The 56493-nt window shown below is 72.6% G+C and carries 53 protein-coding genes (2 of these 53 only partly in view); 30 read left to right on the forward strand and 23 right to left on the reverse strand.

From position 1 onward, the window contains the following. From ASC64_RS03690 to ASC64_RS22660, 3 genes are all read right to left on the reverse strand, one after another. Positions 1–260: the 5' portion of a TetR/AcrR family transcriptional regulator gene (locus tag ASC64_RS03690; RefSeq protein WP_056906129.1), read on the reverse strand. 394 nt of this gene lie to the left of the window's left edge; only the first 260 of its 654 coding nucleotides appear in the window; its start codon is at positions 258–260; the stop codon falls past the left edge of the window. A 104-nt stretch (positions 261–364) separates the two neighbouring features. Continuing rightward, positions 365–853 (reverse strand): TspO/MBR family protein, encoded by a 489-nt coding sequence (locus tag ASC64_RS03695; protein WP_056906282.1) that lies wholly within the window; start codon positions 851–853, stop codon positions 365–367. 25 nt (positions 854–878) lie between these two features. Continuing rightward, positions 879–2447, reverse strand: a complete 1569-nt coding sequence (locus ASC64_RS22660; protein WP_056906130.1) for a bifunctional NAD(P)/FAD-dependent oxidoreductase/class I SAM-dependent methyltransferase — start codon at positions 2445–2447, stop codon at positions 879–881. Between the two features lie 67 nt (positions 2448–2514). Here ASC64_RS22660 and ASC64_RS03705 point away from each other — a divergent pair, with 67 nt between their 5' ends. Genes ASC64_RS03705 through ASC64_RS03715 form a run of 3 tightly spaced genes read left to right on the forward strand, consistent with a single transcriptional unit; the run spans position 2515 to position 4668 of the window. Further along, a complete protein-coding gene (locus tag ASC64_RS03705) occupies positions 2515–3072 on the forward strand; it encodes a helix-turn-helix domain-containing protein (RefSeq protein ID WP_056906131.1) in 558 nt (185 codons plus the stop codon). A 41-nt stretch (positions 3073–3113) separates the two neighbouring features. Continuing rightward, positions 3114–3326 carry a DUF2945 domain-containing protein gene (locus tag ASC64_RS03710; RefSeq protein WP_056906132.1) on the forward strand — a complete coding sequence of 71 codons (213 nt, stop codon included), beginning with the start codon at positions 3114–3116 and terminating at the stop codon, positions 3324–3326. A gap of 25 nt (positions 3327–3351) precedes the next feature. Beyond that, a complete protein-coding gene (locus ASC64_RS03715) occupies positions 3352–4668 on the forward strand; it encodes a cryptochrome/photolyase family protein (protein ID WP_056906133.1) in 1317 nt (438 codons plus the stop codon). 88 nt (positions 4669–4756) lie between these two features. Here the strand turns inward: ASC64_RS03715 and ASC64_RS03720 are convergent, their stop codons facing one another. Beyond that, positions 4757–5950 (reverse strand): endonuclease, encoded by a 1194-nt coding sequence (locus ASC64_RS03720; RefSeq protein WP_056906134.1) that lies wholly within the window; start codon positions 5948–5950, stop codon positions 4757–4759. A 326-nt stretch (positions 5951–6276) separates the two neighbouring features. Here ASC64_RS03720 and ASC64_RS03725 point away from each other — a divergent pair, with 326 nt between their 5' ends. The 5 genes from ASC64_RS03725 to ASC64_RS03745 are packed head-to-tail and all read left to right on the forward strand — an operon-like array spanning position 6277 to position 11690. Further along, positions 6277–9477: a sensor histidine kinase gene (locus ASC64_RS03725; protein WP_056906135.1), complete on the forward strand. Its 3201-nt coding sequence runs from the start codon at positions 6277–6279 to the stop codon at positions 9475–9477. Continuing rightward, entirely contained in the window at positions 9474–9911 is a 438-nt protein-coding gene (locus ASC64_RS03730) for a roadblock/LC7 domain-containing protein (RefSeq protein WP_056906136.1), read from the forward strand. The genes ASC64_RS03725 and ASC64_RS03730 overlap by 4 nt, the downstream gene beginning before the upstream one ends. Before the next feature lie 14 nt (positions 9912–9925). Continuing rightward, on the forward strand, positions 9926–10294 hold the full coding sequence (locus ASC64_RS03735; RefSeq protein WP_235563501.1) for a DUF742 domain-containing protein: 369 nt from the start codon (positions 9926–9928) through the stop codon (positions 10292–10294). Then, positions 10275–10871, forward strand: coding sequence for a GTP-binding protein (locus ASC64_RS03740; protein ID WP_056906137.1), 597 nt, complete (start codon positions 10275–10277; stop codon positions 10869–10871). The genes ASC64_RS03735 and ASC64_RS03740 overlap by 20 nt, the downstream gene beginning before the upstream one ends. Positions 10872–10874: 3 nt before the next feature. Then, entirely contained in the window at positions 10875–11690 is an 816-nt protein-coding gene (locus ASC64_RS03745) for an ABC transporter substrate-binding protein (RefSeq protein WP_056906138.1), read from the forward strand. Between the two features lie 66 nt (positions 11691–11756). On the opposite strand, the gene ASC64_RS03750 is transcribed toward ASC64_RS03745, so the two are convergent. Together ASC64_RS03750 and ASC64_RS03755 are read right to left on the reverse strand one after the other, a co-directional pair. Further along, a complete protein-coding gene (locus ASC64_RS03750) occupies positions 11757–12914 on the reverse strand; it encodes a calcium:proton antiporter (RefSeq protein ID WP_056906139.1) in 1158 nt (385 codons plus the stop codon). A gap of 35 nt (positions 12915–12949) precedes the next feature. After that, positions 12950–13960, reverse strand: coding sequence for a GTP pyrophosphokinase (locus tag ASC64_RS03755; RefSeq protein WP_056906140.1), 1011 nt, complete (start codon positions 13958–13960; stop codon positions 12950–12952). A gap of 106 nt (positions 13961–14066) precedes the next feature. On the opposite strand from ASC64_RS03755, the gene ASC64_RS03760 reads away from it, so the two are divergent. After that, positions 14067–14672 carry a hypothetical protein gene (locus ASC64_RS03760; protein ID WP_056906141.1) on the forward strand — a complete coding sequence of 202 codons (606 nt, stop codon included), beginning with the start codon at positions 14067–14069 and terminating at the stop codon, positions 14670–14672. Between the two features lie 10 nt (positions 14673–14682). On the opposite strand, the gene ASC64_RS03765 is transcribed toward ASC64_RS03760, so the two are convergent. Further along, the gene (locus tag ASC64_RS03765) at positions 14683–16128 is read right to left on the reverse strand and encodes a phosphodiester glycosidase family protein (RefSeq protein ID WP_156384993.1); all 1446 of its coding nucleotides are present in this window, start codon (positions 16126–16128) and stop codon (positions 14683–14685) included. Positions 16129–16208: 80 nt separating this feature from the next. Here ASC64_RS03765 and ASC64_RS03770 point away from each other — a divergent pair, with 80 nt between their 5' ends. Both ASC64_RS03770 and ASC64_RS03775 read left to right on the forward strand, forming a co-directional pair. After that, complete coding sequence (locus ASC64_RS03770) at positions 16209–17405, forward strand: site-specific DNA-methyltransferase (protein ID WP_056906143.1); 1197 nt, start codon at positions 16209–16211, stop codon at positions 17403–17405. A gap of 265 nt (positions 17406–17670) precedes the next feature. Beyond that, positions 17671–17976, forward strand: coding sequence for a GIY-YIG nuclease family protein (locus tag ASC64_RS03775; RefSeq protein ID WP_056906144.1), 306 nt, complete (start codon positions 17671–17673; stop codon positions 17974–17976). A 183-nt stretch (positions 17977–18159) separates the two neighbouring features. On the opposite strand, the gene ASC64_RS03780 is transcribed toward ASC64_RS03775, so the two are convergent. Continuing rightward, positions 18160–19566: a WS/DGAT/MGAT family O-acyltransferase gene (locus tag ASC64_RS03780; RefSeq protein WP_082550160.1), complete on the reverse strand. Its 1407-nt coding sequence runs from the start codon at positions 19564–19566 to the stop codon at positions 18160–18162. A 90-nt stretch (positions 19567–19656) separates the two neighbouring features. After that, complete coding sequence (locus ASC64_RS03785; protein WP_056906145.1) at positions 19657–20790, reverse strand: glutamate--cysteine ligase; 1134 nt, start codon at positions 20788–20790, stop codon at positions 19657–19659. A gap of 76 nt (positions 20791–20866) precedes the next feature. On the opposite strand from ASC64_RS03785, the gene ASC64_RS03790 reads away from it, so the two are divergent. After that, positions 20867–22303, forward strand: a complete 1437-nt coding sequence (locus ASC64_RS03790) for a threonine/serine ThrE exporter family protein (RefSeq protein WP_235563503.1) — start codon at positions 20867–20869, stop codon at positions 22301–22303. Here the strand turns inward: ASC64_RS03790 and ASC64_RS03795 are convergent. The 6 genes from ASC64_RS03795 to ASC64_RS03820 form a co-directional block, all read right to left on the reverse strand. Further along, positions 22281–22859, reverse strand: coding sequence for a DUF402 domain-containing protein (locus ASC64_RS03795; protein WP_156384994.1), 579 nt, complete (start codon positions 22857–22859; stop codon positions 22281–22283). The genes ASC64_RS03790 and ASC64_RS03795 overlap by 23 nt on opposite strands. Positions 22860–22957: 98 nt before the next feature. Next, positions 22958–23788: an SDR family NAD(P)-dependent oxidoreductase gene (locus tag ASC64_RS03800; RefSeq protein ID WP_056906147.1), complete on the reverse strand. Its 831-nt coding sequence runs from the start codon at positions 23786–23788 to the stop codon at positions 22958–22960. 21 nt (positions 23789–23809) lie between these two features. Next, on the reverse strand, positions 23810–25231 hold the full coding sequence (locus ASC64_RS03805; protein WP_056906148.1) for a sensor histidine kinase: 1422 nt from the start codon (positions 25229–25231) through the stop codon (positions 23810–23812). Next, positions 25228–25944 (reverse strand): response regulator transcription factor, encoded by a 717-nt coding sequence (locus tag ASC64_RS03810; protein WP_439956861.1) that lies wholly within the window; start codon positions 25942–25944, stop codon positions 25228–25230. The genes ASC64_RS03805 and ASC64_RS03810 overlap by 4 nt, the downstream gene beginning before the upstream one ends. Before the next feature lie 56 nt (positions 25945–26000). Then, the gene (locus ASC64_RS03815; protein WP_200937447.1) at positions 26001–27155 is read right to left on the reverse strand and encodes an RNA polymerase sigma factor; all 1155 of its coding nucleotides are present in this window, start codon (positions 27153–27155) and stop codon (positions 26001–26003) included. Further along, entirely contained in the window at positions 27152–27559 is a 408-nt protein-coding gene (locus ASC64_RS03820) for a YciI family protein (RefSeq protein WP_056906151.1), read from the reverse strand. The genes ASC64_RS03815 and ASC64_RS03820 overlap by 4 nt, the downstream gene beginning before the upstream one ends. Positions 27560–27719: 160 nt before the next feature. On the opposite strand from ASC64_RS03820, the gene ASC64_RS21915 reads away from it, so the two are divergent. The 7 genes from ASC64_RS21915 to ASC64_RS03855 all read left to right on the forward strand — a co-directional run bounded on the left by ASC64_RS21915 (position 27720) and on the right by ASC64_RS03855 (position 36516). Then, positions 27720–28214 (forward strand): hypothetical protein, encoded by a 495-nt coding sequence (locus ASC64_RS21915; RefSeq protein ID WP_156384995.1) that lies wholly within the window; start codon positions 27720–27722, stop codon positions 28212–28214. A 121-nt stretch (positions 28215–28335) separates the two neighbouring features. After that, positions 28336–32196: an ATP-dependent RNA helicase HrpA gene (gene hrpA, locus ASC64_RS03830; RefSeq protein WP_056906153.1), complete on the forward strand. Its 3861-nt coding sequence runs from the start codon at positions 28336–28338 to the stop codon at positions 32194–32196. Between the two features lie 88 nt (positions 32197–32284). Further along, positions 32285–33280 carry an RNA polymerase subunit sigma-70 gene (locus ASC64_RS03835; protein WP_056906154.1) on the forward strand — a complete coding sequence of 332 codons (996 nt, stop codon included), beginning with the start codon at positions 32285–32287 and terminating at the stop codon, positions 33278–33280. Then, the gene (locus ASC64_RS03840) at positions 33273–33731 is read left to right on the forward strand and encodes a DUF6069 family protein (protein ID WP_056906155.1); all 459 of its coding nucleotides are present in this window, start codon (positions 33273–33275) and stop codon (positions 33729–33731) included. The genes ASC64_RS03835 and ASC64_RS03840 overlap by 8 nt, the downstream gene beginning before the upstream one ends. A gap of 9 nt (positions 33732–33740) precedes the next feature. Then, positions 33741–34337 carry a hypothetical protein gene (locus ASC64_RS03845; RefSeq protein ID WP_056906156.1) on the forward strand — a complete coding sequence of 199 codons (597 nt, stop codon included), beginning with the start codon at positions 33741–33743 and terminating at the stop codon, positions 34335–34337. Between the two features lie 148 nt (positions 34338–34485). Further along, positions 34486–34860 carry a type II toxin-antitoxin system PemK/MazF family toxin gene (locus ASC64_RS03850; protein ID WP_056906157.1) on the forward strand — a complete coding sequence of 125 codons (375 nt, stop codon included), beginning with the start codon at positions 34486–34488 and terminating at the stop codon, positions 34858–34860. Between the two features lie 237 nt (positions 34861–35097). Next, positions 35098–36516, forward strand: coding sequence for an ABC transporter substrate-binding protein (locus tag ASC64_RS03855; protein WP_056906158.1), 1419 nt, complete (start codon positions 35098–35100; stop codon positions 36514–36516). A 4-nt stretch (positions 36517–36520) separates the two neighbouring features. Here the strand turns inward: ASC64_RS03855 and ASC64_RS03860 are convergent, their stop codons facing one another. Both ASC64_RS03860 and ASC64_RS03865 read right to left on the reverse strand, forming a co-directional pair. Further along, a complete protein-coding gene (locus ASC64_RS03860; protein WP_056906159.1) occupies positions 36521–37801 on the reverse strand; it encodes an HRDC domain-containing protein in 1281 nt (426 codons plus the stop codon). A 3-nt stretch (positions 37802–37804) separates the two neighbouring features. Beyond that, a complete protein-coding gene (locus tag ASC64_RS03865; protein ID WP_056906160.1) occupies positions 37805–38425 on the reverse strand; it encodes a DUF3000 domain-containing protein in 621 nt (206 codons plus the stop codon). Positions 38426–38496: 71 nt separating this feature from the next. Here ASC64_RS03865 and hemE point away from each other — a divergent pair, with 71 nt between their 5' ends. After that, positions 38497–39555 (forward strand): uroporphyrinogen decarboxylase, encoded by a 1059-nt coding sequence (gene hemE, locus ASC64_RS03870; RefSeq protein ID WP_200937448.1) that lies wholly within the window; start codon positions 38497–38499, stop codon positions 39553–39555. Here hemE and ASC64_RS03875 read toward each other — a convergent pair. Beyond that, the gene (locus tag ASC64_RS03875; RefSeq protein WP_056906161.1) at positions 39509–40489 is read right to left on the reverse strand and encodes a LysR family transcriptional regulator; all 981 of its coding nucleotides are present in this window, start codon (positions 40487–40489) and stop codon (positions 39509–39511) included. The genes hemE and ASC64_RS03875 overlap by 47 nt on opposite strands. A 155-nt stretch (positions 40490–40644) precedes the next feature. Between ASC64_RS03875 and ASC64_RS03880 the strand changes: the two genes are divergently transcribed. The 4 genes from ASC64_RS03880 to ASC64_RS03895 all read left to right on the forward strand — a co-directional run bounded on the left by ASC64_RS03880 (position 40645) and on the right by ASC64_RS03895 (position 45829). Next, positions 40645–42057 (forward strand): acyl-CoA dehydrogenase family protein, encoded by a 1413-nt coding sequence (locus ASC64_RS03880; RefSeq protein ID WP_082550162.1) that lies wholly within the window; start codon positions 40645–40647, stop codon positions 42055–42057. Positions 42058–42287: 230 nt separating this feature from the next. Then, complete coding sequence (gene sfnG, locus ASC64_RS03885) at positions 42288–43400, forward strand: dimethylsulfone monooxygenase SfnG (protein ID WP_056906162.1); 1113 nt, start codon at positions 42288–42290, stop codon at positions 43398–43400. Continuing rightward, entirely contained in the window at positions 43397–44629 is a 1233-nt protein-coding gene (locus tag ASC64_RS03890) for an SfnB family sulfur acquisition oxidoreductase (RefSeq protein WP_056906163.1), read from the forward strand. Before sfnG ends, ASC64_RS03890 begins: the two co-directional genes overlap by 4 nt. Before the next feature lie 57 nt (positions 44630–44686). Next, complete coding sequence (locus ASC64_RS03895) at positions 44687–45829, forward strand: LLM class flavin-dependent oxidoreductase (protein WP_056906164.1); 1143 nt, start codon at positions 44687–44689, stop codon at positions 45827–45829. On the opposite strand, the gene ASC64_RS23130 is transcribed toward ASC64_RS03895, so the two are convergent. Continuing rightward, complete coding sequence (locus ASC64_RS23130; RefSeq protein WP_162245767.1) at positions 45712–46002, reverse strand: glycine zipper domain-containing protein; 291 nt, start codon at positions 46000–46002, stop codon at positions 45712–45714. The genes ASC64_RS03895 and ASC64_RS23130 overlap by 118 nt on opposite strands. Between ASC64_RS23130 and ASC64_RS03900 the strand changes: the two genes are divergently transcribed. After that, positions 45969–46583 (forward strand): flavin reductase family protein, encoded by a 615-nt coding sequence (locus ASC64_RS03900; protein ID WP_082550164.1) that lies wholly within the window; start codon positions 45969–45971, stop codon positions 46581–46583. The two genes, ASC64_RS23130 and ASC64_RS03900, sit on opposite strands and share 34 nt — an antisense overlap. Beyond that, positions 46580–47923, forward strand: coding sequence for an MFS transporter (locus tag ASC64_RS03905; RefSeq protein ID WP_082550165.1), 1344 nt, complete (start codon positions 46580–46582; stop codon positions 47921–47923). The genes ASC64_RS03900 and ASC64_RS03905 overlap by 4 nt, the downstream gene beginning before the upstream one ends. Positions 47924–48146: 223 nt before the next feature. Here ASC64_RS03905 and ASC64_RS03910 read toward each other — a convergent pair whose 3' ends face one another. Then, a complete protein-coding gene (locus tag ASC64_RS03910) occupies positions 48147–49097 on the reverse strand; it encodes a DUF4349 domain-containing protein (RefSeq protein WP_056906165.1) in 951 nt (316 codons plus the stop codon). A 68-nt stretch (positions 49098–49165) separates the two neighbouring features. Continuing rightward, positions 49166–50284, reverse strand: coding sequence for an NYN domain-containing protein (locus tag ASC64_RS03915; protein ID WP_082550166.1), 1119 nt, complete (start codon positions 50282–50284; stop codon positions 49166–49168). A 24-nt stretch (positions 50285–50308) separates the two neighbouring features. Between ASC64_RS03915 and hemG the strand changes: the two genes are divergently transcribed. Genes hemG through ASC64_RS03930 form a run of 3 tightly spaced genes read left to right on the forward strand, consistent with a single transcriptional unit; the run spans position 50309 to position 53293 of the window. Continuing rightward, entirely contained in the window at positions 50309–51664 is a 1356-nt protein-coding gene (gene hemG / locus ASC64_RS03920; protein ID WP_056906166.1) for a protoporphyrinogen oxidase, read from the forward strand. Positions 51665–51668: 4 nt separating this feature from the next. Further along, the gene (hemQ, locus tag ASC64_RS03925) at positions 51669–52382 is read left to right on the forward strand and encodes a hydrogen peroxide-dependent heme synthase (RefSeq protein WP_056906167.1); all 714 of its coding nucleotides are present in this window, start codon (positions 51669–51671) and stop codon (positions 52380–52382) included. A 47-nt stretch (positions 52383–52429) separates the two neighbouring features. Further along, positions 52430–53293 carry a hypothetical protein gene (locus ASC64_RS03930; RefSeq protein ID WP_056906168.1) on the forward strand — a complete coding sequence of 288 codons (864 nt, stop codon included), beginning with the start codon at positions 52430–52432 and terminating at the stop codon, positions 53291–53293. A 107-nt stretch (positions 53294–53400) separates the two neighbouring features. Here ASC64_RS03930 and ASC64_RS03935 read toward each other — a convergent pair whose 3' ends face one another. After that, complete coding sequence (locus ASC64_RS03935; protein ID WP_056906169.1) at positions 53401–54786, reverse strand: FAD-binding oxidoreductase; 1386 nt, start codon at positions 54784–54786, stop codon at positions 53401–53403. A 168-nt stretch (positions 54787–54954) separates the two neighbouring features. On the opposite strand from ASC64_RS03935, the gene ASC64_RS03940 reads away from it, so the two are divergent. Beyond that, on the forward strand, positions 54955–56127 hold the full coding sequence (locus ASC64_RS03940; RefSeq protein WP_056906170.1) for a helix-turn-helix transcriptional regulator: 1173 nt from the start codon (positions 54955–54957) through the stop codon (positions 56125–56127). Here ASC64_RS03940 and msrB read toward each other — a convergent pair. Next, positions 56111–56493 carry the 3' portion of a peptide-methionine (R)-S-oxide reductase MsrB gene (gene msrB / locus ASC64_RS03945; protein WP_056906171.1) on the reverse strand. It continues 16 nt past the right edge of the window, so the window shows 383 of its 399 coding nt (coding positions 17–399); the start codon falls outside the window, past its right edge; its stop codon occupies positions 56111–56113. The two genes, ASC64_RS03940 and msrB, sit on opposite strands and share 17 nt — an antisense overlap.

Genomic DNA, 56493 nt, shown 5'->3' on the forward strand with positions numbered 1-56493 from the left:
CGGGTGACGCAGGTGCGCTTGTAGTAGCGCACGCAGTAGATGATCAGCTCCTCCTTGCTGGAGAAGTAGTAGTGCACGACCCCGTGGGAGAACGGGGAGCGCTGGGCGATGTCGCGCAGCGAGGTGCGCGCGTAGCCCTGCTCGCCGAGGGTCACCAGAGCCGACTCCGCGAGCTGGTCGCGGCGACTGTCGTGCTTGCTCGGGCGTGCCACGCCAGAGGCGACGACGTCGCTCACGTAGGCGGGGCCGGGCGCTGCCATGTCTCGACAGTACGCCCGCGAGGACGTAAAGGTGTCCTTTACGTGAACGTCGTGATCAACATTTCACCCACGTCCGGACAGGCGTCCACGCGGGCTGCCCGAGCTCAGTTCAGCACGACGATCCCGGCGTTGAGGGCGGTCGCGAAGCAGACCCACCCGAGGTAGGGGACCAGGAGCCACGCGGCTGTCCGGGTGCGGCGCCACGCCCACGCGATCAGCACGGTCACCGCGACCGCGAGCACGACGATCTCGGCGAGCGCCACGGCGTAGAGGTCGGCGGCGAAGAACAGCGGCGTCCACGCGAGGTTGAGCAGCAGCTGGACGGTCCAGAGCCAGAGGCTGCGGTCCCAGCCGCGGTCGCGCCACAGCAGCCAGCCGGCCACGCCGATCATCAGGTAGAGCACGGACCACACCGGCCCGAACAGCCACGACGGCGGGGCGTACGGCGGCAGCTCGAGCGCGCGGTAGGTCGCCTGCGAGCCGGACGCCGCGAGGCCGCCGATCCCGGCAACGGCGGTCACCGCGACCAGGAACGGCAGCACCGTCCACCACTGCCGGGCGGGCGGCACGAGCGGGACGTCCCGAGAGGTCATGTCCACCATCATGCCGCCCGCGCCCTCACCGCCGGCGTCGTGCGCGGAGCACGGTGTCGGCGATGTCGACCGGCTCGCCGGTCTCCGGGTGCGCCTGGGTCCTGGGCCGCGACTCGCACACCTCGACCTCCCAGCCGTCGTCCAGCGCGGGAAGCAGCTGGTCGGCGGTGTGCATGTAGGAGTGGTGCCCGTGCCGCAAGCCGGTGTGGAGGTCGTTCGGCGCGTGGCCGACCACCAGCAGCGTGCCGCTGGGTGCGACCGCCGAGGCGAGGCGGCGTACGACGTCCACCATCCCGCCGTCGGGCAGGTGCAGGAAGTGGGACGTGACCAGGTCCCACGTCTCGCCGTCGGGCTCGAAGGCCCGCACGTCGATGCGCCTCGTCCCGACGCGGTCCGACAGCCCGGCCGCGGCCGCGTGCTCGGCCACCCTGGTCAGGGCCGCGTCGGCGAAGTCGGACGCCGTGACCTGCCAACCGCGGTCGGCGAGCCACAGGGCGTCGCCGCCCTCCCCACACCCGACGTCGAGCGCGCGCCCCGGCTCCAGCGTGGCCGCCTCTGTCTCGAGCTGGACGTTGACCCGGCCGCTCCAGACCCGATCGCCGGTGTAGCGCTCCTCCCAGGCCGGCCGTTCGAAGAACCCCTCGCGGCGTGCCTGTGCCGCGCTCGCCGCATCGGCGCCTGCCAGCTCGGCGTTGATCCAGGCGCCGACGCGCAGGCCGTGGGCCGCCGAGGCGATGAGCACCATCGCGACGTCGGTGGCGTTGCCGGCCGCGAAGACGCCGGGCACGGTGGTCGCGCCGGTGGGCTCGACCTGGATCACCGTGCCGAAGGCGACGCCGTTCATCTCGAAGGGTGTCGGCTCGATCCCGAGCGGGCGGAGGAAGTCGGCGCGCACGTGCGGCCTGGAGGCCACCACGATCGCCTGCCGCTCCAGGACGGACCCGTCCGCGAGCCGCAGCCCGACCAGCGCGTCCCCGTCGGCGAGCACCTCCTGCGGGGTGCCGTGCACGAAACGGACGCCGATCGCGCCGAGCCTCTCCTCCTCCTCGACCGGGATCTCGACCCCGTCGTGCACCACCACGACCACGTCGTCGGTGAGCTGGCGGAAGAGCAGCGCCTGGTGGGCGGCCATCGGTGTGGTCGCGAGGACGGCGACCGCCTGGTCGCGCACCTCCCAGCCGTGGCAGTACGGGCAGTGGAGCACGTCCCGCCCCCACCGCTCGGCCAGCCCCGGCACGTCCGGCAGCTCGTCGACGACACCGCCGGTGACCAGCACCCGGCGGGCGCGCACACGCCGACCGCCGTCGGTGGTCACCAGGAAGTCGTCGACCTCGCCGGACAGGCCGACCACCCGGTCGTCCAGCACCTCGACGCCGTACGCCGCCACCTCGGCGCGGCCGATCTCGAGCAGTTCGAGCGGGCTGACGCCCTCGCGGCCGAGGTAGTTGTGGGCATGGTCCGCGGGGGCGTTGCGCGGCTCGCCGGCGTCGATCACCAGCACCGATCGGCGCGAGCGGCCGAGGGCCATCGCACCGCTCAGGCCGGCCGCGCCGCCGCCGACCACCACCACGTCATAGGTCTTCATCTCGTCCATGTCACCGAGGATGCCCAGCCATCGTCGCGTTTGACAAACATTCTTGCCGAAGTGGCAAACTGGGGACATGGACGACGACGGAGTGCTCCGAGCGGTGGGACCCCGGCTGCGGCAGCTGCGGCTGGAGCGCGAGGCCACCCTCACCGACCTCGCGGAGGAGACCGGCATCTCCGTCAGCACGCTCTCCCGCCTGGAGTCGGGCCAGCGCAAGCCGACGCTGGAGCTGCTGCTGCCGCTCGCGCGCGCCCACCGGGTCGCTCTGGACGAGCTCGTGGACGCGCCCGAGACGGGAGACCCGCGCGTGCGCTCCAAGCCGACCGTGCGCCACGGCCGCACGTTCATCTCGCTGACCCGTCGCCCCGGCGGGCTGCAGTCCTTCAAGATGGTGATGCCGGTCGACCGGGACGAGCCGTCGCTGAAGACCCACGAGGGCTACGAGTGGCTCTACGTCCTCAGTGGCAAGGTCCGCCTGGTCCTGGGCAGCCGCGACCTCGTGCTGGGGCCCGGCGAGGTCGTCGAGTTCGACACCCGGACGCCGCACTGGATCGGCAACCCCGGCCCGACGCCGGCCGAGGTCCTCGCGATCTTCGGCCCGCAGGGCGAGCGGATGCACGTCCGGTCCTAGAGGGTGGTCCTCGCGTGCGAGGTGCATGGCACCGTGGCGGCATGGCGATCCGCACCGGCACGACCGTGAAGTGGAAGTGGGGCTCGTCCTGGGCCGAGGGGACCGTGTCCGAGGTGCACCACGACGACGTCTCGCGCACGACCAAGGGCGAGGAGGTCACCCGCCACGGCAGCGACGACGACCCGGCCTACGTCATCGAGCAGGAGGACGGCACCGTCGTGCTCAAGCTCAGCAGCGAGGTCGAGCGGGCCTGAGCCTGCTCCTGCCTAGGCTGGCGGCATGACGACGCGGTGGCTGTTCGGCGACCAGCTCGGACCGCACTTCACCGACGACCACCCCGGCCCGCTGCTGATGGTGGAGTCCCTCGGGGTGCTGAAGCGCCGTCGCTTCCACCGCGCCAAGGCGCACCTCGTGCTCAGCGCGATGCGGCACCGCGCCGCCGAGCTCGGCGACCGGGTGACCTACGTCCGGGCGGAGACCTACGCCGAGGTGGCGCGCGACGCCCTGCGATCCGGGGGCGACCTCGAGGTCGTCCACCCGACGTCGTACGCCGCACTGGGACTGGTCGAGCGCCTCGGCGCCACCGTGCTCCCGCCCCGCGGGTTCGCCACAGGGGCCACGACGCTCGGCGTGACCGAGCCGTGGTGGCCCGAGGAGGACGAGATCGACGCCGGGGTCCGCGACGACCTCGACCGTTGGGAGCGCGACGGGGTCGTGGAGACCATCGGCCGCGACGGGCCGCGCCGCTTCCCCGTCACCCGGCGCGAGGCGCTCGCCGCCCTCGACCACTTCGTCGAGCACCGGCTGCCCGACTTCGGCGCCCACGAGGACGCGATCCTCGAGGGCGACCCGTGGATGGCGCACAGCCTGGTCAGCGCCCCGCTCAACCTCGGGCTGCTCGACCCGCTGGAGGTCGTGGAGCGCGCCGAGGCGGCCTACCGCTCCGGCGCGGCGCCCGTCGCGAGCGTCGAGGGCTACGTCCGCCAGGTCATCGGGTGGCGCGACTACGTCTGGCACCTCTACTGGCACCAAGGAGAGGGCTACCGCCGGGCCAACGAGCTCCGCGCGACCGAGCGGCTGCCGCGGTGGTTCGCCGAGCTCGACGCCGACGCGACCGACGCGCGCTGCCTGTCGTGGGCGCTCGACCAGGTCGCCGAGCACGGCTGGGTCCACCACATCCCCCGGCTGATGGTGCTCGGCTCCTACGCCCTCCAGCGCGGCTGGGCGCCGACACAGGTGACCGACTGGTTCCACCGCGCCTTCGTCGACGGCTACGACTGGGTGATGGTGCCCAACGTCGTTGGCATGTCGCAGCACGCCGACGGCGGGGTGATGGCCACCAAGCCCTACACCTCCGGCGGCGCCTACATCGACCGGATGTCGGACCACTGCGGCTCGTGCCGGTTCAGTCCCAAGGTGCGGGTCGGCGAGGATGCGTGCCCGTTCACCGCCGGCTACTGGTGGTTCCTCGAGCGCCACCGAGAGCGCTTCGAGGGCAACCAGCGGATGACGCGCGCCGTGCGCGGCCTGGACCGGTTGACGGACCTTCCCGGGCTGGTCGTGCAGGAGTCGGCCCGCGGCAACCGGGCACCCTGACGCCCTCACCTCGGTTGTCGAGGCGCGATCGGGGTTTCGAGGCTCGCTCCGCTCGCACCTCAACCACCGAGTGCGAGAGCGACGTCGGTCAGTTCCAGATCGCCGCCGCCCACTCCGGGTGGTCGATGAACGGGTTGCGGTTGCCCTGCCAGGTGGAGTGGATGCGGTCGTTGCGGCGCATCTCGAAGGCGTCGACCGGGTCGGCGCTGTTCCAGGCGAGCAGCGTCTCGAGGTCGCCGATCCGCGACGAGGAGCTGCCGACGGTCGAGCTCATCTCGAGGTCGTTGAAGCCGTCGCCGCCCTCGTAGCGGATCGCCATGTAGAGGAGCATCCGCGCGACGTCGCCCTTGACCGCGTCGCGCGGCTCGAAGGAGTCGGAGTCGGTGAAGCAGTCGGCACAGCCGGAGACTGCCGAGCCGCCGTTGTCGAAGTCCTTGTTGCCGCGGGTCGAGTTCACGGTGACGTCCTCGGGACGCAGGTGGTGCAGGTCGGTCCCCGGCCCGGCGCTGGTGGTGAAGCCGCCGCGCGACTGCGCCCACACGTGCTCGCGGTTCCACTGGCCCGAGCCGCCGCCGTTGTTGCTCTTCGCGATGGAGCGGCCGGTGTAGAGCTCGATGACGTTGCTCGGGTTGTTCGGGTCCTGGTCGGTGTCCTTGAGCGCGGTCCAGACCTGGTCGTAGGAGAGCGTGGTGTTGCCGTCGATGATGTCGTGCAGCGCGGTGCGCAGCGCCGTACCGCTCTTGCCGACGGCCGGCGCGTAGTAGGTGCTGTCCCACGGCCCGGTGCCGCCGGTGGGCGGCGGGTCGGTCGGGGTGCTGCCGCCGGCCAGCGCGAAGGCGGAGGTCCGCGTCATGCCGGGATGGGAGAAGTACGCCGTCAGCGCCCCCGTGACGTCGACCTGCGTGCCCATCAGCGACGGGTTCGAGCGCAGTCCCCACTGGGAGCGGAAGGCAGACGGGACCTGGACGTAGAGCATCGAGGCGGTGCTCGTCTGCGAGGGCGAGTCGGCGATCGCGAGCGCGTAGTCGCTGGGGAAGCCGGAGCGTACGACGGTGCTCGTGGCGGTCGGCTGGCCGACGACGTAGCCGCGCACGGTCTGCGTCGCGCCGCTCTGCTGGCCGATGGCCTGGCTGACCGTCAGCGGGGCCGCGGCCTGCGCCGGGGAGGTGGCGGCCGGTAGCGCGACCAGGGAGAAGGAGAGGAGGGCGAGGGAGAGGGAGAGGAGGAGTGCGGACACAAGGGCGGACGCGCGCGACCGGCCCTTCCCGAGATGGAGGGTCATGGCAGGGGAGCCTGCCCGAACATCGGGCACGGCGGAAGGCTCACCGCCGTCCTTTCCTCCCGCATTCCGGTCGCGTTCACGCCCCGGTGGTCTGGACCGGTCGGGAGCGAAGGGGTGGTGGTGCGGGTGGTACGGGTGGGACACTCCTGCGGGCTCGGCCCCACCCCGTCCCCTTTATCAGGGTCGGCGGCCACGCCCTCATACACCCCCCATCAACAGTTCTGCGAAAACGCCACGGAATGTCGAACGACTCTTTAAGTTGAGTCTGCTCCGGTCCACCGGGGACTCGTTTCGTCGTCGTATCGCTCACCAATCGCGAGGCACACATGACTCAGGATGCAGCCCGGACCCGCCGGGAGGCAGGACTCTCGGTCGCCGGATGGCCACTGAGCCGCAAGATCGCGCTCGCGCTGGCGATCCCGCTGCTCCTCGCCGCCACGCTCGGTGGCCTTCGGGTGCAGAACGACCTGGCCGACTCGCGCAACGCCGGCAGCAGCGCCGACCAGGTGACGATCATCCAGCCCGCGGTCGACTACCTCACCGCGTCCGAGTCCGCCATGGTGGCAGCGCAGAACGACAGCGCCGCCAGCCAGGGCGACCTGATCGACGCCATCGACGACATCACCACCAGCGCCGAGACGCTGACCCAGGCCCGCGACGAGGCCAACCTCGACGAGCTCCAGGCCGCGCACGTCAACGCCCTGCTCGACCTCAGCCAGGCGATGCGCGGTGAGGGCGCCGAGAACCTCGGCCCCGCCACCTGGATCGCGCTCGTCCGCCAGCTCGAGTCCAGCGTGTCCCAGCTGATCACCAGCGTGAACGCCGCGCAGGAGACGCCCGAGCCCCGCCTGGAGCAGCTGTCGCAGGCGATGAGCGGTCGTCTCTCGCTCGCCATGCAGCAGGGCTTCGTGGCCACCTCGCTGGCCCAGTCGAGCTCGCAGGAGCTCTTCTCGGAGATCGGCGTGGAGGCGTCGGCCATCGACCGTCTCGCCGGATCCGTCGAGGGGGCCGAGGAGCAGACCGCGGCCCTCCGTACGGCGAACACCCGCCACGCCGGCCAGATCCGCGACGACTCCGCGACCAACCTCGACGGCCGCGACGCCTACGCGCCCTACGACGAGATCACCCAGACCCTGATCAGCGGCGTCACCACCTCGCTCAACGATGCCGCCTCCGACGCGCGTCGCAACGCGCTCATCGGTGCCGTCCTGACGCTGCTCGCCCTGGGTGCGGCGATCTTCATCGCCTTCGCCATCGCACGCAGCCTCCTCGTGCCGATCAACCGGGTGCGCGAGGGCGCGCTGGCGGTCGCCCGCCACCGCCTGCCCGACGCCGTCGCCCGGATCCGCGCGGGCCAGGAGCCCGAGCCGATCAAGCCGATCGACGTCACCACCAACGAGGAGATCGGCCAGGTCGCCCGTGCGGTCGACGACCTCCACCGTCAGGCCATCCACCTCGCCTCGGGTGAGGCCCAGCTCCGCCAGACCGTCAACGCGATGTTCGTGACGCTCTCGCGTCGGTCCAACTCGCTGGTCAACCAGCAGCTGGCCCAGATCGAGCGCCTCGAGCACGACGAAGAGGACCCCAAGCGCCTCGAGTCGCTGTTCCGCCTGGACCACCTGGCCTCGCGCATGCGTCGTACGGCCGACTCGCTGCTGATCCTGGCCGACGCCCCGAACCGTGCCGCCGGCCAGTTCAGCCTCACCGTCGGCGAGGCGCTGCAGGCAGCGACCTCGGGCGTGCAGGACTACCAGCGCGTGCAGATCCTGTCCCACCTCGGCACCCGCGTCGGTGACGACGCCGCGGCCGACGTGGTCCACCTGCTCACCGAGCTGGTCGACAACGCGCTGACCTACTCCCCGCCGGCCGAGCCGGTCCGACTGGCCGCCAAGCTCGGCTCCGACGGCGTCACCATCACGGTCACCGACTCCGGCCTCGGCGTGCCGCCGGCCGAGCTCGAGCAGCTCAACCGCGACCTCCAGCACGGTGCCGAGGCGACGCCCGACACCGCCCGCCGGATGGGCCTGTTCGTGGTCTCGCGCCTCGCCGAGCGCCACGGCATCCTGGCCTCGCTGGCCCGCAACCCGGGCGGCGGCATGACGGCGACCATCGTCCTGCCCCCGTCGATCCTGCCCGAGCTGCCGCAGACCGCTCCCGCCGCTCCCGTCGCGGCGCCCGCCGCCGCGGTCGAGGCGAGCCCGGCCCCGCGGGCCGAGCGCCGCGAGGCTCCTGCCGCCGCCGCTGCACCGGCTGCCACCGTCGAGCCCAGGCGCGAGTCGCGCAAGCTCTCGCGGGCGGAGAAGGCCGAGGCCAAGGCCGCGCGCCGGGAGGCCCGCAAGGAGGCCGAGCTCGAGCCGCTGCCCGTCGCGACCACGCCGGAGGTCGCCGAGCCGGCTGCCACCCCGGACCGTCCCTCGCTGGAGAGCCTGCTGCCGCGCCGCGAGCCCGGCGCCAACATGCCCCGCACGGGCGCCGACGCCTTCCTGCCGCCGGAGACCTCCGGCGCCACGGGGCCGCTGTTCGGCAAGCGTTCGGAGACCCCGGCCGCACCCGTCGAGCCCAGCGCGCCCGCCGCCGAGCCGGCCGCGACGCTCGACGCACCTGCCGCAGAGCCGGCCCGGGAGGTCGCCGAGACCGCCCCGGTCGACACGGTCGAGCCGTCGGTCGCCGAGAAGGTGGCCCCGGTCGTCCCGATCACGGCCCTCGCGTCCCGCCAGCGTGCCCAGGCCGAGGAGGCCCGCGCCGCCGAGGTCGCTCCGGCTGCCCGGGCCCAGGACCCGCTCAGCGATCCCCTCAACGACCCGCTGCCCACCCGTACCGTCGGCGAGCAGGCCCGCGCCGAGGAGCCGGTCGAGGACTCGGTCCCGGCCGAGGCCCCCGCCGCCGAGGTGGCCGAGCCGGTCGCCGAGCCCGTCGCCGAGCCCGTCGCCCACACCGAGCCCGAGCCGCAGCCCGCGACCCCCGTGGCCCACCGGTCCGACGACGTCGAGGTCGACGTCGACGTCGACGACCCGCTGGGCCTGGGCGCACCGACCCGCGACCCCGAGCCCGCTGCCGAGCCTGCTGCCGAGGCCTTCCCGGTCGAGGACCCGTTCGTCGAGGAGCCGGTCGCCGAGACCCCGCTCGAGGCGCCGGCGGCCGAGCTGCCCAGCCTGAGCGGACTGCCGACCCGTGGTGCCGAGCCGGCCCGCGCCGGCGGTGACTCGCCGATCTTCAAGTCGATGCGCTCCGGCTGGCTCGCCAGCGCCGGTGAGGGCGAGTGGCACCAGACCGAGGTGGACCGTGGCTGGGAGATCGCCGAGCACGTGGCCGAGGAGGCCCCGGTCGTCCAGTCGACGCCCACCGGACTTCCGCGACGTGCCCCCGGCGAGCGCCTCGTTCCCGGTAGCGTGACCCCGCCCACGGCAGCCAAGACGCGTGACCCCGACGCCATTCGTCGTCGGCTCCAGGCCCACACCGCGGGAGTCTCCCGCGGTCGACGAGCAGCCCAAAGTTCCTCTCAGCACACGGAAGCAGGCCCCGCATGACGTACGAATCCTCCGCCGCCGCCTCCAGCGCCCCCGCTGGTGACGACCGTGACCTCGACTGGGTGATGTCGCGCTTCGTCGAGGAGGTCCCCGACGCCGCACACGCCATCCTCGTCTCCGCCGACGGCCTCCTCATGGCGTCGAGCACCAGCATCCCGGGAGAGCGCGCCGAGCAGGTCGCGGCCGTCTCCTCCGGTCTGGCCAGCCTCGCGGTCGGCGCCGCCCGCCTCTTCGAGGGCGGCTCGGTCATGCAGACCATCGTCGAGATGGAGATGGGCTTCCTCATGCTGATGAGCGTCGGTGACGGGTCGAACCTCACCGTGCTCACCACCGAGGAGGCCGACATCGGCCAGGTGGGCTACGAGATGGCACTGCTGGTGGACCGCGTGGGTCGTACCGTCGAGGCTCAGGCCCGCGTCGGTACGGGCGGCTGAGTCGGACCAGCGCCGTGACGCCGCCCATCGAGCCGGAGGAGGAGGAGTACCGTCCTCGCCTCATCCGGTCGTACACCATCACCGCTGGCCGGACGGCAGCCACTGTCGATCTGGCCATGGAGGCCACGCTGCGCCTCCAGGCTGGTGCGGAGGCGCCCGTCCTCACTCCATCTGCTGCACAGGTTCTCGAGGTCTGTGACAGACGTTCCGTTGCCGAGGTCTCGGCACTGACCAAGATGCCGATCGGCGTCACCCGGGTGCTGCTGGGTGACCTGATCGAGCAGGGTCTCGTCCGTATCCAGGCAACCATCACCGAGAAGACGTCGACAGATGAGCGTCTCGAGCTCATCGAAAGGACCCTCCGTGGACTTCGAAACTACTAAGGCACAGCGCGCGGCTGCGTCGACGAAGATCGTCATTGCCGGCGGCTTCGGCGTCGGCAAGTCGACGCTCGTCGGCGCCGTCTCGGAGATCGACCCGCTGCGCACCGAGGCACTCGTCACCAACGAGTCCGAGGGCGTCGACGATCTCGCCGCCGTGCCGACCAAGGCCACCACCACGGTCGCCATGGACTTCGGCCGCCTCACCCTGGCCGAGGACCTCGTCCTCTACCTCTTCGGCACCCCGGGCCAGCGACGCTTCTGGTTCATGTGGGACGACCTGTGCCGCGGCGCCATCGGCGCCATCGTGCTCGTCGACGTCGCCCGCCTCGACGAGTCGTTCTCGCCGCTGGACTACTTCGAGTCCAAGGGCATCCCGTTCATCGTGGCCGTCAACGAGTTCGACGGCGTGCCGCGCTACCCCGCCGAGGAGATCGCCGCCGCGCTGGCACTGCCCGCCGACGTACCGATCATCAGCCTCGACGCTCGCGACCGCGAGCAGGCCAAGGGTGCCCTCGTCAAGATCACCGAATACGCCCTCATGCGACTTCGTGAGTCGCTCACCGTGAATGCGAACTGACCCATGACCCGCTCGCTCCGCCGGCTCAGCCCTGCCCGCACTGCTGCGGCTGCCCTGTCCTCCGTGGCCCTGATGGCCGCGCTGAGCGCCTGTGGCGGCTCCGCCAGCGGCGAGTCGGGCGACGCGCTCAGCAAGGTCGACCTCGTTTTCGACGGCGCGCTCACGGTGTGCACCGACACGCCCTACGCGCCCTTCGAGTACGAGGAGAAGGGCAAGCCGACCGGCTTCGACATCGACCTGGTCCGCAAGGTCGCGGACTCGCTCGACGTCGACCTCGACGTCATCGACTCCTCCTTCGACGACATCACCTCGGGCCAGTCGCTCAACGCCGATGTCTGTGACCTGGCGATCTCGGCGATGACGATCACCGGCGAGCGAGCGCGTGTGCTCGACTTCTCCAGCCCCTACTTCGACGCCAAGCAGGCGCTCATCACGCCGCGCGGCTCGGGGCTCGACACGATCGAGGAGCTCGCCGGCCAGCGGGTCGGCGTGCAGAAGGACACCACGGGTGAGACCTACCTGAGCGACTTCGCCCCGGCCTCCACCGAGGTGGTGACGTTCGCGGACGCCGCCGGCCTCCAAGCGGCCCTGGACTCCAACAGTCTCGACGCCGCGATGCTCGACAACACGGTGTCGGGTGAGTTCGTCTCCGAGACCCCGCGGCTCAAGCTCGCCAAGGAGTTCGACACCGGTGAGCAGTACGGCATGGCGGTCAAGAAGGACGGCAACATCCCGCTCCTGCGCGAGATCAACGGCGTGCTCGCGAAGATGCGCGAGGACGGCACCTACGACGAGATCTACGCCAAGTACTTCGGCTGATCCACTCGCTCACGCGGCCCGGCAGGAATCCTGCCGGGCCGCAGCGCATTTCTGCGGGTCCGTCCGCTACGGCGCGATGGTCAGGAACAGGAACGCGGCGAGGAGCACGAGGTGCACGCCGCCCTGGAGCGGCTTCGCGCGCCCCGGTACGACGGTGAGGATGGCGACCGCGGCCGTGAGGACGAGCAGCACGGTCTGGAGCTGGTTGAGGCCGAGCTCGAGGGGCCCGTCGAGCCAGATGGAGGCGATGGCGATGGCGGGGATGGTCAGGCCGATGGAGGCCATCGCCGAGCCCAGGGCGAGGTTCAGGCTCACCTGCACCCGGTTGCGGGTGGCGGCGCGCACGGCGGCGATGGTCTCCGGCGCCAGGACGAGCAGCGCGATCACGACACCGACGACGGCGTTGGGGAACCCGAGCGCCGCGACACCGGACTCGATGGCCGGCGACTCGATCTTGGCGAGCCCCACCACGGCCACCAGCGACAGCACGAGCAGGGCCAGGCTGGTCAGGGCCGCCCGGTTGGTCGGCGGGTCGGCGTGCCCGTCCTCGTCGAGGTCGACCGGCTCGTGCTCGAACCCACCTGACCCGCCCGAGCCGACCTGCGCCGGGTTGTCGGCCACGAGCGGGGAGTGCTGGGCGGACGTCACCGGCAGGAAGAAGTCGCGGTGCCGGATCGTCTGGGTGAAGACGAACATGCCGTAGAGCGTGAGCGAGGCGATCGCGGCGAAGGCCAGCTGCGCGCCGGTGAACTCGGGGCCGGGCTGGGAGGTGGTGACCGAGGGCAGGACCAGGCACACGACGGCCAGGGCGATCACGGTCGCGAGGGCGGCGCCGGTGCCCTCGGGGTTGAAGACGGCGAGGTGGTGCTTGAGCGCGCCGACCAGCAGCGAGATGCCGACGATGCCGTTGACGGTGATCATGACGGCGGCGAAGACGGTGTCGCGCGCCAGGCCGGCGGTGTCCTTGTCGGTGGTCACCATCAGCGTGACGATCAGCCCGACCTCGATGATGGTGACCGCGACGGCGAGCAGGAGCGAGCCGTAGGGCTCGCCGACCCGGTGGGCGACGACCTCGGCATGGTGCACGGCGGCGAGCACGGCCCCGACCAGCAGGACGGCGAGGAGGCTGAGCAGGACCGCGCTCTCGGGGTGCGCGAACCATGCGGGCACGAGGGCGACGCCCGCGAGGATCGGAGTGACAGTCGTCCAGGAAGGGCGGCTCATGCGGAAACCCTAGGGGGCGAACCTGAGGGCTCCCCTCAGGTCTCGGGCGTGCTCAGCTTCTCCAGCCGCGCTCGCAGCTTCGGGACGCGGTGGCTGTTGCCCTCGAGGGTGACGTACTGCTCGCCGAAGATCGCCAGCAGCGCGTCGTCGAGGCGGCGTACGGCGCCGGCGGGGTAGCGGTAGCCCATCCGGCGGATCACGGCGTCGGCGTCGACGGAGGTGAGCAGGTCGTCGAGGTCGTCGATCGTGTCGATGCCGAGCTGGGTGAGCAGGTCGGCGATCCAGTCGTAGTGGTCGGTGTGGGACCAGCCGGCGTCGCTGTAGTGGCCCGCGAGGAAGGTGGCGAGCTCCTGGCCGACGATGTGGTCGGCGTCCGCCTCGGCCTGGCTGCCGGGGGCCGCGGCCTGGATCCGCTCACGGATCGTGGCGAACTCGCGGTCGGCCAGCTCGATGAGCCCGGCGGCCAGGGTGAAGCGGCGGTCGAGGTCGGCGGCCGCGTCCTCGGGGACGTTGCCCTTGTAGCGGATGTCGTGCTCGAACTCGGCCCACGCGTGCTGCAGGACCGTGCGCACCTGGACGCTCGCCCGGTGGGTGACCAGGTCGTCGTGCTGGCCGTCGTCGTGGACCTGCACGAGGAGGTGCCGGCTGGCGTAGCCGAAGCGCCCCGAGCGGGCGGTCTCCTCGCCGAGGTCGCGGTCGTCGAGGAGGGTGAGCTCCTCTGCGAGGAGCTCGGCGACCGCGGCGACGTCGCTGTGGACGTAGGTGATCACGCGCACGCCGATCTGGTCGGTGATCTGCGACAGGGGGTCGGGGTAGAGCGGGCCGTCGCCCTCGGTGCGGTTGGCCTTGGCGGCGAACGAGGCGACGCTCTTGGTGCGCCCGGTCACGCTGAGGTAGTCGATGCCGGCGTCGTCGAGCAGCGTGCGGATGAGAGTGACGTAGCCGGCGGTGGCCGCGGTGAGCTGCGGCTGGCGCGCGGCGTACTCGCGCACGGCCTCGCGGACCGGCTCCTGTGCCGTCTCCTGCACGCTCTCCTGCTGGGTCATGGCGTCAGCCTGCCAGTGAGCGTGGGGCGAGGGCCACCTGCGTCCCACCCGCGTGCCACGTGCCTGACCGGGGGAGCCGTCCGGGGTTGGCTATCGTCAGATCATCATGACGAACTCATCGCGCCGCTCGGGCGCCCGCACCCGCACCCGCTCCGTCGCCACCCTCGTCACCGGGCTGGCGCTGGCCACGGCGCTGACCGCCTGCGGGGACGGCGACGACGGCGACGACACGGCGACCGACCCCGCTGCGTCCTCGAGCTCCTCGAGCGACGAGCCCACCGGGACGCCCAGCCAGTCGGCCGAGACGCCCACGGAGTCGTCGGACCCCGACGGCGGCGCCGGGGAGTCGATCGCCACGACCGGTTCCGCCGGCGTCACCGAGGCGGTCGTGCTGCACGGCACCGAGGCCGGAGGGTCGGTCTCCGAGATGGCCTTCGCCCTCGACACCGACCAGGCCCGGGCCGACTTCGCGTCGCAGTTCGACGGCGGCTTCGGCGACGTGGTCTCCCAGACGGCGCTCCAGCAGGCCCAGCAGGACCCGAGCTCGACGCCGTACGCCGCCACGGTGGCCGTCGGTTGCGAGGGTCCGAGCGCGGTGGCGATCGACGCCGGCGAGGCCGGGTTCCAGGTCGTCCCGACGATCCCCAAGACCACCAAGCAGTGCCTCGCGCCGATGACCTACGTGGTCGTCTTCGCCGCCCCCAACGCCTGAGGGGTGCCCGTCAGGGCGTCGCGGTGGTGGTCGGCGGGGTGGGCGGCGGGACGGTCGGAGTCGGCGTCGTGGTGGGCGGCAGCGTCGGCGTCGGCGTCGGCGTGGGCGTCGGGGCCGGGGTCGGCAGGATCGGGATCACCGGCGGCAGCTCCCCGTTGTAGACCACGCCGAAGGCGTTGGCGACCAGGCGCTCGTTGCCGTCGGAGGGCTCGTTGACGAGCCCCATGGCTCCGGCGCCGTTGCGGGTGTACATGGCCGACGAGCCGCCACCGTCGAAGTTGATGGCGTTCTCCGCGCCGAGCGCGACCATCATGTCGGCGAGCTCGACCATCGTGTAGCCGCGGCTGTAGGCCGAGCGGCCGTCGACCACGAGGATGAGCAGCTTGCGGCCGTCGGCGTCGATGCCGACCGCCGTACGCGGGTGGGCGATGGTGTTGTTGACGACGGTGCGCACGCCGTTGACCAGAAGCGCCCGGTCACCGCTGACGGCCACCTTGGGGCTGCCGCCCTCGATGCGCTTGGCGAGGGTGATCTTGCGGCCTTTCTTGAGCGTCTTGAGCTTGCCGGCGGCGCGACCGGTGCCGATCAGGACGCGGTCCTTCTTGCCGATCTTCTTGCCGTCCGAGAGCTTGGGACGGTTGGAGATCACGCGGTTCTTGCGCAGGATCACCTCGCGGGCGCGCTTCTTGCCCGCGGTGACCTGGTAGCCCTGGGTGCGGTGCCAGTCGGAGGTGAAGACGCCGATCTGGCCGGCCGGGACGACCGGGTGGTTGATGCCGCTGACGGTCCACGCCTTGCGCTGCCGGATCGTGTACTGGAGGCTCAGCGGGCTGATGTGCGGGCCGGAGTCGTCGAACCAGAGGGTCGAGTTCACGCCGGGGATCCAGCCGTCGCGCGAGCCGCCGAGCACGCCGCGCTCGCGGTTGATGGTCACCCCGAGCGGCGAGTCGGTCCGGCCGATGTCGAAGAAGTCGCCGTTGACCGCGGTCAGGGCGCCGTTCCACGCGCCGAACTGGCTGACCTTCTTGCGGCTGGTGACGTAGGTGGGGGAGAGCTCCTCGAAGGAGATGTTGGGGGCGTCGAGGCTGACGGTCACCAGGTTCATCCGGACCTGCCCGACCGGCTGGCGTCCGTCGACCTGGTCCCACTCGCGCAGCGTGACGCCGGGCGCGATCTCATAGCTGACGTCGTTCTTGACCTGCGCCTTGCCGCGCAGGTTCACCTCCGGGCCGACCACGATGCCGGGCTTGCCGTCGGAGGTCTGGTTGCGGCCGCGGTAGCCGCCCCCGGACGCCGGGGCGGCCTTCTCCGAGGCTCCGGGGCCGGACGCGTGCCCGGCGTCGGCGACCGACGGGCCGACGCCCAGGCCGGCGACGAGCACGCCCGCGGTGGCCACCGTCAGGAGGCGGCTGCGGGTGGGCTTGGCGGGCGGGAAGCGGAAGGCGTTGGCAGGCACGCGCTCCACAGTAAACGACGTGGTGGGACTGGTGGGAAAGTTGGGATCAGCGGGTCGGGACACCGCCTAGGCTTCCGGTCGTGCCCGCCGCGCCCGACGCCCCCGCCTGGAACACGTTCCATGCGGGCGACAACCTCGAGGTGCTGCCCCGCCTGGCGCCCGGCTCGATCGACGTGATCTACACCGACCCGCCCTACAACACCGGCAACGACTTCGCGTACGCCGACCGCTTCCGCGACGGCTCGCACACCGACCCCTACCTGCGGCGGCACGCCGCGTGGGCGGCGATGATGCGCCCGCGGCTGGAGGCGATGCGGGAGGTGCTCGCGCCGCACGGCGCGGTGTTCGTCTCCATCGACGACAACGAGGCCGCGCACCTGCGGCTGCTCATGGACGAGGTCTTCGGCGAGGCGAACTTCCTCGCGCAGGTCGTGGTCAACCTCAACCCGAAGGGACGCCAGCTCGGGCGTGGTTTCGCGACCAGCCACGAGTACGTCCTGGCGTACGCCCGCGACGTCGCCGTCTGTGCCGTCGACGCGAGCACCGCCGAGTCGGTCGACGAGTGGGACTTCCCGCTCAGCACCGAGGACGGGCGACGCTTCCGCTACCTGCCGCTGCGCAACACCAACAAGAAGTTCAACCCGGCGACAGCGCCGACGCTGCACTTCGCGCTCTACGGCGACCCGGTGAGCGGGCGGGTGGCGACCGCCGAGTTCCCGGGCAGCCAGGCCCTCACGCCGGTGTTCGGCGACGGGCGCCCGGCGGTCTGGCGCTGGTCGCGTCCGCGCGTCGACGAGCGGCCCGACGACCTCGAGTGCCGGGTGATCCGCGGTCGCAACGGCGAACGGGTCGACATCTTCCAGCGCGACTGGCTGCACCGTGAGGGCGGGCGCCGCAAGAAGCTGCGCACGATCTGGCTGTCCGAGGAGATCGGGTCCACCGACACCGCCGTCGCCGAGCTCAAGGCCCTCGTCGGCCACGTCTTCGAGTCGCCCAAGCCCACCGGCCTGGTCCGGCGGATCCTCGCGACCCTGCCCGACGACGTCGTGGTGCTCGATCCCTTCGCCGGCAGCGGCACCACCGGCCACGCCGTCGCCCTCGCCAACCGCGCCGACGGCGGCACCCGCCGCTGCATCAGCATCAACTCCACCGAGCCCACCCGCGAAGGCTCCAACGCCCGCCTCGCCGGCCTCGCCACGGTCGCCGACATCACCCGCGCCCGCCTCGCCGCCGTCGCCGAGCAGCTCGGCGGCGGGCTGGAGGTCCTCGGTGGTTGAGGTGCGAGCGCTGTCCCCCTCGGTAGTTGAGGTGCGAGCGCTGTCCCCCTCGGTGGTTGAGGTGCGATCGCTGTCCCCCTCGGTGGTTGAGGTGCGAGCGCAGCGAGCCTCGAAACCACGGTGGAGGCCCTGAGCTCGGAGGTTTCGAGGCTCGTCGCTGGCGCTCCTCGCACCTCAACCACCGAGGCGTGATTCCGGGTCAGGCCTGTCCACAGATGCCGATCTGACCCTCCCGTCGGAGTCGACGCTGGTCGACGATCGAGCCATGCCCTTCGTCTACATGCTCCGCTGCTCGGACGGCAGCTACTACGTGGGCAGCACGCGGAGCCTCGAGCTGCGCATGTTCCAGCACAACTCGGACAAGGACGGTTGCGCGTACACGCGAGCCCGGCGTCCCGTCACCCTCGTCTGGCAGGAGGAGGTCGAGAACGTCGGGATCGCGTTCTCCCTGGAGAAGCAGATCCAGGGGTGGGGGCGCAGGAAACGGGAGGCGCTCATCCGAGGGGACTTCGAGCTCCTCCCGGGGCTGTCCTCGCGGCGAGGCGGGAAGCCCCGACCCCTCGGTGGTTGAGGTGCGAGCGCGCTCCCTCGGTGGTTGAGGTGCGAGCGCCCTCCCTCGGTGGTTGAGGAGCGAGCGCCCTCCCTCGGTGGTTGAGGTGCGAGCGCAGCGAGCCTCGAAACCACGGCGAATGTCCAGTGGGCTCGGAGGTTTCGAGGCTCGTCGCTGGCGCTCCTCGCACCTCAACCACCGGCTCTAGGAGACTCCCGCGGCCTTCTCGAGGGCCTTGAGCTCGTCGTCGAGGTACTGGAGCAGGACCTGGAGGCGGGGGACGGTGCGGCGGCAGCCGGTCAGGCCGAAGCACATCCTGCCGTCGTAGGACGTGCAGGTGATGTTGAGCGCCATCCCGTTGATGGGGATGGAGAGGGGATAGGTCCCGACGAGCTTGGCGCCGTTCCAGTAGTGCGTGGTGCGGGGGCCGGGCACGTTGCTGACGATGAGGTTGTACGGCGGTCGCACGATGCCCTGCATCCGGAAGAGCGGACCGAGGATCGCCGGCGCCTGGCCCAGCGCGCTCATCGCGAGGATCTGCGCCGGCGTCATCGCCGACAGGCTGTCCTTGCCGTCCTTCATCGAGCGGTGGATGGCGGCGAGGCGGTCGGCAGGGTCGGGCAGGTGGGTGCCGAGCTGCACCATGACCGCGCCGACCGCGTTGCCGCCGGAGCCGGAGGCCAGCTGCGACTCCTTGGCGTTGAGGCCGACCGGCACCATCGAGATGAGCGTGGTGTCGGGCAGCGCGCCGAGGTCGGAGAGGTAGGTGCGCATCGCGCCGCTGACCATCGCGAGCACCACGTCGTTGATCGTGGTGCCGGTGGCCTTGCCGACCGCGCGGAGCCGCTCGACGGACCAGTCCTGGGCGGCGAAGCGGCGCGAGCCGGTGATGTTCTGGTTGAGCATGGTGCGGGGGGCGTAGAGCGAGAGCGCGGAGGTCTCGTTGCGCACGCTCTTGTTGAGGGTGCGGATCAGCGCACCCGGCATCCCGGCGGCCTCCGACGCCAGCGCGAGCGCCGTACGCACCGTGGTGGCCGAGACGTCGGCGAGCGAGGCGCCGCCGTCGCTCGGCTGGGGCTCGCGCGGCTTGCGCGGCCGCATCGCCCACGGCGCGGGCATGTCGCGCTCGTCCGGGTCGGTCGACAGCACGCTGGCGAGCAGGCGCATCGCCGAGACGCCGTCGACGAGCGCGTGGTGGGTCTTGGTGTACATCGCCACGCGACCGTCGCGCAGGCCCTCGATGATGTGGGCCTCCCACAGCGGGCGCTCCCACGCCAGCCGCGTGCTGTGCAGCCGCGAGCACAGCTCGAGCAGCTCGCGGACGCGTCCGGGCCTGGGGAGCGCGCTGTGCCGGACGTGGTGCTCGATGTCGAACTGCTCGTCGGGCTGCCAGACCAGCTGGCCGGCGGTGCGCGCCGAGCGGTGGGGGTGCTTCAGGAAGAGGGGGGCGATCTCCTCGACGTCGCGCATCTGCTCGTACATCTCGCGGACGTAGTTGCGACCCGCACCTTCGGGCTTCTCGAAGAGCTGCAGGCCACCGACGTGCATCGGCATGTTGCGGTTCTCGGCGAGCAGGAATCCCGTTGCGGTGGGATCGATCGGGTCGACCACGCGTCCTCCCTCAGAGGCTCGGTGCAGTGGGGCGATCCAACACCCCGGCGACAACCGCCACAACCCCAACGACCTCGGGGTCGCACCGTGTCACCGTCCCAGCGACCCCCGCAGCTCGGTCACGATCGAGTCGACCACGGCGACGAGGTCACCGTGGTGGGCGGCGGCCACCCGGCGCTGCCGGTCGCTGGAGGCGCCGCGCTCCGGGATCTCTGCGACCGAGCGCAGCTCGTCCTCGCAGCCGAGCCGGCGGGCGACGGGGGTGAGGCGCTCGAGCAGGTCGTCGAGGTCGTCGGTGACCAGACGCTCCCGGTTGCTGTCGTCGAGGATCACGATCGCGTCGAGGCCGTAGCGCGCGGCCCGCCACTTGTTCTCCTGCACCTGCCACGGCGGCAGCGTCGGCAGCCGCTCGCCAGCGACGAGCCGGGTGTCGAGGTCGACCACGAGGCAGTGCACGAGAGCGGTCAGCGCCGCGAGCTCGCGCACGTCGGAGACGCCGTCGCACACGCGGTGCTCGAGGGTGCCGAGGTGGGGCGCGGGCCGGATGTCCCACCGCACGTCGGCCATCGAGTCGATGATGCCGGTCGTCGTCTGGTCGGCGATGCAGCGCTCGAAGGCCTCCCACGTGTCGAAGGCGAACGGCAGCCCCGCCGTCGGCAGCTGCTGGAACATCAGCGCGCGGTTGGAGGCGTAGCCGGTGTCCTGCCCGGCCCAGTAGGGCGAGCTGGCCGAGAGGGCGAGGAGGTGCGGGTACGTCGTCAGCAACCCCGACAGCACGGGCATCACGCGGTCGCGCTCGGGCATCCCGACGTGGACGTGGACGCCCCAGATCAGCATCTGACGGCCCCACCACTGGGTGCGGTTGATCAGCTCCTCGTAGCGGTGGCCCTCGGTGAGCTGCTGGTGAGACCAGTCGGCGAACGGGTGCGCGCCGGCGCTCATCAGGTCGACGCCGAGCTCGTCGGCGGCCTCCATCACCACGCTGAGCGTGCCGGCGAGGTCGTCCATGGCCTCGCCAACCGTGTGGCAGATGCCGGTGACGACCTCGACGGTGTTGCGCAGCAGCTCCTTGTGCAGCCGCTCGGGCCGCTCCAGCCGTTCGGCCGCCCGGTCGGCGAGGTCGGAGGCCCGGTTGACCAGGTCGCGGGTGTGGGGGTCGACCAGCGCGAGCTCCCATTCGACGCCGAGCGTGGGCTCCGGCGAGGCATGGAAGTCGATGCGCATGGCTCAACTCTAGGGACGACCCGGGTGGCGCGGACCACCCTGCGGGGCCGGGTGCTGGGGGTGCCACCATGTCCGCGTGGACGAGATCGAGCAGTCGGATCGCGCCGCCGAGGCGGCGGACCGGGCCGAGGACGCCCGGGTCGAGGAGGCCCAGCGGGCCCGCGAGGTCCACCTGACGATGGACCTGTGCCTGCGGATCGGCGAGATGCTCCTGTCCTCGGGCGCCGGCGCGGCCGACGTGACCGCGACCATGCGGTCGGTGGCCGACCACCTGGGCCTGCGGCAGGCGGAGATCGACGTGACGTTCACGGCGCTGTCGATGACCTACCAGCGCTCCGTCGACGACCTGCCGACGGTCATGCTGCGCCACGTCCAGCAGCGCGACATCGACTACGAGGACCTCACCGCCGTCGACCACCTCGTGCGCGACGTCCTCACCGACCGGGCCGACCTCTACCTGGCGCGCTCGCGGATGGCGACCATCGTCTCGCTCGGTCACGTGCTGCCGCGCTGGGCGGTGACCGTCGCGTGGGCGGTGATGGCGGCGGGGGTCGGCGTGTTCCTCGGCGGAGGGTTCGTCGTGTCGGCCGTGGCGGCCGTCGCGGCCGTGTGCATCGACCGCGTGCAGCTCGTCATGGCGCGGCGCCGACTGCCGTTCTTCTACCTCCAGGTCGCGGGCGGCGTCATCGCCACCCTGCTGGCTGCAGGGGTCGCGGCCACCCCGATCGAGGTCGACGAGTCACTCGTCGTCACCGCCAACATCATCATGCTGCTCGCCGGGATCGGCCTGATGGGCGCCGTCCAGGACGCACTGACCGGCTTCTACCTCACCTCGGGCGCGCGCCTCATCGAGGCGATGATGGCGACGGCCGGCATCATCGCGGGCGTCGCCGTGGGCATCTCGCTGGCCGACGGGCTCGGCATCCCGCTGGGCTCGCTCGTGCCGGGCCAGCTCGGCCGTCTCGACGGGTCGTCCCCGCTCGCGGCGGCGGCGCTGCTCGCCGGAGCCGCCGTGTCGGCCGCGGCCTTCTCGGTCGCCTGCTACGCCCCGCGCCGAGCCGTGCTGCCGGTCGCGGTGATCACCGCGGCGGCCGCGCTGATCTCCCAGGCGGTCGAGCTCAGCGGCTTCGACCGCACGATGGGCGCAGCGGCAGCCGCCTTCTTCATCGGCCTCGTCGCCTACTCCGTCGCCGGGCGGGTCCACGTGCCCCCGCTCGTCGTCGCGGTGCCGGCGATCGTGCCGTTCCTGCCGGGCCTCTCGATCTACCGCGGCCTGACCTTCCTGGCCAACGGCGGCTACCTGGTCTCGCAGGGCATCCTCGCGCTGATGACCGCGATCTCGGTCGCGATCGCCCTGGCGTCGGGCGTGATCCTCGGTGAGTACGTCGCCCAGCCGCTCAAGCGGGAGGCGCGCAAGCTCGAGAACCGGCTGGCCGGCCCGCGCCTGGTCGGACCCTTCCGGGCGATGACCCGTGCCGAGCGGCGGGCGCTCAGGAAGCAGCGAGACGACTGAGCTCGGCGAGCCAGCGCGCGTGGCTGCCGTCGTACGGCGGCAGGCCGGCGCGCACGGCCGAGACCAGCTCGTCGCAGCTGGCCTGCGCTGCTCCGATCACCTCGGGGGGATAGCCGAAGGCGACCTGGTGCTCCGCGAACTCGTCCTCGTCGTCGACGAAGACCTCGCCCGGTCCGACCGGCGGGGTGTCCCACGGCGCCGTGTGGACGGGAGGTAGCTGGTCGGGGAGGCGGATCACGTCGAGGTCGAGGTCGATCGCACGCAGCACGTCGCCGTCCCAGGTCGCCGGTGTGGTGACGTCGATGTAGAGGTCGCACCAGATGCCGGGTGCCTGGAACGTCGGCAGGTGCCAGCGGTCGGCCTGGACGAGCGTGATCGCGCCGACCTGGGAGTGGAACTCGTGGCCGGGCCGCTGGTTGTGCGTGCCCGCCGGGAACCCGAGCCACTCCCCGTGCTCGTCCGCCCCGAGGTAGAGGCCGGCGAACTGCCAGTGCGGCCGGTCGCCCCACTTCGTCATCTCGCAGCGGATCGGCGTTCCCGAGGCGTGAGTCGTCACGGCCACCAACCTAGGTGACCCGCCACTCCGTCCCCGTCAGCGGTGCCGAGCGGGCGCTTCGTCCCCGTCAGCCGTGGTGACCGGGCGCTCCGTCCCCGTCAGCGGACGGGCATGCGGGAGGTGACCCGCGCCACGACGTCCTGGTAGCGCGAGCCGACGAGCCTGGCGAAGTGGTGGAGCACGTGGGCGTCGAGCCCGACGAGCACGCGGGCCTTCCCGGCCAGTGCGCCGTCGAGGATGATCTCGGCGGCCCGGTCGGGCGACATCTTGGCGAGCTTGGTGTCGAAGAGGGCGTCGATCGCGGAGGCGTCGAGGCCGGCGGCCTTGCGCCCGTTGCGGCTGATGCCGGTGCGGATGCCGCCGGGGTGCACGCAGGTGACGGTGACCGGGTGGCGGCCCACCAGCATCTCCTCGCGGATCGCCTCGGTCAGCCCGCGGACGGCGTACTTCGTGGCGTTGTAGGCCGACTGGCCGGGCACCGACATGAGCCCGAAGAGCGACGAGACGTTGACCAGCGCGCCGTCGCCGGAGGCGATCAGGTGCGGCAGGAACTCCTTCGAGCCGTGGACGACTCCCCAGAAGTTGATGCCGACGATCCACTCCATGTCGTCGTAGGTCAGGTCGGCGAAGTCGCCCGTGGCGGTCACGCCCGCGTTGTTGACGACGAGGTTGACGCGCCCGAGCTCCTCGACGACACCGGCGGCCCACGCCTGCACCGCGGCCCGGTCGGAGACGTCGACGACGTCGTGGCGCACCTTGGCTCCGACGGCCTCCACGAGCCGCACGGTCTCGGCGAGGCCGTCGGCGTCCCAGTCGGAGATCGCGAGCAGCGCACGTCCGCGGGCGGCGCGCAGGGCGAGGGCCCGGCCGATGCCGGAACCGGCACCGGTGATGACGACGACCTTGTCGGCGACGGTGGTGAGGCTCATGGCGGCAACTGTAACTCTCGTTTACGGACGTGGCGAGGGATCGGCGGACGGCAGCCGGACGGTGATCGTGGTGTCGCCCGGCTCGCTGGACAGCCGGACCGTGCCACCGTGGGCGGCGACGATCGCCTCGACGAGCGAGAGGCCCAGGCCGGCGCCGCCGCGGGTGCGGGCCGCGTCGCCGCGGGTGAAGCGCTCGAACGCGTGCGGCGCCAGCTCCGGGGCGAAGCCGGGTCCGTCGTCGTGCACGGTGAAGCCCTCGGCCGTGCCCGTCACGGTCACCGTGCTCCCGGCCGGCGTGTGCTTGCGGGCGTTGGCCAGCAGGTTGCTGACCACCTGGTGCAGCCGCGCCTCGTCACCGGTGACGACGAGCGGCTCGTCCGGCAGCGCCAACCGCCAGGACCGCTCGCGGTCCACGACCCGGGCGTCGTCGACGGCCTCGAGGAGCAACCGGGACAGGTCGACGGTCTGCCGCTCGAGCGGCCGCCCGGCGTCGAGCCGGGCGAGCAGGAGGAGGTCCTCGACCAGGGCGGTCATCCGCGCCGACTCGGTCTCCACCTTGTCGAGCGCCGTCCCGCTGGTCTCCGGCCGGCGGCGCGCGAGCTCGGTGTAGCCGGCGATGGTGGCCAGGGGCGTGCGCAGCTCGTGCGAGGCGTCGGCGACGAACTGGCGCACCTGGAGCTCGCTGCGGTGCCGCTGCGCCAGCGAGTCCTCGACGTGGTCCAGCATCGAGTTGAGCGCGGCACCGACCTGGCCGACCTCGGTGCGCTCGTCGGTCAGCCGCTCCGGCACGCGTGCGGCCATCTCGATCTCGCCCGACGCCAGTGGCAGCTCGGCGACGCGGTGGGCGGTCGCGGCGACCTCGCGCAGCGGTGCGAGCTGGCGGCGTACGACGACAGTCCCCACGCCCGCTGCGGCGAGCACACCGAGCAGGCCGGTCAGCAGCTCGAGCTGGACGAGGCGCTCGACGGTCTCCCTCACCTCACCGCGCGGCAGGCCGGCGACGACGGTGCCGCCCCGCACGTCGGTCACGAGGACCCGGTAGCTGCCGAGGTCGGGCACGTCGACGGTCTGCGGGTCGCCGCTGGCGGGGAGGGCGTCCAACGCGTCGAGCTGGCCGGCGTCGAGAGCGGTCGACGCCGAAAAGCTCGCGCCCTCCTGCTCGGAGAGCACCGTCCCCCACGGGGTTCCGGAGTCGGGCTGGTAGGCCTTCAGGGTGCCGAACTGCTGTCCGGGGCCGAAGTCGTCGCCGTCGCGGTCCGCGCCCCGGGGGCCGGCAGCGAACCGCGCGGCATCGCGCACGTCGGCGTCGAGTCGCCGGTCCAGGTTCTGCTGCATGGCCAGCGCCGTGGCCGTGCCGATCAGCAGCGCGGCGAGCGCGACCAGCAGCACCGCCACCGCCACCAGCCGCGCGGTGAGGGTGCGGGGCAGGTGCGGGCGCGTCACGACGCCGGCTTCAGCACGTAGCCCGCGCCCCGCATGGTGTGGATCATCGGCTCGCGGCCGGCGTCGACCTTCTTGCGGAGGTAGGAGATGTAGAGCTCGACGACGTTGGCCTGGCCGCCGAAGTCGTACTGCCAGACGCGGTCCAGGATCTGCGCCTTGCTGAGCACCCGGCGCGGGTTGCGCATCAGGAAGCGCAGCAGCTCGAACTCGGTCGCGGTCAGGCTGATCTCCTCGCCCGCCCGGTGCACCTCGTGGCTGTCCTCGTCGAGGGTCAGGTCGCCGACCACGAGCACGTTGCCGGCCTCGGCGAGCGCGGCCGTGCCCCCGCGGCGGATGAGCCCGCGGAGCCGGGCGACGACCTCCTCCAGCGAGAACGGCTTGGTGACGTAGTCGTCGCCACCGGCGGTCAGGCCGGCGATCCGGTCCTCGACTGCGTCCTTCGCGGTGAGGAACAGCACGGGTACGTCGCTGCCGTCCGCGCGCATCCGCCGCAGCACCTCGAGCCCGTCGAAGTCCGGCAGCATGATGTCGAGGACCACGGCGTCGGGCCGGAAGTCGCGCGCCGCGGCCACGGCGTCGGTGCCGGTGTGCGCCACCTGCAGGTCCCAGCCTTCGTAGCGCAGGGCCATCGCGAGGAGCTCGGCGATGTTGACCTCGTCGTCGACCACCAGGACGCGCACGGGGGAGCCGTCGGCGCGGCTGAGCTGCTGCATGGGATGCATCCTGCCGACTCTTGCTGTGGGTTTGCTGTGCGTGGCCTGTCCGCGGCCTACCGGAGTGCCGCGTTGAGCCGTGCCGCCTGCTTGGTCAGGTGGGTGCGCTCGGCCTGGCTGGTCGCGAGGTCGGCGGCCTCGGCGTAGGTCCTGGCCGCGGCCGGCAGGTCCCCGGCCTTCTCCAGCAGGTACGCCGACGCCGCCCGGTGGCGCGGCAGGCCGGGATCGACCTCCGCCAGGGCCGCAAGACCGGTCCGGGCACCGTCGGCCTCACCCACGGCGACCGCCCGGTTGAGCCGCACGACCGGGCTTCCGGTGAGGGCGAGCAGCTCGTCGTACCACTGGACGATCTGCACCCAGTCGGTCTCCTCGGCCGTGCGGGCATCGGCGTGGAGGGCGGCGACGGCTGCCTGGAGCTGCAGCTCGCCCCGACGCTCCTGCGCGAGCGCCGCCTGCAGCAGCGCGACGCCCTCCTCGATGAGGGAGGAGTCCCACAGGGTGCGGTCCTGCTCGGCCAGCGGGACGAGCGACCCGTCGGCCCGCGTGCGGGCCGGGCGGCGCGCGTGGTGGAGCAGCATCAGCGCGAGCAGGCCGTCGGTCTCCGGGTCCTGCGCCAGCGCGGCCAGCTGCCGGGTGAGCCGGATCGCCTCAGCCGCGAGGTCGACGTCGCCGGTGTAGCCCTCGTTGAACACCAGGTAGAGCACCCGCCGGACCGTCGCGAGGTCGCCGGGCCGGTCGAACGACTCCGTGGAGACCGTCCGCTTGGCCCGGCTGATCCGCTGCGCCATGGTGGCCTCCGGCACGAGGTAGGCCTCGGCGACCTGGCGGGTCGTCAGACCCGCCACCGCCCGCAGGGTCAGCGCGACGGCGGACGTCGGGGTGAGCGCCGGGTGCGCGCAGTGGAAGAACACCCGGAGGGTGTCGTCGGCGGTCTCCGCCAGCCCGGGCTGCGGCTCGCCTTCGACCGCGAGCTCGCGGCGCTGGCGCGCGGCGTCGGAGCGTACGACGTCGAGGAACCGGCGCCACGCGACGGTCACCAGCCAGCTCTTCGGGTCACGCGGAGGGTCGTCGGGCCAGGACCTCAGGGCCTCGACGAGCGCGTCCTGCACGGCGTCCTCGGCCGCCGCGAAGTCGGCTCCGCGGCGGACGAGGATCGCGATGACCTGGGGCACGACCGCGCGCAGGACCGCCTCGTCCACGGGACGGCTCACTCGATGGTCTCGGAGTGGTGCTGCAGGAACGGCCGCACCTCGAGCCACTCGTGGATCGGCTTGCCCCCGTGGCCCGGGGCCGCGGAGAGCTCGCCCGCCAGCTCGATCGCCCGGTCCTTCGAGTCGACGTCGATCACCATCCACCCGGCGATCAGGTCCTTGGTCTCGGCGAACGGACCGTCCACCGCCGGGGGCCTGCCCGGACCGTCGTGGCGCACCCACATGCCCTCCGGAGCCAGTGCCTGGCCGTCGACGAACTCCCCGGTCTCGCGCAGCCGGTTGGCGAAGTCGTCCATGTACTGGATGTGGTCGTCCACCTCCTCGGGCGTCCACTGGTCCATCGGTACGTCGTTGACCCCCGCGGGCGCGCCTCGGTAGTGCTTGAGCAAGAGGTACTTCGGCATCTCGGTCTCCTTGTCAGGTGCGGCCCATTGTGGCCGCGTCCACCCCGGGGACGGAGCCGCTCCGGGGTTCTCGACATGCGTCAGGGGAAATCTTCGGCCCACGTGCACCTCACGGGTCCGGCACAGGTCGCGCACAGGTCGCCGGTCCACGCTCGTGGACATGAGTGAGAACGACAAGCCCGACGCCGAGACGCAGCCCGTGCGCCCGCAGGACCCCTCCCCGCCGGCAGCGCAGCCCACCCCCCAGGCGAGCCCCGCAGCCGGGCCTGCGGCCGACCCCGCAGCCGGCCCGACAGCCGGCCCGGCTCCCGCGGCGGCTCCGGTCGCCGCGGCCGACCCTGACGCCGTACCCGGGCCCGGGTGGGGCCGCGTCCGGCGGTGGCGCAGCCAGCAACGGGGGGACCGGGCGTTCGGGATGGGCGCGCTGATCGCCTCGGCGCTCGCCGGGATCATCGTCGGCGGGGCCGGCACCGCGGTCGTCCACGCCGTCACCGACGACCACGACCGCGGCGGCTGGGTCGAGCGGCACGGGCCGATGGGCCGCGACGACGGCGATCGCGGGGACGACGACGGCGGGCCGATGTTCGGCGGCCCCCGCGGCGTACCGGGTCAGCTGCCGCCGACGACCCCGCCCGAGGACGACTCGGACTCCTGAGCGCGTCTTGTCAGGGGTTCGCTGAACTTGTCGGCCCGTGCACGGCCTGACAAGTTCAGCGATCCCCGGCTGACCGGGGATCACTGGCCAGTGTGAAATCGGGTTGCCGCAGTGGGCGAGAATGGCGCGCGTTGTGAAGATCTCCTATCCGCCCGAGCTCCCGGTCTCCGCGCGCCGCGACGACATCGCGGCGGCGATCCGCGACCACCAGGTGGTGATCGTGGCCGGTGAGACCGGCTCCGGCAAGACCACCCAGCTGCCGAAGATCTGCCTCGAGCTGGGCCGCGGCACCGGCTCGGCCGACGGCGGCAAGCTGATCGGCCACACCCAGCCGCGGCGGATCGCCGCACGGTCGGTGGCCGAGCGGATCGCCGAGGAGCTCGGCACGGAGCTGGGCGACGTCGTCGGCTACCAGGTCCGCTTCACCGATCGCACGTCGAAGGCGAGCCGGGTCAAGCTGATGACCGACGGCATCCTGCTCGCCGAGCTGCAGCGCGACCGCGACCTGCGGAAGTACGACACGCTCATCATCGACGAGGCGCACGAGCGCAGCCTCAACATCGACTTCCTCCTCGGCTACCTCAAGCGCCTGCTGCCGCGCCGTCCCGACCTCAAGGTGGTCATCACCAGCGCGACGATCGACGTGGACCGCTTCGCCGCCCACTTCGACGCGCCCGTGGTCGAGGTGTCGGGACGTACGTACCCGGTCGAGGTCCGCTACCGCCCGCTCCTCGAGCTGCCGGAGAACGACGAGGAGGGCGAGCCGGTCCAGCGCGACCAGACCGAGGCCATCCTCGACGCGGTGCGGGAGCTGTCCGGCGAGGGCCCGGGCGACGTGCTGGTCTTCCTGCCCGGCGAGCGCGAGATCCGCGACACCGCCGACGCCTTCGACGCCTTGAAGAGCGACCGGCTCGAGATCGTGCCCCTCTACTCCCGCCTGAGCGCCGCCGACCAGCACAAGGTGTTCTCCAGCCACCCCTCGATCGTGCGCCGGGTGGTGCTCGCCACCAACGTCGCCGAGACGTCGCTGACGGTCCCCGGCATCCGCTACGTCGTCGACACCGGCGTCGCGCGGATCAGCCGCTACTCGGTGCGGACCAAGGTGCAGCGCCTGCCCATCGAGCCGATCAGCCAGGCCTCGGCCAACCAGCGCTCCGGTCGCTGCGGCCGCGTGTCCGAGGGCATCGCGATCCGGCTCTACTCGGAGGAGGACTTCGAGGCCCGCCCGGAGTTCACCGACCCGGAGATCCTGCGCACCAACCTCGCCAGCGTGATCCTCCAGATGGCGTCGCTGCGCCTGGGCGACATCGCGCGCTTCCCCTTCGTGGAGCCGCCCGACCGCCGCAACGTCAAGGCCGGCACCGACCTCCTCGAGGAGCTCGGCGCGGTCACGACCGAGGTCGCCCCGCAACGTGTGGCGAACCGGCCGTCCGAGCGGCCGCATCGCAACACGTCCGCCCCCGGCCCCCGCCTGACCAGCCTCGGCAAGCGGCTCGCGCGCCTGCCGATCGACCCGCGGCTGGGCCGGATGATCCTCGAGGCCGAGCGCCTCGGCTGTCTGCGCGACGTGCTCGTCATCGCGGCGGCGCTGTCCATCCAGGACCCCCGCGAACGGCCGGAGGAGCAGCGCCCGCAGGCCGACCAGCTCCACGCCCGCTTCAAGCACGAGTCCAGCGACTTCCTCACCTGGCTCAACCTGTGGCGCCACGTCAAGCAGCAGCAGAAGGAGCTGTCCTCCAGCGCGTTCCGCCGCATGTGCAAGCGCGAGCACCTCAACTACATGCGCATCCGCGAGTGGCAGGACTACGAGTCGCAGCTGCGCCAGGTGTGCAAGGAGCTCAAGCTCGACATCGGGCACCCGGCCGACCTCCCCGACGAGGACGGCATCCACCAGGCACTCCTGTCGGGGCTGCTCAGCCACATCGGCGCCCTCGAGGAGCGGGAGAAGGCGCGGCCCGGCGAGCGGCGCCCGATGCGCGAGTACGTCGGCGCCCGCAACGCGCGCTTCGCAGTCTTCCCCGGCAGCGTGCTCAAGGGCCGCAACCCCGCCTTCCTGATGAGCGCCGAGCTGGTCGAGACCTCCCGGCTCTGGGCCCGGCAGAACGCCGCGATCAACCCCGAGTGGGCCGAGCGGCTCGGCGCCCACCTGGTCAAGCGCACCTACTCCGAGCCGCACTGGTCCACCAAGCGGGCCGCGGTGATGGCGCGCGAGCGCGTCACGCTCTACGGCGTGCCTCTGGTCGCCGACCGCCTCGTGTCCTACGGCAAGGTCGACCCGCCGCTCGCCCGTGAGCTGTTCATCCGCCACGCCCTCGTCCAGCGGGAGTGGGACTTCCGGCACCGGTTCCTCGCCGAGAACGCGCGCCTCCTCGAGGAGGCCGAGGAGCTCGAGCACCGCGCCCGGCGCCGCGACATCGTCGTCGACGAGGAGACCCTGTTCGAGTTCTACGACCAGCGCGTCGGTGCCGACGTGGTGAGCGGCCAGCACTTCGACCAGTGGTGGAAGCGCGCGCGCCAGAAGCGGCCCGACCTGCTGACCTTCGACCCGGCGATGCTGACCCACCAGACGGCCGGGGAGGTGCGCGATCGCGACTTCCCCACGGAGTGGCACGACTCCGACGAGGCCGGGCTGACCTTCCCGATCAGCTACCACTTCGAGCCCGGGGCGGCCGACGACGGCCTCACCATCGACGTACCCGTGGCGACGCTCAACCGGATCGATGCCGACGACTTCTCCTGGCTGGTGCCGGGCCTGCGCGAGGAGCTGGTCACCGAGCTGATCCGCTCGCTGCCCAAGAACCTCCGCGTGGCGATGGTGCCCGCGCCCAACACGGCGCGGGAGTTCCTCGCCGCGACGCCGCCCGGTGCCGAGCCGCTCCTCGACGCCCTCGAGCGCTTCGCCCGCAGCACCCGCAGCCTGCTCATCGACCGTGGGGCGTGGGACTGGTCGAAGGTGCCCGCGCACCTGCGGCCCACCTACCGCGTGCTGACCGAGGAGGGCGCCGAGGCCGGCCGCGGGAAGGACCTCGACGCGCTCAAGGAGCCGCTGCGGCCCACCTTCGAGCAGGCGATGGCCGACGTCGCCGCCGACTCGGGCGTCACCGCGACCGGCCAGACCCGGTGGACCTTCGGCACCATCGACGAGTCCTTCGTGCAGCGGCGGGCCGGGCACGAGGTGCGTGGCTTTCCGGCGTTGGTCGACGAGGGCACCAGCGTGGGCCTCCAGGTCCTGGCCACGCCCGACGAGGCGGCCGCCCACCACCGTCTCGGCGTACGCCGCCTCGTGCTGCTCGCCCTCGGCCCGGGTCCCTCGGTCGACGACGTCCTCGCCGCGGCCGGGCTCGACCAGCGGGCCCGGCTCGCCCTGGTCGGCTCGCCCTACCCGTCCGTGGGCGACCTCGTCGACGACGTCCGCGCGGCCCTCGTCGGCGAGGTGGTCGACGCGCGACCAGCCGTGCGCGACGAGGCGTCGTACGACGCCGTGGTGGCCGCGGCCCGCGACGCCGTGGCCGGGGGGACCGGTGCCGCGGTGCACGACGTGATGCGGGTGCTGGAGGCCTGGCGGGCCACCGACAAGGCGATCTCGGGGCGCGCCGACCTGGCGACGCTCCCGGCCCTGACCGACATGCGTGCCCAGGTGGGTCGGCTGATGGCGCCCGGCTTCATCGGGGAGGCAGGGGTGTCGCGGCTGCGCGACGTCGCCCGCTACCTCACCGCGGTGACGCACCGTCGTGAGCGGCTGGACGCCCAGGTGGCACGCGACCGCCAGCTGATGGACCAGCTCTCCGGCCTGCAGGAGGCGTGGCTGCACGCCGTCGCCGCGCTGCCCGAGGGGCAGCCGATGCCGCAGCACCTCCGCGACTCCCGGTGGCTGCTGGAGGAGTACCGGGTCTCGTTGTTCGCCCAGCAGCTGGGCACCCGGGAGAAGGTCAGCGACCAGCGCATCCGGAAGGTGATGGGCACCGCGGTCCAGCGACCATAGCCCGGGCCGGGCTCGCGCCGGTGCGATGAGTTCTCGCCCCCGCGGCCGTCATACGTGTGTCAGGCACGAGAAGACGGAAGGATGCGCGATGACTGTGGACACACGGGTGGAGGAGCGGGACGTGACGGACCTCGAGGGGGTCGACGAGCCGGCGTTCTGGGCACTGGCGGACCGGCACCGCCGCGAGCTGCACGTGCACTGCTACCGGATGCTGGGGTCCTTCGAGGACGCCGAGGACGCCGTGCAGGAGACCTTCCTGCGGGCCTGGCGACGCCGGGAGACCTTCGAGGGTCGTTCGACCTTCCGGGCCTGGCTCTACCGGATCGCCACCAACGCCTGCCTCGACCTGCTCGCCAAGCGCCGTCCGGAGCCGGCGACCGGCGGGGAGGTGCTGTGGCTGCAGCCCTATCCCGACCGGCTCCTCGACGAGCTGCCCGCGACGGGCGCGGACGAGCCGGAGGCACTGGCCGTGGCCCGCGAGACGATCGAGCTGGCCTACGTCGTCGCGGTGCAGCACCTCGCGCCGCGCGCCCGCGCCGCGCTGGTGCTGCGCGACGTGCTCGGCTGGCCGGCCAAGGAGGTCGCCGAGCTGCTGGGCGACTCGGTGAACTCGGTCAACAGCGCGCTCCAGCGCGCCCGCGCCGCGATGCGCGAGCACCTGCCCGCCGAGCGGCAGGAGTGGACCGGACGTGAGGACGACGCGGACAACCGCGAGCTCGTACGCCGCTTCACCGAGGCCAGCGTGGCCACCGACATCGACACCCTCGCGACCATGCTGCGCGACGACGTGCGCTTCGCGATGCCGCCGACGCAGGGTCTCCTCGTGGGCCGCGACGCGGTGCTGGCGGACTGGATCGACGGCGGCTACCCCGAGATGACCGGGCTGCGGCCGGTTCCGACCGCGGTGAACCGCCAACCGGCGGTCGCTTACTACCTGTGGCGCGAGGACGAGGCGGCGTACCTCCCGCTGACGATCGACGTGCTCCGACTCGCCGGCGGCCAGGTCACCGAGGTCACCATCTTCGACGCCGACCAGTTCCCACGGCTCGGGCTGCCCGAGCGGCTGGAGGACGGCGATGAGTGACACCACGTTCGCGACGCGCAGCGCGTCGGACCGACGGCTCGGCCGGGTGGCGGGCACGGGGCTCCTCGCGGCCGTCGCGGCGGCAGCCGCCACCGCGACCGGAGCGGCGCTCGCCCGCGCTGGCGGGGTCGGCTTCGAGGTCCCCGACGGCGGCGAGTCGATCCCGGTGTCCGGGGTGGCCTTCGTGACCGCCGTCCTCTCGCTCGTCGGCGTCGGCCTCGCCGTGGCGCTGCAGCGCTGGAGCGTCCGGCCGGCGGAGCGCTTCGTCCGGACGACCCTGACGCTCACCGCGGTGTCCCTGGTGCCGCCGTTCCTGGTCGGGGCGAGCCCCGGCACCAGCCTCACCCTGGTCGCGCTGCACCTGCTCGCGGCCGGGGTCGTGGTCCCGGCGCTGGCGCGGGCCCTGCGCTCGGGGCGCGGTTCCGCCGCGACGTCGGGCCGGCCCGCCTAGTCTGGAGCGATGACCGGCCGCACCCACCACCGCCCGATGACGCCCGGCGACGGCTTCTTCGCCGAGATCGCCGGGGGCACCGACCCGGCGAAGGTGCGGGAGGCGGGTGACCTGGCCGCGACGATCCTGGTCCGCGGCGCGCGGGAGTCCGACGACCCCGCGCTCGCGGAGCGGGTCGTCCACCTCGCCGAGAACGAGGGCCTCGAGACCCTCGCCGAGGTCTGGTCCGGGGCGCCGGCCGACACCTTGGCCGGCAGCCTGTGGCGGCTGTTCGTGCTCCGCGCCTGGGTGCACGCCGACCCCGAGCGGGTCGCGGAGGAGTACGACGCCGGCCAGCGCCGCGCCGACGTCGCCCGCGTCGTCGCCGGTGTGGCCGACCCGCCCGGTCCCGACGAGCTGCGCCGGATGGTCGACGAGGTCCTGCGCGGCATCGCACGCGGCGACTTCGCGGTGACGCTCCTCCGTGCGGCGGCCTTCGCGCGCGTCGTGGCGGCCGGACGCGCCACCCTCGGCGCGACGAGCCACGACGACATCGCCCGGATGCTGGTGCTCTCCGAGCAGCTCGAGGCGGCCGGACACGGGGAAATCGCCAACCAGCTGGCCTGAAGGACTAAAATGGTCCTCGAGTGCGTCGGGCTGTGGCAGCCCCGGGTCCCGAAATAAGCCGCTACGAGCGGCCACGCGCCGTGAGGCGCTCCCGGTCCGGCGCACTCACACACGTCCCGGCCCGGTGCCGGTCCTCTAGTCTCGCGCCATGGCGACCTACGAGCCGGAGATCGACGGTGAGCCGGATCCCGGCGAGGTGGTCTGGGCCTGGGTCCCCTACGAGGACGACCCGAGCCAGGGCAAGGACCGCCCGGTGCTGGTCCTCGACGTCGAGGGTGACGGCTGGACCGGGCTGATGCTCAGCAGCCAGGACCACGACCGCGACGCCGAGGACGAGGCCCGCTACGGCCGCTTCTGGATGGACGTCGGCACCGGTGGCTGGGACTCCCAGGGTCGCCCGAGCGAGGTCCGGCTCGACCGGGCGATCCACCTCGACCCCGACGGCGTACGACGTGAGGGCGCGGCGCTGGACCGTGTCGTCTTCGACGCGGTCCTCGCCGCCGTGCGCGCCCTGCCCGGCTGAGCCTTGATCCACCGATCTCTCGCCTGCTACGCGCCACCATTCGGGCACGCTGGCCGCGTTGTCGCGCGCTCGACGGGCCCAGTGGCCCGCCTTCGGCGCTCCGCCTTGCCATCACACCCGCCTGATGGCTCGCGACGGCGTCGATCGGCAGATCCAGGCTGAGGCGCAGGTCTCACCGTCCGCGGAGCCGAGCTGCGCGTCGCCCGGGGGTTGGGGCACATGCCCTAGGGTTTCGGCGTGCTGCTGCGACGTCTGTCCCTGACCGGCTGCGCCCTGATGATGGCGCTCGCCACCGCTGCGTGCACCGGTGACGGCGAGCCCGAGTCGCAGCCCACGACGTCGCCCACGACCTCGGCCAAGCCGACGGCGAAGCCCCGCGAGGTGACCTTCGGTGCCTACGGCAGCGAGGAGGAGGTCGCGGCCTTCCAGAGCGTGGTGGACTCCTTCAACGCCGCGTCGAGCACCCGCAAGGTCACGCTGAAGTCCTGGCCCGACCACGAGTCCGCGCTCGAGGACGTGCTCGCCGGCAACGCCCCCGACGCCTTCCTGACCTCGCGCATCGACCTCGACCAGCTCGTCGGCGCTGACGTGCTGCAGCCGGTGAGTCTGCTGCTCGACGAGCGCGGCGTGGACTTCGGCGACCGCTTCTCCCGCGACGCCGTCGACGCCTTCGCGATGGACGACGAGCTGCAGTGCATGGCGTACTCGGTGTCGCCGATGGTCGTCTACTACAACACCCGGATGGTCGACTTCGACAAGATGGAGCGCCGCGACTACGACGTGCCCACCGCGGACTCCGAGGGCAACCGCGACCGCTGGACCCTCGCGGAGTTCGGCGCGGCCGCACAGTTCGCGTCGCGTCGTGGGGACAAGCGCGGCGTCTGGATCGACCCGACCCTGCAGGGGCTGGCGCCGTTCATCTACTCCGGCGACGGCGAGGTGTTCGACGACGACCGCGAGCCCACGTCGCTGAGCTTCTCCGACGACAACACGCGCGAGGCGCTGAGCGAGACGCTCGCCATCCTGCGCGACCCGACGATCACGCCGACCAACGCCCAGCTCGCCCGCGCGACGCCGGTGCAGCTGTTCAAGCGCGGCGAGCTCGCGATGATCGCCGGCTTCCGCAACCTCGTCCCCGAGCTCCGCGACGCCGACGACCTCGACTTCGACGTGCTGCCGATGCCGACGATCGACACCCGCGCGACCGTCGGTGACATCAGCGGCCTGTGCCTGTCCAGCGACTCGCAGGTCCAGGGCGACGCAGCCGACTTCATCGCCTACGCCGTCTCCGACGCGGCGATCGCCACCGTCGCCTCGACCGGCTACATCGTCCCGGCCAACACCGAGGTCGCCGCCTCGGAGGACTTCCTCGCTCCGACCCTCGAGCCCGAGCACTCCGGCGTCTTCAACGCGAGCATCCGCTACATGGAGGTGCCACCGTTCATCGACCGGCGCGACGAGCTCGTCGAGGCGGTCACCCCGCTGCTCGAGCGGCTCGTGACCGCTCCCGGTGTGCTCGACCTCGACCTCGTCACCGAGCAGATCGACCAGGCCTCGCGGACGATCCTGTCGCCCGAGGAGACCGAGTCGCCCTCGGAGTCGCCCTCTGAGTCGCCCTCCGAGTCGACCTCGCCCTCGGAGTCTCCCTCCGAGTAGCGGCCTACTCCTGCTCGGCGCCCAGGATGGCGCCGACGAGCGCTCCGGTGACGGCCTCGGCCTGCCAGGGCCGGGCGCCATAGGCGGCGAGCTGGCCGCGCACGGCCTCGGCGAGCGCGGCGGGCTCACGGGTCGCCGGCGGTGCCCACATCAGGCGCCGGAGGTAGTCGGGCGTGAGCAGGTTCTCGACCGGGAGGTGGTGGGCCTCGGCCAGGTTGAGCATCGCCTCGCGGGCCGCCTTGAAGCGGCGGTCGGCCACCGGGTCGCGTTCGGCCCAGGTGCGGGGGTGCGGGGGCCCGTCGCCTCGCGGCGCCCGGGTCGGCAGCTCGTCCTCGGACATCTCCCGGACCCGCTGGAGCGCCTCGACCCAGCTCGCGGCGTAGCGGCTGGCACCCCGGCCGTGGAAGCCCTGGGTGGAGAGCAGCGCGCGTCGGTCGGTCGGCATCGCGGTGGCCGCCACGACGATGGCGGAGTCGGGCAGGATCCTTCCGGGCGTGACGTCGCGCTCCGCGGCGATGGCGTCACGCGCCTCCCACAGCGCCCGGGCAGCGCCGAGGGCCCGTCGCCCGCGCAGCCGGTGCACCCCGGACGTACGCCGCCACGCCTCGTGACGCACCGCCGGCTCGAAGTCGAGCAGGTGGTCGAACTCCTGGCGGGCCCACTCGGCCTTGCCCGCGCGCTCGAGCTCGGTGACCATGTGCTCCCGCAGCTCGAGGAGCACCTCGACGTCGAGCGCGGCGTAGTCGAGCCACGACTCCGGCAGGGGGCGGGTGGACCAGTCGGCCGCGGAGTGCTCCTTGCGCATCCGCTGGCCCAGCACCGTCTCCACCAGCGTGGCGAGGCCGACCCGGGGATAGCCCAGGAGCCGGCCGGCGAGCTCGGTGTCGAACAGGCTCGTCGGCGTCAGGCCGATCTCACGCAGGCAGGGCAGGTCCTGGGTGGCGGCGTGCAGGATCCACTCCGAGCCCTCGAGGGCCTCCTGCAGCGGGGCCATCGACGACATCGGGATCGGGTCGATCAACCAGGTGCCGGCGCCCTCGCGGCGCAGCTGGATGAGGTACGCGCGGTTGGAGTAGCGGTAGCCCGAGGCCCGCTCGGCGTCGATCGCCACCGGGCCGGTGGCAGCGGCCAGCGCGGCGCACGCCTCGGCGAGCCCTTCGTCGGTGTCGACGACGGCGGGCAGGCCGTCGCGCAGCTCGAGCAGGGGTGCCTGAGGAGCCTCCTCGACCGGAGGAGCCTCGGCAGCGTCCTCGGGCTGGGGTTCGGTGTCCGTGGAGTCGACCATCGCTCAGGTGCCGCGCTGTCCGCGCCGGCTGGGGATGGCGGTCACGCCCTCGGGCACGGGCGGCAGGCCGACCGCGGTGCACATCAGCTCGCCCCACGCCTCGACGTGCGGCGCCATGTCGAGGGCACCCTCGTCGTCGACCGCGGGGGTCCACGAGGCGCGGATCTCGACCTGGGCGGTGCCGGGCTCCTCGGCCATCCCGCCGAAGCTCTCGGTGGTGACGCAGGTGACGGTGCCGGAGGCGGCGTGGAAGGCCGCGCCGTGGGCCTCGAGCGCCTCGGTCAGCCAGGACCAGCCGACAGCCGCCAGCATCGGGTCGGCGCCCAGCTCGGGGTCGATGTCGGCGCGGGCGTAGGCGACGCACCGGAACGTGCCGTCCCACGCGTCGTTGCCCGCCGGGTCGTGCAGCAGGATCAACCGGCCGGTGCCGAGGTCCTCGTCGTCGACGGTGACGTCGCCGCTCAGCGCGGAGGACCACGGCGCGATGCGCTGGGGCGCCGGCATCTCCTCGCAGAGGACCTCCGGGCGCAGCGCGGCCCGGCGCATCGACTCCACAGCCGCGCGGAACTCCGCAGGCCCAGCCCCGGCAGCACTGCTCGGGTGGGTCTCGTGACGGGCCACCATTGCTCCAGAGTAGGCCAGCCCTGCGCGCTGCCGATGTGCCGCCACGCCGCCTGACCTGCGAAGATTCGGGGGTGACCGACGCCGTTCAGACGCCCCACCCCGGCCTCGCCGGGAGCCCGTTCCTCGCCGCGGCGCGTGGTGAGCGGCCGTCGCACACGCCGGTCTGGTACATGCGACAGGCGGGCCGCTCGCTCCCGGAGTACCTCAAGGTGCGCGAGGGCATCGGCATGCTCGAGTCCTGCATGGACGCCGACCTGGTCACCGAGATCACCCTGCAGCCGGTCCGCCGCTACGGCGTGGACGCCGCGATCTTCTTCTCCGACATCGTGCTGCCGCTGAAGGCCGTCGGCGTCGACCTCGACATCAAGCCCGGCGTGGGCCCGGTCGTCGCCTCGCCCGTGCGCACGCTCGCCGACGTGCAGGCGATCCCCGACCTGACCCCCGAGCACGTGCCCTACATCTCGCAGGCGGTGCGCCAGCTCGTCGCCGAGCTCGGCGCCACCCCGCTGATCGGCTTCGCCGGTGCCCCCTTCACCGTCGCGTCGTACCTCGTCGAGGGCGGTCCGTCGAAGGAGCACGCCAGGACGAAGGCGATGATGTTCGGCGCGCCCGACGTCTGGGACGCGCTGATGCGCAAGATCGCCGGCGTCGCGGCGGCCTACCTCCGGATCCAGGTCGAGGCCGGCGCGTCCGCGGTCCAGCTCTTCGACTCGTGGGCGGGCGCGCTGACCCCCGCCGACTACCGCGCCTCGGTCATGCCGCACTCCGCGCGCGTGCTGGCCGCGGCCGGCGAGCTCGGCGTGCCGCGCATCCACTTCGGCGTCGGGACCAGCAACCTGCTGGGCCCGATGGGGGAGGCGGGTGCCGACGTCGTCGGCGTCGACTGGCGTACGCCGATGGAGCTGGCCGTCCCGCTGGTCGGCGACCGTGTCGTGCAGGGCAACCTCGACCCGACGCTGGTCTTCGCCCCCACCGAAGTGATGACCGCCCGGGCCGCCGAGATCATCGATGCGGGGCGGGCTGCCAAGGGCCACATCTTCAACCTCGGCCACGGGGTCATCCCCTCGACCGACCCCGGTCAGCTCACTGCGCTGACAGAGTTCGTCCACGCCCACCAGCCGCCGCACTGATCGGCGTGACGACCGCGGCCTCCACCTCGAGCGAGGCGAGGTAGGCGCGCGCCTGCCGGACGAGCGCCGTCTGCAGGTCACGCAGCGGCTCGGGGACCCGCTCGGCGCGGCGTCGCAGCATCAGCAGCGTCACCGTGGTCTGGTCGGTCTGGATCGGCCGTGTCGCCAGGATCCCGGCGCGCACCAGCGGGTCGCCGGTGATGGAGAAGTCCGGCAGGATCGAGATGCCCAGGCCGGCCGCGACCATCGACTTGCCCATCTCCGCCCCGTCGGTGGCGTACGTCGTCCCGGGCAGTGTCCCGGCGAAGACCCGGTGGGCGTAGCGGTGCATCACGAAGCCCGGCCGCATGAGGACGTGCGGCTCGGCCCGGAGGTCGTCGACGGTCACCTGCTCCTTGCCGGTCAGGGGGTGGTCGCCCGGCAGGCACGCCACCGGCGTGCCCTCGATGAGCCGGTCGGCGACGAGCGACGGCGCCACCTCGTCGCCCGGCAGCACGTTGACCAGCCCGAGGTCGAGCGAGCCCTCGGCGAGGCCCTGCTGGATGTCGGCCTGGCGGCCGTTGACGACCTCGACCCCGCCTGACCCGTGGCGCGCGTGCAGGTCGCGCAGGGCCGGGGCGAGCAGGCTCGAGGACGCGGCGTTGACGGTGCCGATGCGCAGGTCGCGACGGCGTACGGACTGCTGCCCGGCCGCCTGGCGCAGCCGGTCCACGGCCTCGAGGACCTCGATCATGAACTGCTGCAGGTCCAGCCCCTGCCGGCTGATCCGCGAACCGGTGCGGCGGCGGTCCAGCAGCGTGGCGCCGAGCTCCTTCTCGAGCTTGGTCACCGCCTCGCTGAGCGCCGGCTGGGAGATGTGCATGGCCTCGCTCGCCCGCCGCAGTGACCCGTGCTCGGTCACCGCCGCGAGGTACTCCAACTGTTCGATCCGCACCTGGGGGCTCCTGCTCTCGCGATGTCGCTGGTGTGTGCTCTGGTCGGCCGACCTCGCGGGGTGCGAGGCAGAACCTGCTGCCGCGGACACCCGGAACACGAGTCCGGCTCGCTAAAGTCTACTAAGTAACTATACAAACCGGGAGGAACTGATCCATGACCACCCTGCGTGTCCGGCCCACCCACGGCCGCGACGACCGATCCGCCGGCCCCGTCGACACCCATGACGCTCGGCCCCGGCCGGAGGGCTCAGGCAGCTCCGGCGTTCGTGCCGCGTCGCGCCGTGCCCTCGACGACCTGATCGCCGAGTGGCGCCCGGTCCTCGACGCCGTGGGGGAGGGAGCCCTGCAGCGCGAGATCGACGGTGCCCTGCCGACCGAGGCCGTCGCCCGCCTGAAGGCCGAGGGGTTCGGGGCGCTGCGCGTCCCCACCTCCTTCGGCGGCGGCGGGCTGGACCTCGTCGAGCTGGCCCACCTCTGGATCGAGCTCGCCGCGGTCGACGCCAACCTGCCCCAGGCATTTCGCGGCCACTTCGCGCTGGTCGAGGACCGGCTGTGGCACCACGCCCGGACCAGCGACCAACGCGTGTGGTTCGACCGCTTCGTCGCCGGCGAGATGGTTGGCAACGCGTGGTCGGAGGTCGGCTCGAGCATCGACCTGCCGCGCACTGTGCTGCGCCCGCGGGCCGACGGCTCGTACCGCCTGGACGGCATGAAGTACTACACGACCGGCAGCATCTTCGCCGAGTGGGCAGACGTGCACGCACGGGTGGCGACGCCGGGCCACCCCGACGAGGTCGAGGAGGCCACGGCGATCGCGATCGTCGACCTCCGTGACCCGGGCGTCACGGTGACCGACGACTGGAACGGCTTCGGCCAGAAGGGCACCGGCAGCGGCACCTCGACCTTCGACAACGTCGGTGTGCCGGCGGACCACGTGCTGCCGTTCGAGGAACGCTTCCCCTTCCAGACCGCCTTCTACCAGCTCAACCTGCTGGCCACGCTGACCGGCATCGCGAAGGCGGCGCTGGTCGACGTGGTGGAGGCGGTGCGCACCCGCACCCGCAACTTCTCCCACGCCAACGCGCCGCGCGTGCGCGACGACGCCCAGGTCCTGGCCAAGGTGGGCGAGATCGCCGCCGCGGTGTACGCCGCCGAGGCCGCGACGCTGCGGGTCGCGGCCAGCGTCCAGGCGGTCGCCGACGCCGCGCTGGGAACGCCGGAGGAGATCGCCGCGCTCGTCGAGGGCAGCGAGATCGAGTCGTCCACCGCGCAGGTGGTCGTCTCCGAGCTGGTCCTGCGCGCCACCTCCGACCTCTTCGACGCGCTCGGCGCCTCGGCCACGGCCGGCTCGTCCGCGCTCGACCGCCACTGGCGCAACGCCCGCACGGTCGCCTCGCACAACCCGCGCATCCTCAAGGCCCGGGTCGTCGGTGCGCACGCCGTCAACGGCACCCCGCCGCCGTACGCCTGGTCGATCGGCGGCACCCGCCGGCGCCAGGACTGGGTGGACGGCCGTCCCGAGCCTCGCGACCTGGGCACCGTCCCCGCGGCGGACGCCACGAGCTGACCGGTCACGCACCGGCTCCGGAGGGGGTGGAGGGCCTGGCCCTGTCCCGTGCCTGCCCGTGGGGTGGCAGGCAGTGCGTGGCAGGTCCGACCTTCCACCCCCTCGACATCGCCGCGCGACGTGGTGGCCGGGGTCGATGTCGACCGCTGCTAGGTTTGTCTACCAGATCGATAGAGATTGGCGATTGAGCGCCGATCCCGGATGTCCGACTCCGTCCCGAGGAGAGCAGCATGAGCACGACCCCCGCCAGCACCGAGCCGCTGAAGTTCGCCTACTGGGTGCCCAACGTGTCCGGCGGCCTGGTGATCTCCGACATCGAGCAGCGCACCGGCTGGGACTACGACTACAACAAGCGCCTCGCGCGGACGGCCGAGGACAACGGCTTCGAGTACGCCCTGACGCAGGTCCGCTACACGGCGTCGTACGGCGCCGCGCACCAGCACGAGGCGACCAGCTTCAGCCTCGCGCTGCTGCTCGCCACCGAGCGGCTCAAGGTCATCTCCGCGGTCCACCCCTACATGTGGCACCCCGGCGTGCTGGCCAAGTTCATCGCGACCGCCGACCACCTGAGCAACGGCCGCGCGGCGATCAACGTCGTCTCCGGCTGGTTCAAGGACGAGGCGACGAGCATGGGGGTGCGGTGGCTCGAGCACGGCGAGCGCTACCGGATGGCCGAGGAGTTCATCTCCTACATCCGTGAGATCTGGACCGAGGACAACGCACAGTTCCGTGGCGACTTCTTCCAGCTGCGCGACTTCGAGATGTTGCCGAAGCCGCTGGACCTGCCGGGGCGTCCGCTGCCCGAGATCTTCCAGGGCGGCAACTCGAGCGTCGCCCAGGAGATGGCCGGGCGGGTGAGTGACTGGTACTTCGCCAACGGCAACACCCCCGACGGCATCGAGCGGCAGATCGAGGGCGTCACCCGCAGTGCCCGCGCCGCCGGACGTACGGTCCGCTTCGGCGTCAACGGCTTCATGGTCGCCCGCGACAGCGAGGCCGAGGCGCACGCGACGCTCGAGGAGATCATCGCCAAGGCCAACCCGGAAGCGGTCGAGGGCTTCGGCAACGCGGTGAAGCAGGCCGGCCAGTCGACGGGCGACCGGACGGGCATGTGGCAGGGCAGCGACTTCGCCGACCTCGTCCAGTACAACGACGGCTTCCGCACCGGCCTCGTCGGCACCCCCGAGCAGGTCGCCCACCGGATGCTGGAGTTCAAGCGCCGAGGGGTCGACCTGTTCCTGCTGGGCTTCCTGCACTTCCAGGAGGAGGTCGAGCACTTCGGCCGGCACGTGCTGCCCATCGTGCGCGAGCTCGAGGCCGCCGAGCAGGAGCGTGTGGCATGACGGCGGCTCCCGTGCTCGACGCGGAGGCCACGCAGGTCCCGGTCCTCTCCGCCGAGGAGGCCATCGAGGTGGCCACCGCGATCGTGGCCGACCTCGCGGCCGGTTCCTCGGAGCGCGACCGCCACCGGGTGCTGCCGGAGCGGGAGCTCGACCGGCTCTCGGCCTCCGGGCTGCTGGCGATCACGGTGCCCGCCGAGCACGGCGGTGCCGACCTGCCCACCGAGGTGCTGGTCGAGGTCTTCCGGATCCTCGCCACCGGCGACCCCAGCGTCGCCCAGGTGCCGCACAGCCACTTCGTCTACGTCAACGCGATGCGCTACCAGGGCACGCCCGAGCAGCAGCGGTTCTTCTTCGGCGAGGTGCTGGCCGGCAAGCGGTTCGGCAACGCGCAGTCCGAGGTGGGCACCCGGCACGTCCGCGACATCCGTACGTCGCTGGCCCCCGCCGGGCAGGGCCGCTGGATCCTCAACGGGACCAAGGGCTACAGCACCGGCGCCCTCTTCGCGCACTGGATCCCCGTGCTCGCGCACCAGGACACCCTGGCCGCGCCGGGCGCCGGCCCGCTCCACGTGGCCTGGGTCGAGCGGACGGCCCCCGGCGTGACGGTCACCGACGACTGGAACGGCATGGGTCAGCGCACGACCGCCAGCGGCACCGTGGACCTCGTCGACGTGGTCGTCGACGACGCCTGCATCACGCCCTACCACCTGACCTTCGAGGGCCCGCAGACGTACGGCGCCTTCGCCCAGGTGCTGCACGCCGCCCTCGACGTCGGGATCGCCCGCGCCGCGCTGCGGGACGCGGCCGACTTCGTCCGCACGACGTCGCGGCCCTATCCCGACGCCGGCGTGGACCGCGCCGCGGACGACCCGCTGGTGGTGCAGGCGCTGGGCCAGATGGAGATCGACGTACGAGCCGCCGAGGCGCTGCTCCGCGAGGCCGGCCGGACCGTCGACGCCGCCGACGACGACCTCTCCGCGTCCACCGCGGCCACGGCGAGCCTCGCCGTCGCGGCGGTGCGCGCCCACTCCGCGAAGGTCGCCGTCGACGTCTCCAGCCGCCTCTTCGAGGTCGCCGGCACCCGCTCGGCCCTCGACTCGCTCAACCTCAACCGCCACTGGCGCAACGCGCGCACCCACACCCTCCACGACCCGGCCGCCTGGAAGGTCCAGCACCTCGGCCGGTACGTCGTCGACGGCACGCCGCCGCCCAACCACGGCCAGCTCTGAGGTGCGAGCCCCCGCGCTCGCACCTCCACCACCGATCCGAAAGGTCCGACAGCTCCCATGAAGTTCCATTGGTTCCTGCCCACCAACGGAGGCGACGGACGCCACGTCGTCAGCGGCGGCCACGGCGTCGAGCACGGCGCCGCCGGCCGCCCGGCCAGCGTCCCCTACCTCGGCCAGGTCGCCCGGAGCGCCGAGCAGCTCGGGTTCGAGGCCGCCCTGACCCCGACCGGCGCCTGGTGCGAGGACGCCTGGCTGACCACCGCGATGCTGGCCCCGCTCTCGGAGCGGCTGAAGTTCCTGGTCGCCTTCCGGCCCGGCATGACGTCGCCGACGCTGGCCGCGCAGATGGCCGCGACCTTCCAGAACCTCAGCGGCGGGCGCCTGCTCCTCAACGTCGTGACCGGCGGCGAGTCGCACGAGCAGCGCGCCTACGGCGACTTCCTCGACAAGGAGGAGCGCTACGAGCGCTGCGGGGAGTTCCTCACGATCGTGCGGCGACTCTGGACCGGCGAGGAGGTCACCTTCTCCGGCTCGCACCTGCGCGTCGAGCACGCGCGCCTGCAGCAGCTGCCCGACCGGGTCCCCGAGATCTACTTCGGCGGGTCCTCCCCGGCTGCCGGCCGGGTCGCGGCCGAGCACGCCGACGTCTACCTCACCTGGGGCGAGCCGCCGGCCGACGTCGCGAAGAAGGTCGCGTGGATCCGCGACCTCGCCGAGCAGCAGGGCCGCACCCTGAAGTACGGCCTGCGGGTCCACACCATCACCCGCGACACCTCCGAGGAGGCCTGGGCCGAGGCCGACCGCCTGCTGGCCGGCATCTCCGACGCGGACATCGCCCGGGTGCAGGAAGGCCTCAAGCGCTCGGAGTCGGTGGGCCAGCAGAACATGCTCGCGCTCAACAGCGGGAGCCGCGACGGGCTGGAGATCCACCCCAACCTCTGGGCCGGCGTCGGCCTGGTCCGAGGCGGCGCCGGCACGGCCCTCGTCGGCAGCCACGAGGAGGTCGCGGACCTGATCGAGCAGTACGCCGCGGTCGGCATCGAGGAGCTCGTCCTCTCGGCCTACCCGCACCTCGAGGGCGCCTACCACTTCGGCGAGGGCGTGCTGCCGATCCTGGAGAGGCGCGGCCTGTGGACCCACCCCGCGCCCGTCGAGGCGCAGGCGTCGGTGCCGTTCGGCGCCCAGCGGGCCGCCTCGTGACGACCACCGTCCGCGCCGCTGCGCCGTACCTGCCTTCCGACCAGCCCTCCGACCAGCCCTCCGACCAGCCCTCCGACCAGCCCTCCGACCAGCCGTCCGACCAGCCGTCCGACCAGCCCTCCGACCAGGTGGTGACCGCATGACCGTCCAGTCCACGACCCCGACCGCCACACGCTCCTCGCTCGACCAGCGCACGCTCCGTGACGCCTTCGGCGCCTTCCCCTCCGGGGTCGTCGCCGTCGCCGCGTCGGTGAAGGGCCAGCTGACCGGCATCGCCGCGTCGTCCTTCACCTCGGTGAGCATCGAGCCGCCGCTGGTGTCGTTCTCGATCGCCACCAGCAGCTCCACCTGGCCGCTGCTCCGCGAGGCCGGAAGCCTCGGCATCAGCGTGCTGGCCGACCACCACGACGTGGTGTGCCGCCAGCTCGCCGGACCGCGCGAGGAGCGCTTCGCCGGCCTGCCGTTCAAGGTGACCGGCAACGGCGCCGTGCTGCTCGACGAGGCCGTCGCGACCTACGACTGCTCGGTCCGCGAGGAGATCGGGGCCGGCGACCACGTGATCGTGCTGCTCGAGGTCCACGAGGTCGGGGGCGGGGATGGCGAGCACCCGCTCGTGTTCCATCGCTCGGCCTTCGCCAAGCTTCACCGCGACGACCTCGACCCCGCCCGCCTCGACGGCCGCATCAACGGCGCCGAGGTCGACCGCGGCGAGGAGCACCCCGGTGCCGACGCAGATGCGGAGGACGCGGCATGAGCGTCCACAGCGCCGCCCAGATGGTGCCCACCCCTCGTCGTGTCGCACTCGCCTCGGCGGTCGGCGCCACGATCGAGTGGTACGACTTCTTCCTCTACGGCACGGCCGCCGCGGTGGTCTTCGACAAGCTCTACTTCAACGGCCTCGACGGCCCTGCCGCCCAGTTCGCCGCCTTCGCGACCTTCGCCGTCGGCTTCTTCGCGCGGCCGATCGGCGGGCTGGTCTTCGGCCACTTCGGTGACCGCATCGGCCGCAAGCAGATGCTCCTGCTGACCCTGGTCATCATGGGCATCGGCACGGCCCTCATCGGCCTGCTGCCGACCTACGACCAGATCGGCGTGCTGGCCCCGATCTCGCTGGTGGTGCTCCGCGTGCTCCAGGGCATCGGCGTCGGCGGCGAGTACGGCGGCGCGGTGCTGCTGGCCGTCGAGTACGCCCCGACCGGGCGCCGCGGCTTCTTCGGCAGCTTCGCCCACATCGGCGTACCGGGCGGGCTCGTGCTGGCCGCCGGTGCGTTCTCGCTGGCCGGGCTGCTCCCCGAGGAGGCGTTCCTCGCCTGGGGCTGGCGGGCCTGCTTCCTGGTCAGCATCGTGCTGCTCGGCATCGGCGCCTACATCCGGCTCTCCGTCATGGAGACACCAGAGTTCGCGAAGGTGCAGGAGCGCAAGGAGATCTCGCGGCTCCCGCTGCGCGACCTGCTCGCCGAGCAGCCGAAGCCACTCCTGCTGGGCATGGGCACGCGGTTCATCGAGGGCTTCACCTTCAACCTGTTCTCGGTCTACCTGCTGGCCTACGTCGCCACCAACCTCGGACTGCCCCGCAGCTGGGCGCTCGATGCGATCCTCGTCGGCGCAGCCATCGGCGTCGTGCTCGTGCCGCTCGCCGGCGCCCTGTCGGACAAGGTCGGCCGCAAGCCCGTCTACCGGATGGGCGCATGGCTGGGGCTGCTCTTCGCGTTCCCGGCGGCGTTCCTGGTGCAGACCGAGAACCGGTGGGCCATCTCGCTCGTCTTCGTCGTCGGCCTCGGCTTCATCTACGGCACGGTCTACGGACCGCTCGCGGCCTTCTGGTCCGAGCAGTTCGACACCCGCTACCGCTACACCGCGCTCAGCACGCTCTACCAGGTGTCCGGGATCCTCGCCTCCGGCCTCACCCCGCTGATCGCGGCATGGCTCGTCACCCGTGGCGACGGCACCCTGTGGTGGGTTGCCGGCTACAACGTCGTCGTGGCGGCCATCTCGCTGGTCTGCGCACGCTTCCTGCCCGAGACCCACGGCCGGTCCCTCGAGCACACCGACGCCACGGCCGACGCCCGCGAGCGGGAGGTCGTCGCCGCCTGAGGGCGGGACGGGGACGCGGCGGACGACATCCACGGGCTGATGTCGTACGCCACCACCGTGCGCGTGCGCGGGGCGCGGGGGTGGCGGCAGATCGCGTACGCCGGACCTGTGCCGCGGCAATCTGCCGCCACCAGGGCGGAGCGGTCCCGCAGGGTGGCGGCACATTGCGTACGTCGGGCCCGTTCCGCTGCGATCTGCCGCCACCACCCTCGGGAGCCGGGCGTCAGGCCTCCGGCGCGGCCGGCTGCGGGGCGGTCCGGCGGCGACGGACGAACAGCCAGACCGGCAGCCCGAGGACGAGCAGCACGACGGCGAACGGCAGGAGCGCGCCGACGACCGTGGCGACCACGGCCGCAGTGCCGCCGAGAGCGTCGAGCCCGCCCTTCAGCCCGGTGAGGAAGCCGGCGGGCTCGTCGTCGGGCCCCTCGGCCTCCGCCTCGGCCTTCGCGGTGATGTCGACCGTGATCGTGGACAGCGACGTCTGGTCCTTGAGCCACGTCTGCTGCGACTTCAGCGAGTCCAGCTCGGCCTGGCGGTCGGTGAGCTGGGACTCGATCCAGATGATGTCCTTGAGGGTCCTGGCCTCCGCGAGGAGCGTCTCGACCCGCTTCAGGCTGGCCTCCTGCGCCCGCACCCGGACGCCGGTGTTGATCACCTGGGTCGTGACGTCCTCCGAGCCCCGGGTGGAGGCGCGCAGCACCGCCACGTCCTCGAGAGCCTGCATCGCCGCGTCGAACGCCGAGCTCGGCACGCGGAGCACCATCCGAGCGTACGACGTCTCGCCGTCGTCGTCGGTCTCGGTGTCCTCCTCGGTGACCTCGCCACCTTGTGCGTCGACGATCCGCTGCACGTCCTGACGGGCCGCGCCGACGTCCTTGCTGGTCAGCGAGACGGTGCCCGAGGAGATGATCGCGCGCTCCGTCTCCGGGGAGGCTGGGGCGTCGCCCGACGCGGACGAGAGGTCACGGCTGGTGGCACTGTCCTCGGCGCTCACACCTCCGGCGTCCGACCCACCCGAGCCGCCCGAGCCGTCCGACGCGCTGGACTGGTCCGAGAACGCCCTGTCCGCACCACTGTCGCTGCTGCCGGACGAGCAGGCGGCCAGCACGGCCGTCATGGTGATCGCGGTGACGACGCCGGCGGCGCGGGCGCGGGTGCTCCGGAGAGGGGTCATGGCTCTCCGACGCCGGTCGCACCGGAGGCGGTTCCGGCCGCGGCCGACCTGTGACCGAACCGTGATCGTCAGCCAGCGGGCGTCGTCTTCGCGGTCCTCCGCGAGACCGTCCTCTGCACGACCGGCCCGGTGCCGGGCTCCTTGGCGCCGGGACCCTTCTGCGCGGCGGGCTGCTCGGCGGGCTTCTCGGGGGCCTTGTCGGCAGTCTTCCGGGTCGCCTGCGTGCGCTTCCTGGCGGGCTTCTCCGCAGTCTTGCCGGTTGTCGTGGCGGCTGTCGTTTCGGCTGCCTTCTTGGCCGTCTTCGCGGCAGCCTTCTTCGCCGGCTTCTGTGCCGGCTTCTGTGCCGGCTTCTGTGCCGGCTGGTCGGTGGCCTGCTCGGCCGGCTGCTCGGTGGGCTGCTCGGGCCGCTGCTTGGCGGGCTTGCTCCGCGCCTGCTGGCGAGGCGCCGACCCCTTCAGTCGCACCCGCATCGCGTTGCCGCTGCCCGAGGTCTCCAGGTAGGGCTGGGCGGTGACGAGGGTGCTCAGCCGGGCGCCGGGCCCGGCGAAGTTGCGGGCGTCGAAAGACGGGTGGGTGCGGATGAGCTGGTTGCCGAGCGCCGGCAGGTGGGCCCAGCCCTCGTCGTCGGAGACGGCGTTGAGCGCCCGCACCAGGGCGCTCTGCAGGTTGATCGTCACCGACGGCGTCTCGTCCGCGTCGTCACCGGCGTCGTCGGCCTCGTCGTCGGCGTCGTCGTCGTGCTTCTCCGCCACGACGGCGAGGTCGATGAACTTGTCGCAGGCGTTGCGCAGCGACTCCGGAGCCTTGTTCTCACCCAGCACGTAGACCGTCTTGCCCGACTCGCGCAGGCGGTGCGCGAGGCTGGTGAAGTCACTGTCGCTCGTGACCAGCGCGAACGCCTCCACGTTGCCGTCGTAGAGCAGGTCCATCGCGTCGATGACGAGTGCGAGGTCGGTGGAGTTCTTGCCGGTCGTGAAGGCGCTCTGGTGCATCGCGCGCAGGCCGAGGCTGTTGAGGATGCGCGCCCACCGGGTCAGGTGCGGGTTGGTCCAGTCGCCGTAGACGCGCCGGATCGTCGGGTTGCCGTACTTGGCGACCTCGCTCAGCACCTCGTTGGCGTACGCCGCCCTGGTGTTGTCGGCATCGATCATCACCGCGATGCGGTCGGCACCCCCACTGGTCTCCATGCTGCTCACCCTAGGGTGAGGGTCGTGGCGCAGGACAGGGACGTGGTGGTCGTCGGTGGTGGCGTCGCGGGCCTGGTGGCCGGCCTGGACCTCGCAGCGGCGGGTCGCGACGTGCTCCTGCTGGAGGGCTCGCCCCAGGTCGGCGGCAAGCTCCGCAGCCACGAGGTCGCCGGCCTGACCGTCGACGTCGGCGCGGAGGCCATGCTCGCCCGCAGGCCCGAGGGCGTGGGGCTGGCCGCCGAGATCGGCGCCGAGGTCGTGCACCCCACGTCGGCCACCTCCGGCGTCTGGTCGCGCGGCGCGCTGCGCACGATGCCGCGGTCACTGATGGGCGTCCCGTTCGACGTCGACCAGCTCGCGGCCAGCGGCGTGCTGAGTCCCGAGGGCCTCGCCCGCGCGCTGCACGAGCAGGACTCGGTCGTCGGCGACGACGTCTCCGTCGGCGACCTCGTGGCGGCCCGCCTCGGCGACGAGATCGTCGACCGGCTCGTGGAGCCCCTGCTCGGTGGCGTGTACGCCGGTCACGCACGGCAGCTCTCCGCCGCAGCAGCGGTGCCGCAGCTGCTCGCGATGGCGCGTCGCGGCAGCCTGCTCGAGCAGGCCGCCGCCCTACCTGCGTCCTCGACCCCCGTCTTCGCCGCCCTGCCCGGCGGCATGGGCCGCTTCCCCGGCCTGATCGCCGCGGCCGGCGGCTTCGAGGTGCGGACCTCGGCGACCGTCCGCGCGCTGCGGCGTACGCCGTCGGGCTGGGCCGTCACGGTCGGTCCCACCACCCGCCCGGAGACCATCGAGGCGGGCGCCGTCGTCGTGGCGACGCCGGCCGCACCCACGGCGCGGCTCCTGCGCGAGGTCGCGCCGCGGGCGGCTGCGGAGCTGGCCGGCATCGAGACCGCGAGCGTCGCGGTGGTCACCCTGGCCTTCCGGGCGCAGGACGTGCCCGACGCGCTCTTCGACCGGTCCGGCTTCCTCGTCCCGCCCGTCGAGCAGCGCACCATCAAGGCGTCCACGTTCTCCTTCGCCAAGTGGGGCTGGGTGCGCGACCTCGACCCCGACGTCGTCGTGCTGCGCACCTCGCTCGGGCGCCACGGCGAGGTGTCGACGCTGCAGGCCGACGACGAGGGGCTGGTACGGGTGTCGCTGGCCGACCTCGCGGGCATGGCCGGCATCACCGCGACGCCGGTCGACGCCCACGTCCAGCGCTGGGGTGGCGCGCTGCCGCAGTACGCCGTGGGCCACGTCGAGCGGGTCGCGGGGATCCGCGCCGGCCTCGAGCACCTGCCGGGACTGGCGGTCTGCGGGGCGGCCTACGACGGGGTGGGCATCCCCGCGGTGATCGGGTCGGCCCGCCGCGCTGTGGCCTCGGTCACCCGGGCAGAATGAGGGCATGAGCACGGACTCCTCGAAGACCAACGCCGCTCGCACCAAGGAGCTCAACGACAGCATCCGCTACACGATGTGGTCGGTGTTCAAGCTCCGCGACGTCCTCGGTGACGCCGACCGGGAGGCCGAGGCGACCGACGTCGAGGCGCTGTTCGAGGTGCTGGCCGAGGAGGACGTCAAGGTCCGCGGCCTCTACGACGTCAGCGGCCTGCGTGCCGACGCCGACCTGATGGTGTGGTGGCACGCCGAGGACTCCCAGCAGCTCCAGGCGGCCTACAACGCCTTCCGACGCACCGCCTTCGGCCGCCGCCTCGAGCCGGTCTGGTCGCAGATGGCGCTGCACCGGCCCGCGGAGTTCAACAAGTCCCACATCCCGGCCTTCCTCGCCGACGAGGAGCCCCGCGCGCACGTGTGCGTCTACCCGTTCGTGCGGTCCTACGAGTGGTACCTCCTCGAGGACTCCGAGCGTCGCCGGATGCTCGCCGAGCACGGCCAGCAGGCCCGCGGCTACGCCGACGTGCGCGCCAACACCGTCGCCTCGTTCGCCCTGGGCGACTACGAGTGGATGCTCGCCTTCGAGGCCGACGAGCTGCACCGCATCGTCGACCTGATGCGCGACCTGCGGGCCTCCGACGCCCGTCGCCACGTGCGCGAGGAGGTGCCGTTCTACACCGGCGCCCGGGTCACCCCGGCCGAGCTCCTCGCCCGCCTGCCCTGACGCCTCCGCGCGCGGAACCGCCGACGGCCCGGTAACGTCCCAGAGGCATGAGGACACCTCTGCTGACGCTCGCCCTCGCCGCCACCGCGCTCTCGCTCGCCGCCTGCTCGACCGAGGGGGAGATGCGCGCCGTCGACCCCGCCGCGGGCGGCGCGCCGTCGTCGGCCACCAGCTCGTCCCCCGAGCCGGCCGGCGAGGCGCCAGTGCCCGTGCCCGACGGCCCGGTGCGCACCACCGGCCTGGTGACGGTCCTCGACCCGGGCACCGGTCCCGAGCTGTGCCTGGGCGCCGTCGCCGAGTCCTACCCGCCCCAGTGCGGCGGCCCGGCGGTCGAGGGCTTCGAGTGGGGCGACGTCGGTGTCGAGAAGGCCGCGGGCGTCACGTGGGGCTCCTACGCCGTCACCGGCACCTTCGACGGCACGACCTTCACCGCGACCGACGCGATCCCCGCGGCGCTCTACGACACGATGGCCGAGCCGCAGGCCGGGGGACTGGACCCGGCCTGCGACGACGCGACCACGACCGACCCCGACAAGGCGACGCCCGAGGACATGGACGCCACCCTGACCGCCGCCTCCGCCCTGCCGACGTACGCCGCCGCGTGGCTGAGCGACGGCACGATCAGCGTCGCCGTGACGGGTGACGCCGAGGCCGCCGAGGCGCAGCTGCGCACGACGTGGGGCGGGCCGCTCTGCGTGACCACCGTCGAGCGCACCGACGCCGACCTCAACACGATCAACCAGGAGCTCCAGGCCGCGCTGGGCGACCGGCTGCTCACCAGCGGGTCGACCGCCCCGGACTCCCTCGACGCCCAGGTGGTCTTCGACGACGGGTCGATCCAGGACTGGGCCGACGCGACCTACGGTGCCGGGCTGGTGCGCATCACCTCGGCGCTGGTGCCCGCCTCCTGAGCGTCGCCCGCCGAGGGGGTAGGTAGGGACGAACTGGTAGGTGAACCGTACGGATCGCCCACCAGGACGTCCCTACCTACCCGGGCATCGCTACCCGGGCGGCGACGTCAGATGACGTGGCCCGCCCGCATGCGGCCGCCGGGGTCCACCTGGGCGCGCAGTGCCCGCAACCGCTCCCAGTCGGCGTCGGCGTAGCAGCGCCGGGCGCTGTCGGAGTGCTCGGCGAAGGTCGGCAGCTCCCGAGCCGCGGACCACGGCTCCACCGCGGCCACCACGCGGGCGGCGTCCGCCTTCACCGCGGCGACGGCCTCCGGGACCGGCGCGATGCCGACGAAGAAGGCCGCGAACGCGGCGTCGGTCGCCCCGATGGCGCCGGCGTCGGTCGTACGCCGTGAGAGCGCGCCCCCGAGCTGGCGGAGCTCCGCGGCCAGGAGCGACGTGCTGGTCCCCGGGCCGACCTGGGCCAGGAAGGCCTCGACCGCCTCCTCCGGCAGCTCGGCCAGCAGGGTGTGGTCGGCGGCGGACGGGGCGGCACCCTCCGGGTCCATGTGGATCCGGGTGACGGCCGTGACCGGCACCCGGCCGAAGGTGTCCATCTCCGGGTCGAGCGCGCGGAGCGGGGCGAGGAGCTCCTCGGCCGTCGCGTCGTCGGCGAGGACCGCACCGTCGATGACGACCAGCTGGCGGCCGCTCAGGAAGGGCGGGAGCTCCGGCAGCGGCGGGAAGGACAGCACGCGGAACGACGTGGTGACCTCCTCGGGCGCGTCCTGGGTCCACGCTGCCCAGGCGCGCAGCACCTCGGGTGCCGCCTCGCGGTCCCACAGCAGCATGCCGGCGTAGGCGTCGGCGTACGGCAGGAGGCGGATCTCGAGCGCGGTCACCACGCCGAAGTTGCCGCCGCCACCGCGCAGCGCCCAGAACAGGTCGGCGTGGTGGTCGGCGTCGGCGCGCAGCAGCTCCCCGTTGGGCGTCACCAGCTCGACGGCCACGACGCTGTTGGCAGCGAAGCCGTGCTTGCGGGCGTACCAGCCGATGCCGCCGCCCAGGCAGTAGCCGGCGACGGCGACGTCGGGCGAGCTGCCGTGAAGTGCGGTCAGGCCGTGCGAGGCGGCGGCCTCGACGACGTCCTGCCACAGGGTGCCGCCCTCGACACGGGCCGTGCGTGCGGCGGGGTCGACGGTGACGCCGGTCAGTCCGGACATCCGGACCACGACGACGTCGGCGAGGTCGTCCGTGGTGAGCAGCGCGGCGCCGTGGCCGGTGCTCATCGGGGCGACGCGCAGACCGGCGTCGAGCGCGGCGTGCATGACGTCGGCGACGTCGGAGGCGTCCCGCGGGACGGCCACGGCGGCCGGGCGGAGCTCGGCGGCGACGTTCCACGGCGTGCGCGCGGCGTCGTACCCGGGGTCGCCGGGGAGATGGATGGCGCCGCCGCACAGGCCTCGGAGGCTGGTGGCGCGGCCGGTGGCGGTGCTCAGGTCGATGCTGTTCATCTGGTCCTTCTTCGATCGGGTGGTGCTGACCCGACGATCGTGGGACCGCGCGCCACCGCCGTGCGATCCCAGTCGGCAGGGGACTTCGCGACCCACTGATCTGGACCAGTGGACTTCCCAGAGTTATGGGAGTGCGCTCGAGCGGGGTCGTCCCCGACACTCGTGTGCATGCCTGCCACTGCTGTGCTCGCCGAGCGCGTACGCCGCGACGTCGACGTGCTCTCGCGTGCCGGGCTGGACCTCGAGACGTTCCTCGCCGAGGCCGTCGACTCCGTCGGCCGGGCGGTGCCGGCGGTGGGGGTGTGCCTGGGCACGCACGACCCGGCCACCTTCCTCCTCACCAGCGCCCGCAAGTACGGCGCGCTCGCGGAGACCAACACCTACGACCACGAGTTCGGACTGATCGAGTACGGGACCGTGGAGCCCACCGCGTTCGGCGAGCTGGCCCGCGCCGCGGTCCCGGCAGCGGGCGTGCACGCGCTCACCGGCGGGGACGTGGAGCGCTCCGGACGGATGAGCCGCTTCATGAAGCCCAACTTCGGCTTCGCCGACGAGCTCCGCCTGGTCTTCCGCGAGGCGGGTGCGGCGTGGGGTGCGATGGCGCTGTTCCGCGGGCCCGACGACGTGCCCTTCGGCACGGCCGAGATCGAGTTCATGGCCTCGCTCACCGAGGTGTTCGCGCGTGGCGTGCGCACCGGCATGCTCTGCCGGCTCTCCTCGAGCGAGGTCGTCCCGGTGGCGGGCGGGCCGGCCGTGCTGATCGTGGGCGCCGACGACACCGTGCGCCAGATGAGCCTGGGTGCCGAGGCGCGCCTGGCGGAGCTGGGGTCCGGCGACGTCTACGGCGATCCTGCCGGGATGGTGTCGGCCCTGGTCGGCGCCGCCCGACGGCTGGCGCGCGGCGAGACCTCGGTCCCGCCGCGCTCGCGGATCCGCACCGCCGGCGGCACCTGGCTGGTGCTGCACGCCGCTCCGTTGTCAGGCGCCGGCGGTGACGTGGTGGTCACCATCGAGGAGGCGCGGCCGCCGGAGATCGTGCCGCTGGTCGTCGCAGCCTTCGACCTGACCCCGCGCGAGCGCGACGTGACCCAGCTGGTGCTGCAGGGGCTCGACACCAAGGAGATCGCGGCGACCCTGCACGTCTCGCCGTGGACCGTGCAGGACCACCTCAAGACAGTGTTCCTCAAGGCCGACGTGCGCAGCCGCCGCGAGCTGATCTCCCGGGTCTACTTCGAGCAGTACGTCCCGCGCATGGGCGACGAGCTGAGCCCATCGGGCTGGTTCACCCCGGGTGTTCCGGGGGTCCGGGAGCCGCGGGCGGAGGTCAGCTCTTCTCGTTGAGCGTGATGCTGACCGAGTTGATGCAGTAGCGGTCGCCGGTGGGCGTGCCGAAGCCGTCGGGGAACACGTGCCCGAGGTGCGAGCCGCACGTCGCGCAGCGCACCTCCACGCGCTTCATCCCGTGCGAGGTGTCCTCGATGTACTCCACGGTGTCGGTCACCGGCTGGTAGAAGCTGGGCCAGCCGCAGCCGGAGTGGAACTTGGTGTCGCTGGTGAACAGCTCCGAGCCGCAGGCCTTGCAGGAGTAGGTGCCCTCGGTGTCGGTGTCGGTGTACTCGCCGGTGAAGGCCCGCTCCGTTCCCGCCTGCCGCAGCACGGCGTACTCCTCGGGGGTCAGCTCCTTGCGCCACTGCTCGTCGGTCTTCT

Source organism: Nocardioides sp. Root122 (assembly GCF_001425025.1).
Taxonomy (GTDB): domain Bacteria; phylum Actinomycetota; class Actinomycetes; order Propionibacteriales; family Nocardioidaceae; genus Nocardioides.

Bases quoted from the DNA above. Each gene is read 5' to 3' on its own strand.
- ASC64_RS03695 (WP_056906282.1), bottom strand. From the start codon at position 853: ATGACCTCTCGGGACGTCCCGCTCGTGCCGCCCGCCCGGCAGTGGTGG.
- ASC64_RS22660 (WP_056906130.1), bottom strand. From the start codon at position 2,447: ATGGACGAGATGAAGACCTATGACGTGGTGGTGGTCGGCGGCGGCGCG.
- ASC64_RS03705 (WP_056906131.1), top strand. From the start codon at position 2,515: ATGGACGACGACGGAGTGCTCCGAGCGGTGGGACCCCGGCTGCGGCAG.
- ASC64_RS03710 (WP_056906132.1), top strand. From the start codon at position 3,114: ATGGCGATCCGCACCGGCACGACCGTGAAGTGGAAGTGGGGCTCGTCC.
- ASC64_RS03715 (WP_056906133.1), top strand. From the start codon at position 3,352: ATGACGACGCGGTGGCTGTTCGGCGACCAGCTCGGACCGCACTTCACC.
- ASC64_RS03720 (WP_056906134.1), bottom strand. From the start codon at position 5,950: ATGACCCTCCATCTCGGGAAGGGCCGGTCGCGCGCGTCCGCCCTTGTG.
- ASC64_RS03725 (WP_056906135.1), top strand. From the start codon at position 6,277: ATGACTCAGGATGCAGCCCGGACCCGCCGGGAGGCAGGACTCTCGGTC.
- ASC64_RS03730 (WP_056906136.1), top strand. From the start codon at position 9,474: ATGACGTACGAATCCTCCGCCGCCGCCTCCAGCGCCCCCGCTGGTGAC.
- ASC64_RS03745 (WP_056906138.1), top strand. From the start codon at position 10,875: ATGACCCGCTCGCTCCGCCGGCTCAGCCCTGCCCGCACTGCTGCGGCT.
- ASC64_RS03750 (WP_056906139.1), bottom strand. From the start codon at position 12,914: ATGAGCCGCCCTTCCTGGACGACTGTCACTCCGATCCTCGCGGGCGTC.
- ASC64_RS03755 (WP_056906140.1), bottom strand. From the start codon at position 13,960: ATGACCCAGCAGGAGAGCGTGCAGGAGACGGCACAGGAGCCGGTCCGC.
- ASC64_RS03760 (WP_056906141.1), top strand. From the start codon at position 14,067: ATGACGAACTCATCGCGCCGCTCGGGCGCCCGCACCCGCACCCGCTCC.
- ASC64_RS03775 (WP_056906144.1), top strand. From the start codon at position 17,671: ATGCCCTTCGTCTACATGCTCCGCTGCTCGGACGGCAGCTACTACGTG.
- ASC64_RS03785 (WP_056906145.1), bottom strand. From the start codon at position 20,790: ATGCGCATCGACTTCCATGCCTCGCCGGAGCCCACGCTCGGCGTCGAA.
- ASC64_RS03800 (WP_056906147.1), bottom strand. From the start codon at position 23,788: ATGAGCCTCACCACCGTCGCCGACAAGGTCGTCGTCATCACCGGTGCC.
- ASC64_RS03810 (WP_439956861.1), bottom strand. From the start codon at position 25,944: ATGCAGCAGCTCAGCCGCGCCGACGGCTCCCCCGTGCGCGTCCTGGTG.
- ASC64_RS03820 (WP_056906151.1), bottom strand. From the start codon at position 27,559: ATGCCGAAGTACCTCTTGCTCAAGCACTACCGAGGCGCGCCCGCGGGG.
- ASC64_RS21915 (WP_156384995.1), top strand. From the start codon at position 27,720: ATGAGTGAGAACGACAAGCCCGACGCCGAGACGCAGCCCGTGCGCCCG.
- hrpA (WP_056906153.1), top strand. From the start codon at position 28,336: ATGGCGCGCGTTGTGAAGATCTCCTATCCGCCCGAGCTCCCGGTCTCC.
- ASC64_RS03835 (WP_056906154.1), top strand. From the start codon at position 32,285: ATGACTGTGGACACACGGGTGGAGGAGCGGGACGTGACGGACCTCGAG.
- ASC64_RS03840 (WP_056906155.1), top strand. From the start codon at position 33,273: ATGAGTGACACCACGTTCGCGACGCGCAGCGCGTCGGACCGACGGCTC.
- ASC64_RS03845 (WP_056906156.1), top strand. From the start codon at position 33,741: ATGACCGGCCGCACCCACCACCGCCCGATGACGCCCGGCGACGGCTTC.
- ASC64_RS03850 (WP_056906157.1), top strand. From the start codon at position 34,486: ATGGCGACCTACGAGCCGGAGATCGACGGTGAGCCGGATCCCGGCGAG.
- ASC64_RS03860 (WP_056906159.1), bottom strand. From the start codon at position 37,801: ATGGTCGACTCCACGGACACCGAACCCCAGCCCGAGGACGCTGCCGAG.
- ASC64_RS03865 (WP_056906160.1), bottom strand. From the start codon at position 38,425: ATGGTGGCCCGTCACGAGACCCACCCGAGCAGTGCTGCCGGGGCTGGG.
- ASC64_RS03880 (WP_082550162.1), top strand. From the start codon at position 40,645: ATGACCACCCTGCGTGTCCGGCCCACCCACGGCCGCGACGACCGATCC.
- sfnG (WP_056906162.1), top strand. From the start codon at position 42,288: ATGAGCACGACCCCCGCCAGCACCGAGCCGCTGAAGTTCGCCTACTGG.
- ASC64_RS03890 (WP_056906163.1), top strand. From the start codon at position 43,397: ATGACGGCGGCTCCCGTGCTCGACGCGGAGGCCACGCAGGTCCCGGTC.
- ASC64_RS03895 (WP_056906164.1), top strand. From the start codon at position 44,687: ATGAAGTTCCATTGGTTCCTGCCCACCAACGGAGGCGACGGACGCCAC.
- ASC64_RS03900 (WP_082550164.1), top strand. From the start codon at position 45,969: ATGACCGTCCAGTCCACGACCCCGACCGCCACACGCTCCTCGCTCGAC.
- ASC64_RS03905 (WP_082550165.1), top strand. From the start codon at position 46,580: ATGAGCGTCCACAGCGCCGCCCAGATGGTGCCCACCCCTCGTCGTGTC.
- ASC64_RS03910 (WP_056906165.1), bottom strand. From the start codon at position 49,097: ATGACCCCTCTCCGGAGCACCCGCGCCCGCGCCGCCGGCGTCGTCACC.
- ASC64_RS03915 (WP_082550166.1), bottom strand. From the start codon at position 50,284: ATGGAGACCAGTGGGGGTGCCGACCGCATCGCGGTGATGATCGATGCC.
- hemQ (WP_056906167.1), top strand. From the start codon at position 51,669: ATGAGCACGGACTCCTCGAAGACCAACGCCGCTCGCACCAAGGAGCTC.
- ASC64_RS03930 (WP_056906168.1), top strand. From the start codon at position 52,430: ATGAGGACACCTCTGCTGACGCTCGCCCTCGCCGCCACCGCGCTCTCG.
- ASC64_RS03935 (WP_056906169.1), bottom strand. From the start codon at position 54,786: ATGAACAGCATCGACCTGAGCACCGCCACCGGCCGCGCCACCAGCCTC.
- ASC64_RS03940 (WP_056906170.1), top strand. From the start codon at position 54,955: ATGCCTGCCACTGCTGTGCTCGCCGAGCGCGTACGCCGCGACGTCGAC.